The 55,811-nt window shown below is 68.9% G+C and carries 53 protein-coding genes and 1 pseudogene (1 of these 54 running past the window's edge); 31 read left to right on the top strand and 23 right to left on the bottom strand.

What is annotated here, in order from left to right:
- The 3 genes and pseudogenes from ccsB to AC1Q49_RS05975 form a co-directional block, all read left to right on the top strand.
- Window positions 1–611, top strand: partial view of a c-type cytochrome biogenesis protein CcsB gene (gene ccsB / locus AC1Q49_RS05985; RefSeq protein WP_492491205.1) — the 3' portion only. The gene continues 406 nt to the left of window position 1, outside the view; the window shows 611 of its 1,017 coding nt (coding positions 407–1,017); its start codon lies off the left edge, out of view; it ends in the stop codon at window positions 609–611.
- A 129-nt stretch (window positions 612–740) separates the two neighbouring features.
- Window positions 741–2,720 (top strand): annotated as a pseudogene (locus AC1Q49_RS05980) (bifunctional copper resistance protein CopD/cytochrome c oxidase assembly protein).
- A 10-nt stretch (window positions 2,721–2,730) separates the two neighbouring features.
- Entirely contained in the window at window positions 2,731–3,126 is a 396-nt protein-coding gene (locus AC1Q49_RS05975) for a DUF4307 domain-containing protein (RefSeq protein WP_492491204.1), read from the top strand.
- Window positions 3,127–3,166: 40 nt separating this feature from the next.
- Here the strand turns inward: AC1Q49_RS05975 and AC1Q49_RS05970 are convergent, their stop codons facing one another.
- Complete coding sequence (locus AC1Q49_RS05970) at window positions 3,167–5,203, bottom strand: heavy metal translocating P-type ATPase (RefSeq protein ID WP_492491203.1); 2,037 nt, start codon at window positions 5,201–5,203, stop codon at window positions 3,167–3,169.
- Between the two features lie 69 nt (window positions 5,204–5,272).
- On the opposite strand from AC1Q49_RS05970, the gene AC1Q49_RS05965 reads away from it, so the two are divergent.
- The 3 genes from AC1Q49_RS05965 (at window position 5,273) to AC1Q49_RS05955 (ending at window position 7,040) form a co-directional block, all read left to right on the top strand.
- On the top strand, window positions 5,273–5,614 hold the full coding sequence (locus tag AC1Q49_RS05965; RefSeq protein ID WP_492491202.1) for an ArsR/SmtB family transcription factor: 342 nt from the start codon (window positions 5,273–5,275) through the stop codon (window positions 5,612–5,614).
- 134 nt (window positions 5,615–5,748) lie between these two features.
- Window positions 5,749–6,075: a metalloregulator ArsR/SmtB family transcription factor gene (locus AC1Q49_RS05960; protein WP_082734081.1), complete on the top strand. Its 327-nt coding sequence runs from the start codon at window positions 5,749–5,751 to the stop codon at window positions 6,073–6,075.
- Complete coding sequence (locus AC1Q49_RS05955) at window positions 6,072–7,040, top strand: arsenate reductase ArsC (RefSeq protein ID WP_492491201.1); 969 nt, start codon at window positions 6,072–6,074, stop codon at window positions 7,038–7,040. Before AC1Q49_RS05960 ends, AC1Q49_RS05955 begins: the two co-directional genes overlap by 4 nt.
- On the opposite strand, the gene AC1Q49_RS05950 is transcribed toward AC1Q49_RS05955, so the two are convergent.
- From AC1Q49_RS05950 to AC1Q49_RS05920, 7 genes are all read right to left on the bottom strand, one after another.
- Window positions 7,022–7,714, bottom strand: coding sequence for a winged helix-turn-helix domain-containing protein (locus AC1Q49_RS05950; RefSeq protein ID WP_492491200.1), 693 nt, complete (start codon window positions 7,712–7,714; stop codon window positions 7,022–7,024). The genes AC1Q49_RS05955 and AC1Q49_RS05950 overlap by 19 nt on opposite strands.
- The gene (pstB, locus tag AC1Q49_RS05945) at window positions 7,711–8,481 is read right to left on the bottom strand and encodes a phosphate ABC transporter ATP-binding protein PstB (RefSeq protein WP_231734935.1); all 771 of its coding nucleotides are present in this window, start codon (window positions 8,479–8,481) and stop codon (window positions 7,711–7,713) included. The genes AC1Q49_RS05950 and pstB overlap by 4 nt, the downstream gene beginning before the upstream one ends.
- Window positions 8,482–8,592: 111 nt before the next feature.
- Window positions 8,593–9,510, bottom strand: a complete 918-nt coding sequence (gene pstA, locus AC1Q49_RS05940) for a phosphate ABC transporter permease PstA (protein ID WP_060958829.1) — start codon at window positions 9,508–9,510, stop codon at window positions 8,593–8,595.
- Window positions 9,510–10,457, bottom strand: a complete 948-nt coding sequence (gene pstC / locus AC1Q49_RS05935) for a phosphate ABC transporter permease subunit PstC (RefSeq protein ID WP_492491199.1) — start codon at window positions 10,455–10,457, stop codon at window positions 9,510–9,512. Before pstC ends, pstA begins: the two co-directional genes overlap by 1 nt.
- Before the next feature lie 69 nt (window positions 10,458–10,526).
- On the bottom strand, window positions 10,527–11,501 hold the full coding sequence (locus tag AC1Q49_RS05930) for a PstS family phosphate ABC transporter substrate-binding protein (protein ID WP_060958827.1): 975 nt from the start codon (window positions 11,499–11,501) through the stop codon (window positions 10,527–10,529).
- 197 nt (window positions 11,502–11,698) lie between these two features.
- Entirely contained in the window at window positions 11,699–12,190 is a 492-nt protein-coding gene (locus AC1Q49_RS05925; RefSeq protein ID WP_060958868.1) for a GNAT family N-acetyltransferase, read from the bottom strand.
- Window positions 12,191–12,204: 14 nt separating this feature from the next.
- Window positions 12,205–13,524, bottom strand: coding sequence for an FAD-dependent oxidoreductase (locus tag AC1Q49_RS05920; RefSeq protein ID WP_060958826.1), 1,320 nt, complete (start codon window positions 13,522–13,524; stop codon window positions 12,205–12,207).
- Window positions 13,525–13,614: 90 nt separating this feature from the next.
- On the opposite strand from AC1Q49_RS05920, the gene AC1Q49_RS05915 reads away from it, so the two are divergent.
- Window positions 13,615–13,968 carry an ArsR/SmtB family transcription factor gene (locus tag AC1Q49_RS05915; RefSeq protein WP_060958825.1) on the top strand — a complete coding sequence of 118 codons (354 nt, stop codon included), beginning with the start codon at window positions 13,615–13,617 and terminating at the stop codon, window positions 13,966–13,968.
- Window positions 13,969–14,416: 448 nt separating this feature from the next.
- On the opposite strand, the gene AC1Q49_RS05910 is transcribed toward AC1Q49_RS05915, so the two are convergent.
- Window positions 14,417–15,382, bottom strand: coding sequence for a sulfite exporter TauE/SafE family protein (locus AC1Q49_RS05910; protein WP_492491198.1), 966 nt, complete (start codon window positions 15,380–15,382; stop codon window positions 14,417–14,419).
- Window positions 15,383–15,414: 32 nt separating this feature from the next.
- Between AC1Q49_RS05910 and mobF the strand changes: the two genes are divergently transcribed.
- Both mobF and AC1Q49_RS05900 read left to right on the top strand, forming a co-directional pair.
- Window positions 15,415–18,921, top strand: coding sequence for a MobF family relaxase (gene mobF / locus AC1Q49_RS05905; RefSeq protein ID WP_492491197.1), 3,507 nt, complete (start codon window positions 15,415–15,417; stop codon window positions 18,919–18,921).
- An 82-nt stretch (window positions 18,922–19,003) separates the two neighbouring features.
- A complete protein-coding gene (locus tag AC1Q49_RS05900; RefSeq protein ID WP_060958818.1) occupies window positions 19,004–19,348 on the top strand; it encodes a hypothetical protein in 345 nt (114 codons plus the stop codon).
- A 299-nt stretch (window positions 19,349–19,647) separates the two neighbouring features.
- Here the strand turns inward: AC1Q49_RS05900 and AC1Q49_RS05895 are convergent, their stop codons facing one another.
- Window positions 19,648–21,186: an SIR2 family protein gene (locus tag AC1Q49_RS05895; RefSeq protein ID WP_060958817.1), complete on the bottom strand. Its 1,539-nt coding sequence runs from the start codon at window positions 21,184–21,186 to the stop codon at window positions 19,648–19,650.
- A 274-nt stretch (window positions 21,187–21,460) separates the two neighbouring features.
- On the opposite strand from AC1Q49_RS05895, the gene AC1Q49_RS05890 reads away from it, so the two are divergent.
- The gene (locus AC1Q49_RS05890) at window positions 21,461–22,558 is read left to right on the top strand and encodes a helix-turn-helix domain-containing protein (protein ID WP_060958816.1); all 1,098 of its coding nucleotides are present in this window, start codon (window positions 21,461–21,463) and stop codon (window positions 22,556–22,558) included.
- Entirely contained in the window at window positions 22,551–23,660 is a 1,110-nt protein-coding gene (locus AC1Q49_RS05885) for a hypothetical protein (protein WP_060958815.1), read from the top strand. Before AC1Q49_RS05890 ends, AC1Q49_RS05885 begins: the two co-directional genes overlap by 8 nt.
- Here the strand turns inward: AC1Q49_RS05885 and AC1Q49_RS05880 are convergent.
- The 5 genes from AC1Q49_RS05880 to AC1Q49_RS05860 form a co-directional block, all read right to left on the bottom strand.
- Window positions 23,626–24,243 carry a hypothetical protein gene (locus AC1Q49_RS05880; protein ID WP_061781698.1) on the bottom strand — a complete coding sequence of 206 codons (618 nt, stop codon included), beginning with the start codon at window positions 24,241–24,243 and terminating at the stop codon, window positions 23,626–23,628. The genes AC1Q49_RS05885 and AC1Q49_RS05880 overlap by 35 nt on opposite strands.
- Window positions 24,240–24,566 carry a hypothetical protein gene (locus tag AC1Q49_RS05875; protein WP_157553713.1) on the bottom strand — a complete coding sequence of 109 codons (327 nt, stop codon included), beginning with the start codon at window positions 24,564–24,566 and terminating at the stop codon, window positions 24,240–24,242. The genes AC1Q49_RS05880 and AC1Q49_RS05875 overlap by 4 nt, the downstream gene beginning before the upstream one ends.
- A gap of 78 nt (window positions 24,567–24,644) precedes the next feature.
- Window positions 24,645–25,637 (bottom strand): DNA-processing protein DprA, encoded by a 993-nt coding sequence (dprA, locus tag AC1Q49_RS05870; protein ID WP_492491196.1) that lies wholly within the window; start codon window positions 25,635–25,637, stop codon window positions 24,645–24,647.
- Window positions 25,638–25,710: 73 nt separating this feature from the next.
- The gene (locus tag AC1Q49_RS05865) at window positions 25,711–26,160 is read right to left on the bottom strand and encodes a hypothetical protein (protein WP_060958813.1); all 450 of its coding nucleotides are present in this window, start codon (window positions 26,158–26,160) and stop codon (window positions 25,711–25,713) included.
- 1,967 nt (window positions 26,161–28,127) lie between these two features.
- Complete coding sequence (locus tag AC1Q49_RS05860; protein WP_191008736.1) at window positions 28,128–28,439, bottom strand: hypothetical protein; 312 nt, start codon at window positions 28,437–28,439, stop codon at window positions 28,128–28,130.
- A gap of 257 nt (window positions 28,440–28,696) precedes the next feature.
- Here AC1Q49_RS05860 and AC1Q49_RS05855 point away from each other — a divergent pair, with 257 nt between their 5' ends.
- A complete protein-coding gene (locus AC1Q49_RS05855) occupies window positions 28,697–29,143 on the top strand; it encodes a hypothetical protein (protein ID WP_492491195.1) in 447 nt (148 codons plus the stop codon).
- 79 nt (window positions 29,144–29,222) lie between these two features.
- Window positions 29,223–29,996 (top strand): dienelactone hydrolase family protein, encoded by a 774-nt coding sequence (locus AC1Q49_RS05850; protein WP_492491194.1) that lies wholly within the window; start codon window positions 29,223–29,225, stop codon window positions 29,994–29,996.
- Window positions 29,997–30,011: 15 nt separating this feature from the next.
- Here the strand turns inward: AC1Q49_RS05850 and AC1Q49_RS05845 are convergent, their stop codons facing one another.
- Window positions 30,012–31,799: a 2-isopropylmalate synthase gene (locus tag AC1Q49_RS05845; RefSeq protein ID WP_492491193.1), complete on the bottom strand. Its 1,788-nt coding sequence runs from the start codon at window positions 31,797–31,799 to the stop codon at window positions 30,012–30,014.
- Window positions 31,800–31,964: 165 nt separating this feature from the next.
- Between AC1Q49_RS05845 and AC1Q49_RS05840 the strand changes: the two genes are divergently transcribed.
- From AC1Q49_RS05840 to AC1Q49_RS05830, 3 genes are read left to right on the top strand one after another with little or no spacing between them, the layout of a single operon-like run.
- Window positions 31,965–32,633: a FadR/GntR family transcriptional regulator gene (locus AC1Q49_RS05840; RefSeq protein WP_492491192.1), complete on the top strand. Its 669-nt coding sequence runs from the start codon at window positions 31,965–31,967 to the stop codon at window positions 32,631–32,633.
- Window positions 32,630–33,520: an ABC transporter ATP-binding protein gene (locus AC1Q49_RS05835; protein WP_492491191.1), complete on the top strand. Its 891-nt coding sequence runs from the start codon at window positions 32,630–32,632 to the stop codon at window positions 33,518–33,520. The genes AC1Q49_RS05840 and AC1Q49_RS05835 overlap by 4 nt, the downstream gene beginning before the upstream one ends.
- Window positions 33,510–33,893: a hypothetical protein gene (locus AC1Q49_RS05830; RefSeq protein WP_191008730.1), complete on the top strand. Its 384-nt coding sequence runs from the start codon at window positions 33,510–33,512 to the stop codon at window positions 33,891–33,893. The genes AC1Q49_RS05835 and AC1Q49_RS05830 overlap by 11 nt, the downstream gene beginning before the upstream one ends.
- A gap of 52 nt (window positions 33,894–33,945) precedes the next feature.
- Here AC1Q49_RS05830 and AC1Q49_RS05825 read toward each other — a convergent pair whose 3' ends face one another.
- A complete protein-coding gene (locus tag AC1Q49_RS05825) occupies window positions 33,946–34,950 on the bottom strand; it encodes a CPBP family intramembrane glutamic endopeptidase (protein ID WP_492491190.1) in 1,005 nt (334 codons plus the stop codon).
- A 26-nt stretch (window positions 34,951–34,976) separates the two neighbouring features.
- A complete protein-coding gene (locus AC1Q49_RS05820; protein ID WP_492491189.1) occupies window positions 34,977–35,588 on the bottom strand; it encodes a DUF3887 domain-containing protein in 612 nt (203 codons plus the stop codon).
- Window positions 35,589–35,773: 185 nt separating this feature from the next.
- Between AC1Q49_RS05820 and AC1Q49_RS05815 the strand changes: the two genes are divergently transcribed.
- Together AC1Q49_RS05815 and AC1Q49_RS05810 are read left to right on the top strand one after the other, a co-directional pair.
- Window positions 35,774–36,322 (top strand): TetR/AcrR family transcriptional regulator, encoded by a 549-nt coding sequence (locus AC1Q49_RS05815; RefSeq protein ID WP_492491188.1) that lies wholly within the window; start codon window positions 35,774–35,776, stop codon window positions 36,320–36,322.
- A complete protein-coding gene (locus tag AC1Q49_RS05810) occupies window positions 36,319–38,106 on the top strand; it encodes an alpha/beta fold hydrolase (RefSeq protein WP_492491187.1) in 1,788 nt (595 codons plus the stop codon). Before AC1Q49_RS05815 ends, AC1Q49_RS05810 begins: the two co-directional genes overlap by 4 nt.
- Before the next feature lie 28 nt (window positions 38,107–38,134).
- On the opposite strand, the gene AC1Q49_RS05805 is transcribed toward AC1Q49_RS05810, so the two are convergent.
- Window positions 38,135–38,737 (bottom strand): HD domain-containing protein, encoded by a 603-nt coding sequence (locus AC1Q49_RS05805; RefSeq protein ID WP_060958797.1) that lies wholly within the window; start codon window positions 38,735–38,737, stop codon window positions 38,135–38,137.
- Between the two features lie 132 nt (window positions 38,738–38,869).
- Between AC1Q49_RS05805 and AC1Q49_RS05800 the strand changes: the two genes are divergently transcribed.
- From AC1Q49_RS05800 to AC1Q49_RS05770, 7 genes are all read left to right on the top strand, one after another.
- Window positions 38,870–39,820 carry an NAD(P)-dependent oxidoreductase gene (locus AC1Q49_RS05800; RefSeq protein WP_492491186.1) on the top strand — a complete coding sequence of 317 codons (951 nt, stop codon included), beginning with the start codon at window positions 38,870–38,872 and terminating at the stop codon, window positions 39,818–39,820.
- Between the two features lie 41 nt (window positions 39,821–39,861).
- Window positions 39,862–40,347: a peptide-methionine (R)-S-oxide reductase MsrB gene (gene msrB / locus AC1Q49_RS05795; RefSeq protein WP_060958796.1), complete on the top strand. Its 486-nt coding sequence runs from the start codon at window positions 39,862–39,864 to the stop codon at window positions 40,345–40,347.
- Window positions 40,344–40,892, top strand: a complete 549-nt coding sequence (msrA, locus tag AC1Q49_RS05790; protein ID WP_060958795.1) for a peptide-methionine (S)-S-oxide reductase MsrA — start codon at window positions 40,344–40,346, stop codon at window positions 40,890–40,892. Before msrB ends, msrA begins: the two co-directional genes overlap by 4 nt.
- Before the next feature lie 63 nt (window positions 40,893–40,955).
- Window positions 40,956–41,420: a hypothetical protein gene (locus AC1Q49_RS05785; RefSeq protein WP_060958794.1), complete on the top strand. Its 465-nt coding sequence runs from the start codon at window positions 40,956–40,958 to the stop codon at window positions 41,418–41,420.
- 131 nt (window positions 41,421–41,551) lie between these two features.
- Window positions 41,552–41,974 (top strand): hypothetical protein, encoded by a 423-nt coding sequence (locus tag AC1Q49_RS05780; protein WP_036321705.1) that lies wholly within the window; start codon window positions 41,552–41,554, stop codon window positions 41,972–41,974.
- A 45-nt stretch (window positions 41,975–42,019) separates the two neighbouring features.
- The gene (locus AC1Q49_RS05775) at window positions 42,020–42,409 is read left to right on the top strand and encodes a hypothetical protein (protein ID WP_060958793.1); all 390 of its coding nucleotides are present in this window, start codon (window positions 42,020–42,022) and stop codon (window positions 42,407–42,409) included.
- Between the two features lie 4 nt (window positions 42,410–42,413).
- The gene (locus AC1Q49_RS05770) at window positions 42,414–43,610 is read left to right on the top strand and encodes a cation:proton antiporter (protein WP_061781699.1); all 1,197 of its coding nucleotides are present in this window, start codon (window positions 42,414–42,416) and stop codon (window positions 43,608–43,610) included.
- Here the strand turns inward: AC1Q49_RS05770 and AC1Q49_RS05765 are convergent.
- The 4 genes from AC1Q49_RS05765 to AC1Q49_RS05750 all read right to left on the bottom strand — a co-directional run bounded on the left by AC1Q49_RS05765 (window position 43,591) and on the right by AC1Q49_RS05750 (window position 47,132).
- Window positions 43,591–43,983 carry an HsmA family protein gene (locus AC1Q49_RS05765; RefSeq protein ID WP_492491185.1) on the bottom strand — a complete coding sequence of 131 codons (393 nt, stop codon included), beginning with the start codon at window positions 43,981–43,983 and terminating at the stop codon, window positions 43,591–43,593. The two genes, AC1Q49_RS05770 and AC1Q49_RS05765, sit on opposite strands and share 20 nt — an antisense overlap.
- Window positions 43,984–44,006: 23 nt before the next feature.
- Window positions 44,007–45,353 carry a flavin monoamine oxidase family protein gene (locus AC1Q49_RS05760; protein WP_492491184.1) on the bottom strand — a complete coding sequence of 449 codons (1,347 nt, stop codon included), beginning with the start codon at window positions 45,351–45,353 and terminating at the stop codon, window positions 44,007–44,009.
- A gap of 68 nt (window positions 45,354–45,421) precedes the next feature.
- Window positions 45,422–45,862, bottom strand: coding sequence for a class Ib ribonucleoside-diphosphate reductase assembly flavoprotein NrdI (gene nrdI / locus AC1Q49_RS05755; RefSeq protein ID WP_060958790.1), 441 nt, complete (start codon window positions 45,860–45,862; stop codon window positions 45,422–45,424).
- Window positions 45,863–45,926: 64 nt separating this feature from the next.
- Complete coding sequence (locus tag AC1Q49_RS05750) at window positions 45,927–47,132, bottom strand: lipase family protein (protein ID WP_492491183.1); 1,206 nt, start codon at window positions 47,130–47,132, stop codon at window positions 45,927–45,929.
- Window positions 47,133–47,274: 142 nt separating this feature from the next.
- On the opposite strand from AC1Q49_RS05750, the gene adhE reads away from it, so the two are divergent.
- From adhE to AC1Q49_RS05720, 6 genes are all read left to right on the top strand, one after another.
- Complete coding sequence (gene adhE / locus AC1Q49_RS05745) at window positions 47,275–49,995, top strand: bifunctional acetaldehyde-CoA/alcohol dehydrogenase (protein ID WP_492491182.1); 2,721 nt, start codon at window positions 47,275–47,277, stop codon at window positions 49,993–49,995.
- A gap of 82 nt (window positions 49,996–50,077) precedes the next feature.
- Window positions 50,078–51,001: a L,D-transpeptidase family protein gene (locus AC1Q49_RS05740; protein ID WP_492491181.1), complete on the top strand. Its 924-nt coding sequence runs from the start codon at window positions 50,078–50,080 to the stop codon at window positions 50,999–51,001.
- A gap of 88 nt (window positions 51,002–51,089) precedes the next feature.
- Window positions 51,090–51,386 carry a DUF1905 domain-containing protein gene (locus tag AC1Q49_RS05735; protein WP_060958786.1) on the top strand — a complete coding sequence of 99 codons (297 nt, stop codon included), beginning with the start codon at window positions 51,090–51,092 and terminating at the stop codon, window positions 51,384–51,386.
- Window positions 51,379–51,858 carry a prepilin peptidase gene (locus tag AC1Q49_RS05730; RefSeq protein WP_492491180.1) on the top strand — a complete coding sequence of 160 codons (480 nt, stop codon included), beginning with the start codon at window positions 51,379–51,381 and terminating at the stop codon, window positions 51,856–51,858. The genes AC1Q49_RS05735 and AC1Q49_RS05730 overlap by 8 nt, the downstream gene beginning before the upstream one ends.
- A 60-nt stretch (window positions 51,859–51,918) precedes the next feature.
- On the top strand, window positions 51,919–52,923 hold the full coding sequence (locus AC1Q49_RS05725; protein WP_492491179.1) for a YihY/virulence factor BrkB family protein: 1,005 nt from the start codon (window positions 51,919–51,921) through the stop codon (window positions 52,921–52,923).
- Between the two features lie 105 nt (window positions 52,924–53,028).
- Window positions 53,029–55,533: a glycogen/starch/alpha-glucan phosphorylase gene (locus AC1Q49_RS05720; protein ID WP_231734880.1), complete on the top strand. Its 2,505-nt coding sequence runs from the start codon at window positions 53,029–53,031 to the stop codon at window positions 55,531–55,533.
- Window positions 55,534–55,811: the final 278 nt, after the last annotated feature.

Below are 55,811 nucleotides of genomic sequence, written 5' to 3'. Positions count from 1 at the left end.
TGGTGCTGCGCCGCTACGACCTCCGCTTCCTCGGTGCGTTCCTGATCGGCATGGTGGTGCTGCTGCTGGGCGGCGCGACGATCTCGTTCTACGTCGAGGTCGTTCCGCTGATGGATCCGCTCAAGAGCGTGTGGCTGGTCATCCACGTCTTCGTCGCCTCCCTGGCCACCGCCCTGTTCGCGATCGCCTGCGGCATCTCCATCACCCAACTTCTGCAGACCCGCCGGGAGCGCCGCGCCCGAGCATCTTCGGACACTGCCCGCGCAGCCGGTCCCGGGTTCCTGCGCACTCTGCCCACCGCCGACGTGCTCGAGTCCCTCGCGTACCGGTTCGCGATCGTGGGGTTCGTGTTCTGGACGTTCACCCTGATCGCCGGTGCGATCTGGGCCAACGACTCCTGGGGTCGCTACTGGGGCTTCGATGTCAAGGAGGTGTGGACGTTCGTGATCTGGGTGCTCTACGCCGGCTACATCCACGCGCGCGCGACCCGGGGCTGGCGCGGTACCCGCTCCGCCTGGCTGTCCATCATCGGGTTCGTCGCGGTGCTGTTCAACTTCACGATCGTGAACATGTTCTTCCAGGGCCTGCACTCCTACTCGGGGCTCACCTGACCCCGCACCCCTGCTCCGACCGCTTGCCCGAGCCGAAAGCACGCACATGACCCCGATACCCTCGATTCCCGTTACCACGCGTGCGGATACCACTGAACGCGGACAGCGGTCACTCCGACCGCGACAGGAATGACTCCTCGCGTCTTGCGGGTCGCAGGGTCTGCGATCCTCGGCGGGGTCGCACTCATCGCCTTGGTCGGCGCGTTGTGGTTTGGTGGGGGTGCTGCGCAGCTCCCGCTCGGCGACGCCGGCCCTGTTGTGCGCTGGGGGCTTCCGGTCGCGAAACTGGTCGTGAATCTCGCCGCCGCGGGCATGGTCGGTGTGCTCGTGACCGCGTTGTTCACGCTGCGGTCCGGTGAGCGCGAGTTCGACGTCGCCCTCGATACCGCGTCGATCTCTGCCGCCGTGTTCACCGTGGCCGCGGGCGCGACCGGGTTCCTCACGTTTCTCAGCGTGTTCAACCCGGCCATCGACGCAGGCCCCCAGTTCGGTGTCCAGCTCGGCCGGTTCCTCGTCGAGCTCGAGGTCGGCAGGACATGGCTGATCACGATGGTCGCCGGCGCCGCCCTCACCGTCCTGACCTTCGCCGTGCGGTCTTGGGTCGGGACAGTTCTGGTCGCCCTGGTGGCGGTGGCATCGCTCGTGCCGATGGGCACGCAGGGGCACTCCGGCGACGACGCCTTCCACCACGAGGCGATGATGGCGCTCATCCTGCACATCATCGGCGCCGCGGTGTGGCTCGGCGGGCTCCTGCTGCTCATCGCCGTCCGTCCAGTCCTCGACCGTCGCCGCATCCCCGATGTCGTCGCCCGCTACTCGAGCATCGCTCTAGCCGCGTTCGTGCTCGTCGCCGTGTCCGGCACGGTGTGCGCGGCGATCGGCCTGCAGGAGTGGTCCGATCTGCTCTCGCCCTATGGCGCGATTCTGGGCATCAAGGTCGTCGCTCTCGTCGGTCTCGGCCTCTTCGGGGCGTGGTACCGCACCCGCCTGATCGGCAGGATGCGCAGCTCCGACGCGGCATCCCGCCCTTTCTGGATGCTCATCGCGTTCGAGCTGGCACTGATGGGAGTGGCCAGCGGCGCCGCCGCAGCGCTGGCCCGCACCCCGCCACCGAACCCGGCCCCGCTTCCCGAGATCCCCTCGCCGGCAGAACGCCTCACCGGCGCCCCGCTGCCCCCGGAGCTCACGATCGAACGGTGGGTCACCGCGTGGAACGTGGACATGTTGTGGGCGGTGCTCGCCGGGCTCGCGATCTTCTTCTACCTCGCCGGAGTGTGGCGGCTGCGCCGCCGCGGCGACGCGTGGCCGGTGTCTCGCACGATCATGTGGGTCGCCGGCATGGTGCTGCTGGTCTGGGTCACCGGCGGTGTCGTCAACGTCTACCAGGACTACCTGTTCAGCATGCACATGGTGGGCCACATGCTGCTCACGATGGCGATCCCGGTGCTGCTGGTCGCCGGCGCCCCGGTGACGCTCGCCGCCCGGGCGATCCGCAAACGCGACGACGGCACCCGCGGCGGCCGCGAGTGGATCCTGTGGGCGGTGCATTCGCCCGTCGCCCGCATCCTGACGAACCCGTTCGTCGCGGCCGCCCTGTTCATCGGGTCGCTGTGGGTGTTCTACTACACCGACCTGTTCCGCTGGTCGCTGTACGACCACCTCGGCCACCAGTGGATGATCGCGCACTTCCTCATCACCGGCTACCTGTTCGCGCTCTCCCTGATCGGCATCGACCCGGTGCCGTGGCGGCTTCCCTACCCCGGCCGGCTGCTGCTGCTCATCGGCGTGATGGCGATGCACGCGTTCTTCGGCATCGCCATCATGATGCAGTCGGGGCTGATGGTCGCCGACTGGTTCGGGTCGATGGGCCGGACCTGGGGTGCCACACCGCTCGAGGATCAGTACACCGGCGGCGGTATCGCGTGATCGATCGGCGAGATCCCCACCCTGATCCTCGCGATCACGGTCGCGATCCAGTGGAGCCGCAGCGACGCCCGCGAGACCAAGCGCCGAGACCGGCACGCCGACCGGACCGGCGAAGCCGAGCTCGAGGCCTACAACGCACGCCTCACCGAGCTCGCCGACCGAGACGCTCGCAGCCGCAGATAGGGCGCACTACATGACGACGAAAGAGGAGCTCGCCAACCGCTACGGTCGGGGACCGCGGCCCATCCGCCGCCGCGTGTTCTGGGTCACCGTCGCGACGGTGGCAATCCTGTCTGTCGCCGGGCTTTCGTGGCTGTCTGTCTCGAACTCGCTCGACGACGTCGGATTCGACGAGACCGGGTACGAGCTGGTCGATGCGCGCACCGTGACCGTGTCCTTCCAAGCCACCCCGCCCGCTGGGACGTCGTTCGCGTGCGCGGTGCAGGCATTGGATGAGGACTTCGGCATCGTCGGTTGGCGGGTCATCGAGTACCCCGCGTCCGAGGAGATCACACGAGCACTCGTGGAGACCATCCCGACCGTCGCGCAGGCAACGACCGGCACAGTGCAATCCTGCTGGGCCACATAGCCGCGCAAGGGGACGTCGCCGCCTGCGTCCCGCGGCGTCGCTAGGCGGCGGGCCTGTCTTCGTGGTCGATGCCGTGATGCTCTTTGCCGCGCTCGAAGTTGAGCAGGCGGAGTGCGTTCACCACGACGATCAGGGTGGAGCCTTCGTGGATGAGTACGACCGCGCCGATGTTCAGGCCGAGGAAGGTGGCGAGGATCAGGAACGCGACGATCGCGAGGCTGGCGATGAGGTTCTGCCGGATGATGCGGCTGGTCGCGCGGCTGAGCCGCACCGCGAACGGGACGCGGCCGAGGTCGTCGCTCATCAGCGCGATGTCGCAGGTCTCCAACGCGACGGTGGAGCCGGCGGCGCCCATCGCGATGCCGACGTCGGCGCGTGCCATCGCGGGGGCGTCGTTGACGCCGTCGCCGACCATCGCGATCGGTCGGTGGGTTTCGGCGAGGCGGGTGATCTGAGCGACTTTGTCCTCGGGGAGCAGTTCGCCGATCGCGGTGTCGACGCCGACTTCCCGGCCGACCGCGTCGGCGACGCGCTGGTTGTCGCCGGAGATCATCACGAGCTGCCCCACGTTCGCGCCCCGGAGCGCGCTGAGCACCTGCGCGGATTCCGCGCGGGACGCATCCATCACCCCGACGATGCCGAGGAATCGGGCGCCGCGGCGGACGATCATCAGCGTCTGCCCGGAGTCCCGCGCCTGCGTGTACGCGTCGGCGAGCGTCCCGGTCAGCGCGAGCTGCTGCTCGTCGAACATGCGCAGGTTGCCGACGTCGACCCGCTCGCCGTCGATGGTCGCCGTGACGCCACGCCCGACCACCGCGTTCAGGTCTGTCGCGGTGAGGCGCTCGGTCTGGGGGACACTAGGCTCGAGGTCGCGGACGATCGCCTCGGCCAGCGGGTGATCGCTGAGCGCTTCGACGGCGACCAGAGTGCGGATCAGTTCCGTCTCGGGAACGTCGGTGGCAGGGGTGACGGACGTCACCCGGGGGGCACCCCAGGTCAGGGTACCGGTCTTGTCGAACGCCATCGCCTTGACCCGTCCGAGCGTCTCGAGCGGGGCGCCGCCCTTGACGAGCACGCCGGCACGCGCAGCACGGGCTACACCCGCCAGCACCGCGGCCGGGGTTGCGATCGCGAGAGCGCAGGGGCTGGCGGCAACGAGCACCGTCATGGCGAGGTAGAACGCGTCGGGGAACGGTTGCGCGAACGCGAGCCAGGAGATCAGGAGCGTAACGGCGACCCCGAGGATCACGGCGGGCACGTACCAACGCTGGAACCGGCCGATGAACTGCTGTGTGGGGGAGGCGGCCTGGTCGGCGGAGCGGACGAGCTCGACGACCTTGCTGAGCGTCGAGTCCGCGGAGGTCGCGGTGACCTCGACCTCGAGCACACCGGACCCGTTCACGGTGCCAGCGAACACCCGGTTGGCGGCGGGCAGGGTGTCGACGGTGCGCATCGCCCGCTCCGGGTCGGCCACCGGCTCCTTCTCCACCGGAATCGACTCCCCGGTGACCGCGGACTGATCCACTGCGGACACCCCGGAGATCACGAACCCGTCCGAGGGGATGCGGGAGTTCGGGCGGATGACGACGATGTCCCCGACGACGATCTCCTCCACCGGCACCTCCACCGGCTCGTCCCCGCCGCGGCGCACCAGGGCGCTGCGGGGAGCGAGCTCGGCGAGCGATTCGATGGACTTGCTGGCACGGCTGAGGGCGTATTCCTCGAGCGCGTGGCCGAGGCTGAACAGGAACAGCAGCACCGCCCCTTCCGCCCACCGGCCGATGAGCGCGGCGCCGATAGCGGCGACCAGCATGAGGAAGTCGACCTCGAACTTCCCTCGCATCGTCGAGGCGATCGCGGTGCGGAACGTGAAAAACCCGCCAAAGAAGTAGGTGGCGAGGAAGAACACCAACGGCCACCCGAGCAGCGGCAGCCCCAACGCGAACTCGGCGATCATCCCGCCGGCGTAGGTCACGCCCGCGGCGATCGCGAACCACAACTCCCACCGGGCCGAACCGTGGGAATGGTTGTGCGTCTCCGCAGCGGGCGCGGTAGTCGTCGGGGAGAAAGCAGTCATGCCAGTAGGATACATCACAAGATCATGATATGTTGTAGTTGTGAATGATTATCGTGATCGGAGGGCACAATGGTGAGCATGGTCGGTAGCGAGACGCGTCGGGAATCGGGTTCCCTATCCGTGGCGGATGCCGAGCGGCTCGCCGAGATCATGCAAGCGCTGGCCTCGCCTGTGCGGCTGCGCATCCTGAGCACGCTGCGCGCACGGCCGAGCACGGTCACCGAGCTCGGCGAGCACTTGCAGCTTGGCCAGACGACCGTGTCGAACCATCTTCGGCTGTTGCGGCACCTCAGCCTCGTCACCGGGAGCCGAGACGGCCGGCACATCCATTACTCGCTCTTCGACGATCACGTCTCCGAACTGCTCGAGGAAGCTATCGGTCACCTCGAGCACCTGCCGCGCGGAGGGTGATGTAGGTCAAGGGCATCCGAGCCCCACGCAGGAAGGAGTGTAGGAATTCGTCGCTTCCGCGCGGTGTCGCCATTTCCGAAAGGGAACCTACACGGGATAGCGCCAACGCCGGCCGGACACCCCGCTCACATAGAATGCGGTCGATGCATGCGACGCGACCTCTTCCCGAGCCTGACGTCCCCCCGCTGGGGCGGTCGGCGGCGGAGCAGTTGTCACGGACGCTGCGAGTGGTGGCCGACCCGACTCGCCTGCAGCTGCTCAGCGTGATCCTCGGCTCCACGCAGCGTCGCGCCACGATCGGGCAGCTGGCGGACGTGCTGGGCTTGACGCAACCGACCGTGACGCACCATGTGCGGATCCTCGTCGAGGACGGCGTCTTGGTCCGCGAGCAGCAGGGCAAGTTCGTATGGCTCTCGGTACGAGAAGAGCGTCGCACGGCGATCGAGGACTTGCTGCGATGACGACCCCGACCGGGATCCACAGGGTCGGCCGGCCGCTGGATGCCGAGGAAGCGGGGGAGCGGGCAGCGCAAGCCGCGGTGCTCGGCGACACGCTCAATCTCCGCGTCCTCAGCGCGATCGCCGCAGGAGCCCCCGCTGCCCAGCTGCCCGAGATCCTGCACGTCGCGGCCGAACGCGCCGAGACGGCGATCGAGGCGTTGCGCGCCGCCGGCATCATCCATCACGAGCCCGACACCGGCTGGACACTGACCGCTCGAGCCTGGGTGCGGTTCGGCCGGCTCCTGGCCGCCGCGCCCCCGCAGGGCATCCCGCTCCCGCCGCCGGCGTCGCTGACGGCGCTTCCGGTCGCGGTGGAGAGCGTGGCCCGAGATCTCGCGTATCGGTTCAGCTCCACGTTCAGCGCGGAAACGGTCTCCCGCTACGTGGCGGAGAGCTACCTTCTGCTCAGCCAGCGTGCACAGGTACGCACGCACTTGGCAGCGCTCACCGCACGGTATGCGGCGGAGCGGCTATCCGCACTCGCCTCTGCCAAAGGGCTGGTGCTGCGTGGCACACCGGAAGTGTTGTTCGTGTGCGTGCAGAACGCGGGCCGGTCGCAGCTGGCCGCAGCGTATCTGCGGCATCTGGCCGGCGATGCGGTGCATGTGCGCACGGCGGGGTCGGAGCCGGCGGCGGAGGTTCACCCGCGGATCGCGGAGTCGCTGGCCGAGGTCGGCGTCCCCGCCACGGACGACTACCCCAAGCCGCTCACCGACGAGGTCGTGCAGGCTGCGGACTACGTGGTCACGATGGGCTGCGGCGACGCCTGCCCGGTCTACCCCGGCCGGCGCTACCTGGATTGGGATCTCGACGACCCGCTCACTCTGGACGAGCCGGGCCTACGACGGGTGCGCGACGAGATCCGGGGACGGGTGGAAGGGCTGCTCGTCGACCTCGGGTTCGCCGATCACGACGCGAGTCGGTAACCGAGGCCTCGGACGGTCTCGATCGGAGGATTCGGTGATGCGCCCGCTTCGGAGAGACGCATCCTGATCCGTTTGATCGCGACACGGATGGAGGCGATGGGGTCAGTGGCCGTGCCGGCGTACTCCACGGCGCGTTGCTCGAGCGTGGCGATGTAGGGGTGCGCGCGGGTCAGGGCGAGCAGGATCGAGAACTCCCGCAACGTGACCTCGATCGGCACGTCTCCCCAGTACACCTTGTGCCGGCCGGGGTCGACGGTGAGCTCACCGACGCAGACTGCTTCGATGTCCTCTTGTGCTGTCTGCGGAAGCCGCTTCATCGCGGCGCGCAGACGATCCGGGGTGAGCGGGAGATCAACGCTCGAGCGGATGCCGGCGGCGATCCCGGCTCGCATCGCGTCGGCGGCGTCGCCGGTCCCGAGGCCGAGGATCACATCAGGGCCGCACATGCCGACCGCCAGGTCGAGGATGCTGGACAGCGGCATCGTGTCACAGTCGGAGGAGACGATGAGGACCGCGCCGGGGTCGTGGGCGACCTCGAGCAGGGCGTCCAGGAGATCTCTGTGGGTCACCACCGAGTACCCGAAGTGCCGGTACTCGGCGGCGGTGCCTCGGATGTCGAAATCGGGCGAGAGCAGCACGGCGGTCGTGATGCCGTGCAGCGGTGCGATGCTCATCCGAACCTGCCGCTGATGTAGTCCTCGGTGCGCTGGTCGGCCGGCTGCTCGAACAGCTTGCTGGTGAAGTCGTACTCGACGAGCACCCCGGTGCGATCACCCGTAGTCTCGTCGGCCAGGGCGGTGAAAAACGCGGTGCGGTCGGCCACCCGCGCGGCCTGCTGCATGTTGTGGGTGACGATCACGATCGTGTACTCGCCGCGCAGCTCGTGCATCAGGTCTTCGATCTTGGTGGTCGCGATCGGGTCCAGCGCCGAGCAGGGCTCGTCCATGAGGATCACTTCGGGCTGCACGGCGATGGTGCGGGCTATGCACAGGCGCTGCTGCTGCCCGCCGGAGAGCCCGAACGCGGACTGCTTGAGCTTGTCCTTGACCTCGTCCCACAGCGCCGCCTTACTGAGCGCCTCCTCGACGAGATCATCCATCGAGGAGACCTTCATCCCGGTGACGCGGGGACCGTAGGCGATGTTGTCGTAGATCGACTTGGGGAACGGGTTGGGCTTCTGGAACACCATGCCGATGCGGCGGCGGACCTCGATCGCATCGACGTCCTTGGCGTAAATGTCCTCGTCGTTGAAGGTGATCGAGCCCTCCACGCGGGCACCCTCGACCAGGTCGTTCATCCGGTTCAGGGAGCGCAGCACGGTGGACTTGCCGCACCCGGAAGGGCCGATCAACGCGGTGATCTCCTGTTTGCGGAAGGCCAGGCTGACCCCAGTGACGGCGCGGAACGAGCCGTAGAAGATGTTCACGTCCTGGCAGTCGATGACGGTCGGCGGCTCGTAGAACAACGGATACGAGCGGCCGAGGGCGCCGGTGTCGAAGTGCATGCTGGGGTGCGTGGCGGTGGTGTCGTCGTTCATGTCGGGGCCTTTCGATTACCAGCGCTGCTGATAGCGGTTGCGGATGAAGATGGCCAGGGCGTTCATCGCCAGCAGCACGACCAGGAGCACGATGCTGGTCGCGGCGGCGAGCTCGTGGAACCCGTCCTGCGGGCGCCCTGTCCAGTTGAAGATCTGGATGGGCATGGTCGTGTAACCGCTCATCAGGCCGTTCGGGTCGAACCGGAGGAACACCAGCCCGCCCAACAGCAGAAGCGGCGCGGCTTCCCCGAGCGCACGCGACAGCCCGAGGATCGACCCGGTTGCGATGCCCGGAAGCGCGGCCGGGAGTGTGTTGCGGAACACGGTCTGCAGCGGCGTCGCGCCCAGGGCGAGGGAGCCCTGCCGGATCTCGGCCGGGACGGCCCGGAGCGCCTCGCGGGTGGCGATGATGATCACCGGAAGGATCAGCATGCTCAGCGCCAGCGCCCCGACCCACACCTGGTTCTTGTTGACGATCCCGAACAGGCCCAGGGCGGCGAGGGTGAGCATGCCGTAGATCACCGAGGGGATCGCGGCGAGGTTCTGTACGTTGAGCTCGACCGCCCGGTTGACCCAGTTGTGCTTGTCGGCGAACTCTTCCAGGTGGATCGCGGCGGCGATCCCGAACGGGAGAGTCATCACCGCAGTCGTGCCGATCACCCACAGGGAGCCGAGGATCGCGGGGCGTGCGCCGGCGTCCTCGGGGTTGGAGGAGGGGTACTCGGTGAACAGCCGGGAATCGAGTCGGCCCTGACCGTCGATCCAGATCGTGATGAGCAGGATGGTGAGGAACAGCAGTGCGAACAGCAGGCAGAACCACAGCGCGACGAGGAAGATGATCGCGCGGGGGCTGGTCTCGCCGCCCTTGGCGCGGCCGCGGATCGAGCGCTGCACGACCCCGCCGATTCCCCTGGATGTCGTGGTGGTGGTCATCAGTACGCCTCCCGGAACCGGCGGACGATCGCGATGCTGATGAAGTTCACCAGCAGGGTGATGAAGAACAGCAGCAGCCCGACCGCGAACAGGGTGTTGTATTCGAGGGAGCCGACCTGGGAGTCGCCGAGAGCTGCCTGGGCGATGAACCCGGTCATGGTCTGCCCGGCCTCGAGCGGCCCGGTGACGATGCGGGCCTGCTGGCCGGCGGCGAGGGCGACGATCATCGTCTCGCCCACCGCGCGGGAAATCCCCAGCACGACCGCTGCGATGATCCCGGACAAGGCCGCGGGGAACACGACGCGGAGCGTGGTCTGCATCCGGTTCGCGCCCAGCGCGGCGGAGCCCTGGCGCAGCGCGTTGGGCACGGCCGACATGGCGTCCTCGCTGATGGACGCGATGGTGGGGATGATCATGATGCCCATCACGAACCCGGCGGCGAGGACGCTGAACGAGCCGGTGTCGAGGCCGAGCCATTCGCGGAGCACGGTGGCCTGGATGAACTGGACGGCGAAGTAGCCGTAGACGACGGTGGGAATCCCGGCGAGGAGCTCGAGGATGGGCTTGAGCGTCTTCCGCACCCGGTGGTGGGCGTACTCGGAGAGGAACACCGCGGCGCCGAGCCCGAACGGGACCGCAACAAGCAGCGCGATCGCCGTCGTCCAGGCGGTGGCGGTGACCAGCGGGATGACGCCGAAGGAGGCATCCGCGAAGCGGGGCGCCCACCGGGTGCCGAACAGGAACTCCCAGACGGGAACCTCGGCGAAGAACTCGAGCGACGGGATCAGCAAGGCGAGCACGATCCCGGCGGTGATGACGATCGTGGCGATCGCCGCGAGGCGAAACACGAGCCGGATCGTGACGTCGACAGGGCGCGGCTTGGCTCGCAGAGACGATGGGGGACGTCGCGCGGGCTTCGTGCGCGGCGTGGTGGACAGGGCGGTCACGGCACTCCTCATGTGGCGGGCCGGGGGCGACGACGGGCGTCCCCCCCGGCCTGGGGGCAGGGTCGCTGGTCAGCCGAGGCTGGCGAGCTCGTCCTGCGCGGTCGTGATCTGGTCGTCCGTGAGGGGCACGAACAGGGCCGACTGGGCGATGGTGACGGCGTTCTCGACGTAGTAGTCGACGAACGTCTTCACCGCGGCGCTGTCGGAGTAGGAGGCGTTGTTGACGTAGATGAACAGCGGCCGGCCCAGCGGGGTGTAGGTGCCGTCCTGGACGGTCTCCGTCGACGGGAAGACGCAGCCGTCGCCGCCGTCGACCTCGAGGCCCTTGAGGACGTCGGTGTTCTCCTCGAGGTAGCTGAGGCCGAAGTAGCCCATCGCGCCCTTCTCGCCGGAGACGCCCTGGATGGTGACGTTGTCGTCCTCGGAGGGGCTGTAGTCGGTGCGGCTCGCGCCCTCTTCACCGTTGATCGCGCCGGTGAAATAGTCGAACGTGCCCGAGTCGGTGCCCGCGCCGTACAGGGTGAGCGCGACGTCGGGGAAGGACGGGTCGACCTGGTTCCAGTTGGTGATCTTGCCCTCGGACTCGGGCGCCCAGATCGTGTGCAGCTGCTCGACGGTGATGCAGTCGATCCAGTTGTTGTCCTTGTTCACCACGACGGACAGGCCGTCGTTGGCGATCACGATCTCGGTGAACTCGATCCCGGCTTCCTCACACGCCGCGGCTTCCTCGTCCTTGATCGGGCGGGATGCGTTGGAAAGGTCGGTCTCGCCGGCGCAGAACGTCTTGAAACCGCCGCCGGTGCCGGAGGTCGCGACGGTGACCTGGACGTCAGGCTCCACGCCGGCGAACTCCGTCGCTGCGGCCTCGGTCAGCGGGCCGACCGTCGACGAGCCATCGGAGGCGACGGTGCCGCTCAGAGCGGAGCCGTCCTCCCCATTGCCGCTCGAGCCGCTCGAGGGCTGCTGGCCTCCGCACGCGCTCAGGGCGAGGGCCGCGGCGAGCACGGCGGCCGCGGCGGCGAACTTTGCTGTGGTGATCTTCACGGTGCACTTTCGTTCAGGGCCTCTCGGCCTGTTCGATCTCGCCGCATGGCAAGACGGATAGACGGGCTTCTATCTGTGTTACATAGAAGCGCCTCTATGTGAACGCTGAGTGAACGTGAAGCGGCAACCAGGAGGAGGAACCCCCGGACGCGGGCGTCGCCCCTGGTGACGAGGCGAGCTGTTTGGCGCAGCCGGGGTCAGATGCCGTTGCGGGCGGAGCGGTACTCGATCAGCACGGTGTCGCGCCAGTGGCCGGCTTGCGGGCCGAGCAGGGAGCGGGCGATCCGCTCGCGGTGGCCGACGACGCGGAACCCGGCCCGCTCGTGCAGGCGCAGGCTGGCGGTGTTCTCCGGGAAGATGCTGGACTGGATTATCCAGTAGCCGGCGTCCTCGGCCGCGGCCATGAATGCATCCAGCAGCAGCCGTCCGATGCCTTGGCCGTGGTGGGTGGGGGCGATGTAGACGGAGTGCTCGATCACGCCCCGATAGACCTCGCGGGCCGAGACCGGGGACGCGGCGGCCCAGCCGACCACCGCCCCGGTGTCGTCGACGGCGACCAGCCGGGGCTCAGCGATCTTGCCAGCATCGAACTGTCCCCAGGACGGGGTCGTGGTCTCGAACGTGGCTTCGCCGCCTTCGATGCCGGCGGCGAAGATCTCCTCGACCTGCGGCCAGTCCGCCGCGGTCATCGACCGAACCGTCGTCACGAGCAGCACGAGCTCCCGCTGCTGAGGTCGGCGGAGCAGACGCCGGTGGCCGGCAGAGTCAGCCGGACGTCGGTGGCGGCGGGCATGTCGCCGTCCAGCCACGCGGTGATGGAGCGGACCTGCTCGTAGCCGGTCGCGAGCAGGAACGTCGGCGCGCGGCCGTAGGACTTCATGCCCACGAGGAAGAACCCAGGCTCCGGGTGGCGCAGTTCGGCGAAGCCGTGCGGGGAGACGGTGCCGCAGGAGTGCAGGTTCGGGTCGATCAACGGCGCCAGCCGGCGCGGGGCCTCGACGATCTCGTCTAGCTCGAGGCGGACCTCGCGCAGCATCCCGAGGTCGGAGCGGAACCCCGTCGCGTTCACCACCACATCCGTGTCGAAAGCGGCCGGCTCGCCACGGCACGAGCCGATGAGGCGGACGCCGTCGCCGTGCGGCTGCACGCGGGAGATCTCGAACGAGTCCACGAGATCGACCCGCCCGGACGCCACGAGCTGGTCGACGCGGGAGCCGAGGTGGGCGCGGTCGGCGAGCTCATCATCTGGGGAGGAAGAGACGCGGATCGCGGAGGGGTTGCGGATCAGCCAGGTCACCCGCGTTCCGGGTTCGCTCTTCGCGAGCTCGGCGAGGGCGATCAGTGTGTTCGCGGCCGAGTGCCCGGCGCCGACGACCGTGGTGTGCTTCCCCGCGAACCGTGCCCGGTCGATGCCCATGACGTCGGGGAGGGCGTGCAGCATCAGATCATCGACGGCGGCGGCGCCGATCGGGTCCAGGCCCGACGAGCCCAGCGGGTTCGGCGTCGAGTAGGTGCCGGAGGCGTCGATCACGGCCCGCCCGGTCCGGTCCACAAAGTCACCGTTCACGGTCTGCAGGCGCACCAGGAACGGCGTCTTGTCGCGTCCGGCGGTGCGGGTGCGATCCATGCCCTCTCGGGTCACCGCGACCACGCGGGCGCCGAATCGGATCCGCGAGCCAATCTCCGGCAGCGCCGCGAGCGGCGTGAGGTAGTCGTCGACGAGCTCGTGCCCGGTCGGCGCCCGGCCCTCGTCCGCCGGGCCGCTCCACCCGGCTGCCTCGAGGAGGCGACGGGAGGCGGGGTCGATCAGGTGACGCCACGGCGAGAACAGCCGGGTCTGACCCCAGAGCCGGATCGACGACGCGACCCGGTCCCCGGCCTCGAGGATGGTGAAGTCGATGCCCCGCTCGGCGAGGTTCGCCGCGGCGGCGAGACCGATCGGGCCGGCGCCGATGATCAGCACCGGGAGCGTCGCCAGCCGGTCGCTCGTCGCGGTGCGGGAGGTCAGATCGAGTAGCGTCACGAGGATGCCTCCACGAAGGATATTGATGAACGTCGATGCCCAGTATGAGCACATGTATCGAAACCTGTCAATATCGACTATTGTCGATGCATGGTCACGATGCTCGAGGTCACCGACGTCACCCCCGGTGCGGCGTGTTGCGCGCCGCTGGTGCGCGAGCCGCTCGCGCAGACGGACGCCGAGCAGCTCGCCGTGACTCTCAAGGCCCTCGCGGACCCGGCGCGGTTGCGGCTGCTGTCGATCGTCGCATCCTCCGAGGATCAGGAGGCGTGCGTGTGCGACCTGATCGACCCAATCGGACTCTCCCAGCCGACCGTCTCGCACCACCTCAAAGTGCTCACCGAGGCCGGGTTCTTGTCGAGGTCGAAGCGGGGGACGTGGGCGTACTACAAGCTCATCCCGCAGGCGCTCGAGCAGGTCTCGATCACGCTGGTCCCGCGATAGTCACGCAGCAAGGCCTCAATCCTGGCTCAGGCGAATAGGTTGACGACGGAGTGACCTAACGTCGCTAGCGCCTTCGACAGGTGTCGGAACCGTCAAGTGCCGGTCGTCTATCCGTGGAGACCGCCATATTCACGCGGAACCTACGATCACGCATGCAGCCGCAAAGCGTCGGTCGAACACCGAGAGTACTGGCGCTGATACCGACCTTGGTCGTGCCTGGCGGTCCACTGCGACTGTTGATAGACCCACCGGTCGTCAGCCCCGGTCTTGACGGACCGACACCAAATGTCATCTGCATCAGCGTCGATGATGGCCGCCGACGGCGCTCACACGTCTTGCAGATCAAGGCGAAGCCGGGCGGACTGGTCCGACTGTGTCGGGCAAGAGCCCCGTCCCACGACTGAGCTGGCTTCTCAATGGCTAGACAAGTCGAGGGTGCGGACGGAGCCTACTTGTGGTTCCAGACCTTGATGGAAGAGAGGAGTAGGAGCAGCACGAGCAGCGGGATGAGGATCGCGTCCGGGATCACCCCGAGTAGCAGCCCGCCGACGATGGTTCCGGCGATCGAGCCCGCGGTCATCGCGATCAGGAAGCCCTTGTTCTGCCCGAGCACCTGGAAGCTGTTGTCGCGGCTATAGCGGGCGAACGCGACCAGCATGGTGGGCAGCGAGATCAGCAGTGAGAGGCTGCCGGCGATCTTGATGTCGGCGCCATAGAGCAGCACGATCGTCGGGATGAGCAGCTCCCCGCCGGCGACGCCCATCAACGCGGCGACCACGCCGATGATCACCCCGGCGATGATGCCGAGGATGATCCGCGGCACGACCGGAACGCCCAGGGGTTCCATGGCGAAGAAGTGGGTGACGAAAAGCAGGACCGCGATCAGCACTAGCAGGATCGCGATGACCCGGTAGAGGGTCTTGGAGGCGAGCTTGGTGGCCCAGTGCGCGCCGATCCACGCGCCGATCAGGCTGCCCGCGAGCAGGTTCACGACGACATAGAGATATGGCGAGAGTTCGTCCAGGGGCACGCTGATCAGGCGCGCCGGGATCGCGGTGATCACCACGATCAGGCTCATTGCCTTGTTCATGATGATGGCAGGGAGCGCGGCGAACGCGAACACGCCGATCAGCAGCGGCAGCCGGAACTCCGCGCCGCCGAGTCCGATCATCCCGCCCAGCACACCGATCCCGGCGCCGGAGAGGAACACCACGATGAGCGACCGCTGCCAAGACTTCGTAGTCGGCGGACCGGTCAGATCGGGCGGAAGGGCTGGCGTGCTCACCCGGCAAGTATCCCCGACCAACGTCCCCTTGCGACGGCCGATGACGGACGGCTCCGACGAACAGATCTCGCACTCAATAGGACACAGGCCAAGGCCCCGATAAGTACCCGCTGGCGCGGGCACGGGCACGCACCTCTCTGATAGATGAGAGGCGGTGCCGGATGTCGGTGTCGATGCGGTTGATGAGCGCTGAAGACGGCTACAAGTACCTCCTCCGCACCGTCGCCGCAGCAGATGGCGAACGGCCTCTCTCAACCCCGCTGACCCGGTACTACGCCGAGGCCGGCACGCCGCCAGGCCGCTGGCTCGGCAGCGGCCTACCAGAGCTGGCCGACGGCAAGATCAACGCCGGCTCCCGCGTATCTGAGGCCCAACTCGAGCTGCTGCTGGGGATGGGCCGAGATCCCGGAACGGGCGCGCCGCTCGGCCGGGCGTACGCCGAGTACGCGGCATCCGAGACGAGCCCCGACAACCCGACCGCATCACGGGCCGCCCACGCAGCACCGACTCGCCGTCGTGCCGTCGCCGGCTACGACTTTACGTTCTCGCTGCCAAAGTCGGCATCCGTTCTCTGGGCGGTCGCTGACGCCAATACCCAGGCAACAATCGCCGCCGCGCACCACAAGGCCATCGACGACGTGCTGGCCTTCATGGAGCGCGCGCTTGCCGCGACGCGCGCAGGCGAAGCGGGCCGCGACGGCGCTGTCGCCCAGGTCGAAGTGGCGGGGCTAATCGCCGCCGCGTTCGATCACTTCGACTCGCGCGCGGGCGATCCGCAATTGCACACGCATGTAGTGGTGAGCAACAAGGTACGCACGGAGTTCGACGGCAGGTGGCGGTCCCTCGACGGTCGACCGCTGCACGCGGCGACGGTTGCGCTGTCCGAGTTGCACACCGCGGTGTTCGCCGACCACATGACACGTGCTCTCGGCGTGCAGTGGGAGAAGCGCGAGCGCGAAGCGGATCGCAACCCGGTCTGGGCGATCGCATCCGTCCCTGAGCAGCTGGTCACCGAGTTCTCGTCACGGTCGCGTCATATCGACATCGAGAAGGACCGGCTGATAGATGAGTACATCGCCACGCATGGGACGGCTCCGTCGAAGGTGACGATCATCCGCCTGCGCCAGCAGGCGACGCTTGCGACGCGGCCCGAGAAGCAGCTCCGATCGCTCGCCGATCTCACGCACGAGTGGCGCACTCGCGCCAGTCGGCTGCTCGGCCGCGACGCAACCGCCTGGGCGCGTGACGCGGTGAACCAACGTGAGGCGCCGAAGTTACTGCGCGCAGACGAAGTCGCGCTCGGCATCCTCAACCAAGTCGCGCTGCGCGTCGTCGAAGCAACAGGCGAACGTCGCTCAACGTGGACCCGCTGGAACCTCTACGCAGAAGCCGCGCGGCAGACGATGGGCTGGCGCTTGGCCACAACCGAGGATCGCGAGGCGATCGTCGGCATGATCACGGATGCGGCGGAGCATCGCTCCGCGCAGCTCACGCCCCCCGAACTCGCCGTCTCGCCCGCCGAGTTCCGACGTGCAGATGGGACGAGCGTCTTCCGCCCGCGCAACTCCGAGCGCTACTCCTCGATTGCGCTGCTGGACGCGGAAGAGCGACTGCTCACCGCGTCGCACGCGACCGCAGCGCCGGTGGTCAGCGCAGCAACCCTCGGTTACGCCGAGCGGGCACGCCGCAATCGCGGGATTGAACTCGGAGCGGATCAGCGCGCGGCGCTGCAGTCAATCGCAACCTCCGCGCGTTCCCTCGATGTGCTGATCGGGCCAGCCGGTTCGGGCAAGACGACAGCGATGCACGCGCTGCGGCTGGCGTGGGAGCACGAGCACGGTCGCGGCTCGGTCATCGGGCTCGCACCGTCCGCTGCGGCCGCGCGCGAACTCGCTGACGACCTTGGCATCGCGACGGAGAATACTGCCAAGTGGTTGCACGAGCACGGCCAGGGCCGCGCCACGGTTCGCGCAGGACAGCTCGTCATCATCGACGAGGCATCCCTCGCGGGCACGCTCACGCTCGATCGCATCTGCACGCTGGCCACTCGTGCGCGCGCGAAGGTGCTGCTGGTGGGCGACTGGGCGCAGTTGCAGTCGGTCGACGCCGGCGGTGCATTCCGGATGCTCGTCGAAGCGCGCTCCGATGCGCCCGGACTCGCTGACGTGCACCGCTTCCGGCACGCATGGGAGAAGGAGGCATCCCTTGACCTCCGCAACGGACGACTGCAGGCGCTGGATGCCTACGGCGCGCGCGATCGGATCGTCGGGGGCGACGCCGATGCCATGTCCGACGCGGCGTACAGCGCGTGGCTCCGCGACGTGGCTGCGGGGATGTCGTCGGTGCTCGTCGCTGAAACCGGTGAGGCGGTTGGCGCGCTCAACCGGCGGGCGCGCGCCGAGCTGGTTCTCTCCGGCGAGGTGGATGCCAGTGCTGAGGCCTCGCTGCGGGACGAGGCCGCAGCATCCGTCGGTGATGTCGTCATCACACGCAAGAACGACCGTCGCCTGCGATCGGGCCCTGACTGGGTTCGCAACGGCGCGCGATGGAAGGTCGTCGCGGTTCGTCGCGACGGCTCGCTACGTGTGCGGAACACCGATCGCGCCGGTGCCCGGCCGATCACCCTGCCGGCCGGCTACGTCGCCGAGAATGTCGACCTCGGCTACGCCGTGACCGCCTATCGGGCGCAAGGGATCACGGCCGACACCGCCCACGCCGTCATCGAGCCAGGAACAACGCGCGAGAACCTGTACGTCGCGATGACGCGGGGGAGAGCGTCGAACACCGCGTACGTGGTCGTGTCGCGCCCCGACGACAATCACTCCGCTCGACATCCAGGGGAGCGTCCGAATGCCACGGCCCGCGACATCCTCGCGGGCGTGCTCGGGCACGTCGGCGCCGAGCTGTCGGCGCATGAGACGATCGTCGCCGAGCAGGAGAGCTGGGGATCGATCGCGCAGCTCGCGGCCGAGTACGACACGATCGCGTCGTCCGCCCAGCGGCCACGGTGGACGAACCTCGTGTACGCGTGCGGACTGCCCGCCGAAGTGGCGGATGCAACGATCACGTCGGACGCATTCGGTGTCCTCACCGCGGGTCTCCGGCGCGCCGAAGCGCTCGGATACGACGTCGATTCCCTTCTCGCTCGGCTCGCCGCTTCGCGCGGATTCGAAGACGCGCAGGATGCCGCGGCTGTGCTCCACGAGCGCCTCGAGCGTGTCCTCGCTCAGCCATCGAGCGGCAGCTCGCGGGGGAGTGGACGCCGGATGATCGCCGGTCTCATTCCCGCGGCGATGGGGGAGATGGATGCCGAGATGCGGCGCGCGCTCGATGAACGCGCACTTCTGATCGAGGAGCGCGCGGCGGCGCTCGTCGACTCCGCTCTGGCGTCGGGCGCGATGTGGATCAGTTCGCTCGGGCACATGCCGGCCGACCCGGTGCGCGCGGATGTTTGGCGTCGCCATGCGCACATCGTCGCTGCCTACCGAGACCGGTACGGCGTGTTCGAGGATGACGCACTTGGTGCGCCTGCCGCCTCGCCAAACCAGCGGATGGATGCCGCGACCGCAGCCGTGGCGCGGGATCGCGCGATCAGGCTGTCGCGAGCCGACGCTCCTGCACAGCCGCGACAAGCGCCCAACCGCAGTCGGTCTGTCCACAGCCTGTGACCGACGGTCCTACCCGCTCGCGCGACGCGGGCGTACCCTGAGCGCAACCGCAAGCCCCACGCCTGAAGGAGAGGCATGGTCGATGTTCCAACTGCTGATCGTCTTCGTGAGTCGCATCTACGCCTTCTTCCAGCGGACGATGCCGACGAACATCCTGATCCGCGCCACGCACACCCGCCGCGGACTCAAGTGGGGCGTCCCCGTGATGCTCCTCGCCGTCGTTTACCTCGTGATCGCCGCCGGCCTCGCGCAGCGGGTCGCCGGCGGTGCGCCGGGATGGATCAACCTGCTCGTGTTGGTGTGCCTGTGGAACGCGCTCAAGTTCGTGGTAAACGGGCCGATCACGGTCGGGCGGCTCTTGCGGGTGCGAGCGTTTGAGCGGCGCAATCGCGATGCGGCTACAGACGAATCGATGTCGGTGGGCTAAGGCCACGACGTCCAGCCGCGAGCGGCCGCCTTTCCGTTTGAAAGCTTCGAGCGCCATCCGCTCACCGCGCATCCGTGTGCACCGGTCATGCAAGCGTCGTCGCGGTCGCCGCAATGGCGACTGTCGAGGTCTTCGCTACTGTGCGCTCGAGGACCGGCTAGATCGCGCTGGGACCAGTTCGCCAGCTACATGAACGGCAGCGTCCGCGGGATCCTCGACGACAGATCAAGACCGTTGGAGCACGGCGAGCAGGTCTGACAGCCGAATCGCGCGTTCGCGATCTTTGATCACCCGAGGGACTACTTCCACCCCAGCGCGTAGCGAATGTAGTCGTACGCCACGACGCCCTTCGAGTAGTAGCTCTGCCAGTAGGCGGGTTCGGTTTCCAGCTTTCCGGCGTTGTCTATCAGGTAGGAGCGCAGGTCGCTCGCGAGTTCGATGTGAGACGGCACTTCCAGGAAGTTCAGGAACATCCAACGCCAGTCGTGCTTAGCCTCCAACGCGGCTATCGTGGAGCGGCGGCGGTAGCGGAACTTGGTGATTACCTCGGTCCGGTTCCGCTGGGCGAGCTTGACCACCTGAGATGGCAGTACCGTCTCGTCGATGATGTTGCCGCCGGCGTCCAGATGCCCGGCTTCACGCAGATACTTGAAGACGGGGTACCACCAGTTGCTCGGAATCTTCGAGATGTGCAACTGAAGGATGTCGTCGGCAGGAAGCCCACCAGGAGGGTTTTCGAGAACATCAGCGATGATGTCGCTTCGATTCATGCCAACGATTCCAGTCGCCGCGATCTTCGCACCCACGCCGAAGACAATCGAGATGTCCTCCGCCTTGGCTGAGTCAATGTCGGCGTAGGCGAAGAGCCGGTCCTTCGGATCGTTGGACTTGACGATCTCGTAGACCTGCTCTTTCAGGACACGCAGAGTCCGAGCGGGGAGCGCGTGCTTCCGGGAGCCCAGGGCCTCGAAGACCTCGGTCCAGTCCGGCGTCCTGATGCGAGTGATCGGCAGCAGGTGGCCGCTGATGTTGACGTCAGTCACTTCAACCGTGGCGTCGCCGTCGGCGCGCCACTCGACAAAGATAAGTCGGTCGCGCAACTTGTCAATACTGTGGTTCTCGAGTCCCTGCACGATGGCAGTCAGCATCCGCTGAACGTTAGCGTCATTGAAGCTGTATCCGAGGAACACCACCGGGTGCTCCACGAAGATCGTGATCAGCTTCGCCGCGAGGTAAGCGTTTCGGGCGTCAAATCTTTCGTAATCGGACTGCGTAAGCACCAGCGACATTGGGTCGCGCGTCGAACCGTGGATCGCGTAGGTTTCGGCGATGCCCTGGGTGTCCGAGAACAGCATGCCGTCCTGCCCGACGTATTCGAGGTAAGAAGGGAAGGCCTCAGCCAGGACGCGGTCGTAGTTCGTCGTCACGATGCCGTCGACGGTCGCGGCCTTAAGCAGCTCCCACTCGCCCTCAAGGGTCTGCGGAATCGTCATCGCCGCCACGCGCTCCTCGAGGAGCTTCGCGATCTCGATCTTCAGCGGGCCAGCCTGGTCGACCACCTTCGACTGCCACGTCGTGCGACTGTCCTCGTACTCGGGGGCGCTGAACCAGACACCGTGAAACGCCTCGGCGATCTTGGTTGCTGCCAAGGGCAGGTCGCCGTCCGCCGCCGACAGGTAGAACTCGTAGGGCTGGCCTGTCTTGTCCGCAAACAAGCGCAGCAGCTCGGACCACGAGGGGAGCGCCGCGTACCGGCGTGAGAGTCCAGCTCCGACGAATAGATACGGCGTCGCGAGCGGCGCAAGGTGCGGAATCAAGAAGTCTTTGACTGCACCCATGGTTGAAGAATATTGCCAATGCTCGAGCGCACCTCGACACTCCGTGAGCGAGTCTTCGCCAGTAGACAGTGAGGACGAGGGTGGCAATGGTGGCGAGTCAGATACCGGCGGCTGCGAGCAGGTTGGTCTCTCCGATCGGACGGAAGCACACCACGCTGGCAAGGCGTTGAGCACGGTTCCGACGACGCGAATCGCCATTGAGCGCTCGGCGAAACGCGTGGCGCAACTACCTGGCAAAACCTGCGTATGCTATTCTCACTTGCGGAGGTGAGAGATGGCGGATGCGACGGTCTCGATCATCGCGCTGCTGCGCGAGGCGCGCGGGTGGAATCAGACGGAGTTGGCGAAGGAGGCCCACATGTCGCAGGCCGTCGTTTCGCGCCTGGAGTCCCACAGCCTCGAGCTGACCGACGAGCGCATCGACGCCCTTGCGGACGCGCTCGATTGCCCGCCGGGCCTTCTGCGCGCAGATCCCTCGGTTACCGGCCTGTCGATCAGCTGCCTGCATCACCGTCGTCGGTCAAGCACGATGACCGTGCGCACGATGCGCCGTGTCGAAGCCGTCACCCACCTCACCCGACTGTCGCTGGAGGGCTTGCTCACGGGGCTGGACCCGCAGCCGCAGCGCTCTCTGCAGCGAGACCCGATCGATCTGGACGGCGACGCGGGTGTGGTTGCGAAGCGGTTGCGGGAACGGTGGGGGCTGGGCGATGGTCCGCTGCCCAACTTGGTCGGCGTGGTCGAGTCCGCGGGGATCATCGTGGTTCGACGCCCGCTGTCCACCCCCGGGCAGGATGCAGTGTCGACGTGGCCCGAGGACCGGTCACGGTTCCCGATGATGCTGGTCAGCGAAGGCCTGCCCGCCGACCGGCAGCGTTTCACGATTGCCCACGAGCTCGGTCACCTGCTGATGCACGATGCGCCCGGGCCGCAGCAGGAAGCGCAGGCGAACGCGTTCGCGAGCGAACTGCTCGCCCCCGCCGTCACCATCCGCCCCGACCTGGAGGGGCTGCGCACCGGGGATTTCCGGCGCCTGCTGCAGCTGAAGGAAAAGTGGGGACTGTCGATCTCGGCATTGATCCGCCGCGCCTTCGACCTCGATCAGATCACCGACCGGCAGTATCGCGAGTTCAACATGCGTCTGGGCCAGCTCGGCTGGCGCAAGAGCGAGCCCGGAGACGTCGCAGCCGAGACCCCCACCACGATCTCCCAGATCCTGGACATCCACCAGCACGTCCGCAATCTCTCGATCGCCGATATCGCCGACCTCGCCAGGATGACCGAATCGGCCTTCCGTCACCACTACCTCGGCGAGAACCCGCAACCCGAGGCGCTCGTCCCGCTCACGATGGGAGCACCACTTCATGACTGACCTCGACCTGACTACGCCGACGCCCCGCCGCCATGAGCCCCAGACCCGGGTTCTGGGGGGCATCGACAATGCCATCCTCATCCACGCGCCGCACACCGATGTGCGGCGCGTCGCCGCATTCAGCGGCAGCAGCACCCTCAACACCGTCTACACGATCGGCAAAGGCAACCTCACCGCCGCCGCGGACCGGCTGCTCACCCGACACCGTGAGGTCGCCGGCGACCAGTCCCGCATCCTGTTCGACGCGAACCGCTACGCCGGAAAGAACCGCAAGACCGCCGCCGAACCCCTCAACGCGGACTGGGTGACGTGGCAGCTCGACCACGGCGTACCGATCGCGCTCACCGACAGCGGCTACCTCAGCCTGGAACGCTTCGACGACGTCTACGGCCTGCTCGCCGGCGCAGCACAGCTCGCCGCCCGCGCCCGCGGCCCGGTGATGGCGGTGCTGCCTATCGACTACCTCATCCTGAAGAACCGCGCCGCGGACCTGCTCGCCGCCATCACCACTGCTGGGATTCCTGTCGCCCTCGCTGTCGGTCACACCACCGACCCGTTCGGGTCCGCGGCTGCTGTTGCGGGTCTGCTCACGGTCCTCACCGCGCCGGTCCCGATCGCGCTGCTGCGCTCGGACCTGTCCGCTGTCGGCGCGGTCGCCGGCGGTGCCATCTTCGGCGCGGTCGGAACCGCCAGCTCGCTGCGACACATCTGGACCTCCACCGGGGGCGGCGGAGGTCGCGGCGGCCGCGTCGTGTCCGTATATGTGCCGCGGCTGATGTCCTACCACCACCTCGAGCGGTTGCCGCTGGTGGCCGCGCAGATGCCCGCCGACTACTTCTGGTGCTTCTGCGAGATCTGCCAGGGCGATCCGGTATTCGACCGGGTGGGTGATCACGCCGCGTTCGCGCACAGCATCGGCAGCATCGCAGCCGCAGCTCGCGAAGTGCTCGACGGTCCCCGCGAAGACCGCCTCGTCTCGTTCCGGTCGCGAGCAGTAAGCGCGCAGATGATGCACATGGACATCGCCCTGCAGATGGAGGATGCGCACTGGGACGCGCCCAGCTCGCTCAACGCGTGGGTGAAGGCCGTCGTTCCGCGCTGAACGCGACCGGGAGTGCGTTGGACCGCAGCGCCCAGTCGAAGAGCCGCTCCTCGTACACGCGCCGCCACAGGGGACTCAGCGCGGCGCCGGACATCGGGCCTGGATCGCCAGGGGCATAAACGACGACACCATCGCCGCCACTGACGACCAGGGCGGTTCCCTGGGCATCGAACTCCTCGACCACGAGCGGCGAGCGAGCCGGGAACTGGGCGAACGCGGCAACTGTTCGGCACAGCGAACGCAATGGTTTCAGCGACCTTCGGACCGCGGTCGGACGGCCCACACCGATCATCCCGGCGGCCCGCAACGGGGACTCGACATCCAGGTAGATCAGCCGACTGACCGCGTCCGGTGAGGTCGCCGGTGCGACCGACGCGTGCAGACGGTTCGCGAGCACCCTGCGGTCCCACACCACGACCGGGTGCACATGCGCCCGGCAAAAGGTCGTCAACGGCAGTCCTGCCGCGCCCGGGAACAACTGCGCCGTGATCGCTGCGACTGCGGCTTGCCTGCCGGCCGGTCCCGCCCACGGTGCGTCGAGGTCACGGTGGAGAGGTGCGCTGAGCGACACGTCCAAGCTCATGCGTTCTCCATCCCCTCGACCCTAACCCGCCCTGCGGGGAGCAGTTCTACCGCGTCATCATGCCGGCGCACATACAGGGGATCACCCGCCGCAGCGCCAAGCTCCGACACCACCCACGACGGCGCGATCACCTGCGCCTGCGCGGACATCATCCGGAAAGCCTCATCCTCCGCCCGCGCAGCCCGCAACACCACTCGCCCTTGCGTTCGTTCGAAGCTCACCCGGCCAGGCACCGCGATCCCCGCAGCCGCCAGCAGTGCCCGCGGCACCGAAAACTGACGGCGGCGATCCAATTTCCGTGGCCCATGCACATCGCTCAACACCCCTTCATCTTACTTTTAAGATGCACGTGCGAACAGAGGTCCGCGCGCTGACCGCGCTCCTGGACTCACCTTGTGCTCTCAGAGCGCAAGACCTGTCGCTCGTCGGCAGCGGGTGAACTGCGGCGAGTGATCGAACGCGCGCCGAGGATTCGGTGCCGTTGACTCGAGCAGCTCACGGATCTCGTTGGCGTTGGTGACGACGGTTGCGATGCGCTCGCGCAAGAGTCGGTGGCATCCTGTGCTCGCGGCGCTCGTGACCGGGCCGGGCACTGCACCGACAGGTCGTCCGAGCGTGTGGGCTCGAATCGCGATGTCGAGCGAACCCGAACGCGAGCCAGCTTCAACGACGACGGTCGCCCCGGCGAGGGTGGCCAATAGCCGGTTGCGTTGAATGAAACGCCACTTAGTCGGTGCCGCGCCAGGAGGTAGCTCACTGATTAGGGCGCCGCAGCTCTCAACGATGCGGTCGAACAGACTCGCGTTGCCGGCCGGATACGGACGGTCGAGCCCTCCAGCGAGAACCGCGACGGTGGCTGCCGGGTGTGCGCTTATCGCGGCGCGGTGTGCGGCACCGTCGATGCCGTACGCACCGCCCGAGACGAGGCTCACTCCGCTGCCCGCGAGCTCGCTCGCAAGCTCAGTTGCGACATGCTCGCCGTAGCTGGTCGCGGCGCGCGCACCGACGATCGCGACCCGCCGTGGCGTATGCGCTGCAAGTACACTGCAATTGCCGGCGATCCAGAGAGCGATGGGTTCGTGGATGCCGAGCTCCCTGAGCTCAGTCGGCCACCGCGAATCGCCTGGAGTGAGGATGGTGAAGCCACGTCGCTCCGTGTCGGCGAGCACCCGATCGACGTCGGCATCCCGCAGTCGTGCACGCAATCGGTCTCGCCATAGGGCCCCGTCGGTGTTGTCGATCGCGTCGGGCACCGGCTCTCGCGTCTTGATCAATCGGACTGTTTCGGACGCGCCCAGCGAGCGGAGCAACGTGCCCGTGACCCCGTCTCCTGGTTCTGAGACTGCGGCAAGCACAACACGAGCGATCTGTTCGTCCGTGAGATGTGGAGTCATCGTCGCTCCTTCCTCGTGATGGCGGATGGGGGAGTTTGGCCGGTGATCGGCAGCTCGCACCACACGGGTCGGATCAGAGCGTGAGGCCGCGTCGACGCGGCGCGGTGGCACGCCCGGCGAGTGCGAACCACGGAGTCTGCGGTGATGTTGGGCGGTCCGCGTCCTCCGCCTGCGGTGTGAAGGTGCGCAAGAGGGAGACGTAGCCGAACTGGCGGTTGTACGTCAGCGCGTACACGGCGTTGTCGTCGTGGACGACGCCGTCGGTCGGACTCTGGGGAACCTCGTTGTACACGTAGCCGTTGACGAGGGCGGAGTCTCGGGTCTCATCGCCGAAGTCCCATTGCGACAGGTGACGGATTACCCGCTGGGGACCGCTCCTGTCGATCATGTCGAGCACGCGATCGGCTTCGTCGCCCTGCAGGAAGACAACGCTCATCCAGCGATGTTCGGGGACCGGCGGTGAGACCGGCGACTCCGACGAGATGGACGACGTCGTGGTGGTGGTGGTGCTGCTGTGGTTCATGCTGAGCTCCCTTCTCTAACTGGAGGTGCGCTGCGACTCACCTGCGCGAGTGGGAGAGGGCATTGATTGATCGCGGCCGAGCGAGCCCCACTACCCTCGGGTGAATCCCGGCTGTGTGCATCGACGTCGGTGGCGATCTCGCCCACATCCGCCCGACCGAGACTTTGGAGCGCCCCGAGCACTCGATTGCTGCCGAGCAACGGCAGGGGGCAGGTCTACTGAGCTGCGGCCGCGGCTGCTCCAGAAGCGGCGCTGCGCGCCGCGCTCGTAGACTCGGCGCGGAGGATGGCGACGATGGCGGTGGAGTTCGATTGCCCGGAGTGCGGTCGGCGTGCGCGGATCGTCACCGGCGGATACGTCGAGGCGCACGAGGCTAGTGCTGGCGTCGTGTGCTCGTTCACGCGGACGGCGCGCTCGGGGGAGCGCCCGACGTTTGTGGAGCCGACCCCCGAGACGGTGGCGCGAATAGCAGCGTTGCGGGAGCAGCGGGAGGCGGCCAAGCTCGAGCGGGCCGAGCGCAGACGGCGCGCGCAGGCGAAGGAGCAGGGGTCGACCTCTCCGCGCGGCAAGATGGTCTGCCCGAGGTGCGACGCTTTGGTCGCTCGGTCGCAAGCGTCGCCGACGCGACTCGTAGCGCACAAGCGCCCCTCGGGACATTGGTGCAAGGGCGGCGCCGAGCCGACGGCGAAGCAACGGACGAAGACGCAGAAGCGGCGGAGTGTGCGGACGGTCTCGGGGGGTTTGCCCTCGCTCGGGAAGCGTGGGTAGCGGGGTAGCGGGCCGAAAGCCCCCGCCCCCGAGCGCGAGGGGTTGGGGCGGCATCACTGGATCGTCAGTGGCGGCCGCGGGGGGAGCGGCCATCACTTTGCCACCTCAATCACCCAGGGACGACCCGAGTCGACCGGATACAATCGGAGCATTCGAACCGTCCGGTTCCCTGTCAACACAAGGGAACGCGAGGGTTCTCAAGACATCCGGTGGGATTCGGAAATCGCCCGAACTCTCCAAGGGGTCGCAGGTTCAAATCCTGTCATCCCGACGGTCTGAAGCCCTGATGAGGAATCGTTTCTCGTCGGGGCTTCGTCGTGTCTGGGGTGGGCACTGGGTTGTCCAATCGCTCGATCTGCTCGATCCGTCCGCGGATGGAATGCACCGCTCCGCTTCCGTGTCGTCGGCCACGAAGCGCACCAGAATGCGCTGAATGGGTATCGCGCTTCTGCCTGGAAGGGGAGATTTGGGGCCTCCTCCAATCTGACGTATGGTTTCTGCGGCAACACCCAGTACGCAAATCTCCACGTGATCTACCCGAGAATGTTCTGACATGGACCTAACGAATAGCTTCTGGGGTCGTCAGGGCCGAATAGGACGCGTGACATCCGGTCCTTGGGTCGGCCGCCTTCTGTTCGTCTACCCGGACAGCATGATCGAGTGGTGGACGTTGGTGCTGGACCCACCGCCCGTGGCCGGAATTCCGGGTGATATGTACTTCAAAGGCAACGATGAGGTCGCATCGCTGCTCGATGAGTGGGGTGTCGAGTGGCTGCCCCGCGACTCCGACGAAGTTGAGTTGGAGCGAACTCGGTTCGGTTGGAGGCCTCTCCGCGGCGGGGCGGAATGGCTACCCAGCTGAACGCGGCTCGCTGCGCATGAGTGCGGCTGAATCGGCCTGACTTCCCGGACACCTCGCTCCGGCGTCGGCAAGTGTCGCGAGGATGGTTCGTGTCTGGCGACCGATTCTCTTTAGCCCTCTCTGGGCACCTCGCCAGGGGCCGGCGCGGACCGTTGAACGTGCCTGGAATGGACGAGCGCTCTCGGCCTGCCACCGGTACAGGCGGCGGCGCAGTCGTGATGCCGGAATCCGCTCACCGTTGCCGCGTACCGAGATCGATCTCCCTCCCGGTGGTGATTCACCACAATCGTGAGAATCCACGAGACCCTCGGGCTAGAACGGCTTGCTCGAAACTGCGTCACCTGTCCGGGCATGCGTGGGCCGTCACGGCCGGCAGGTTCGCCGAGTGATTCACCTGCAGCCAACCGCTTCCGACGCTGGTCCAGTCGACAGCGCTCCAATACACCATCCGCTCGGACTGCCCGTCGACGAGAAGGGTGTACTCCTGACCGCTTTGGGCGGAGAGCTGCGCGCTATGGGTCAGCTGCATGCCGGCGACTGGTTCGCCGAGCTCAATCTCCTCTCCACGTGTGAACGTGTGCTTCCCTTCGTACTCGGCGACGATCGTCCAGTCCTTCGCCGCGGTGAGGTCGCGGACGCTGAAACTCAATCTGCTTGCGTCTGTCGGGGCACATATGGCGACTCGGATTGAGCCGCCGCTCGCTTGGCGCAGAGCAGCGACTCCATAACCCGCACCCGTCTCGCACCCTGTCAGGACAAGTGCTCCCGCGGTACAGGCCACCGCCGGGCCCAGGAATCTGCTCAGCATCGGTAGCTGCCGTACTCGACGTTCGCGGCCACCTTGAAGTCGTTGAGACACTGATTTCCTCCATCCAGAGGGTAGTTTGTGAGTGGGGGAGGATGCCGGTGCCACGCCCCAGTCTGTGGTTGATCGCGGTGGTCGCGTTCGTGGTCTTCGCGGCGATCTTCGTGCTCCAAGGAGTTCCCGATCAGTTCCTCGTCCTTCGCAATGCAGCGACCTTCTCCGCCAGCGACCGGGAGTACCTCGTCGGGCAGGTTGCGCTCGTCGCCGTCTTCCAGGCTTTCGTCATCGGTGTTCTGCACTGGCATCTGCACGTTCTCGACCGACGCGTGCGCGGGGATCACGTGACCTTTCTCGTGCTCTTCGTGTGGGGCTCGTTGGTGTGGCCGGTGACGGCGTTCGCTGATGCCTACTGGGACTACGAGTATTGGGGGCAGGGGAGCTGGCGAGCTTCTTTCGATCTCGCGTTCTTTTCGGTGCCGCTGAGTCTCGTGGCGCTCATCGTGATGATCGTACGAGGATCCCTGATTGGAAGAATGGCCCGTGTGTGACTCAAATCCTTTGGAGGATGGGAGTCACGGTCGCCTACGCGCGGACGCCGCCCTGTCTTCCCTCACAGAGGAGCACCAGATGACCACCTACGCCCAGAACCTGAACGAGATCCTCGACCGCGAGGCTCTTCCCGCGGGCGGGGTCGTCTCCGGCGACGTCGACTACGTCGCGCACGGTGTCGCTTTTCGTGGGTACCAGGCCCGTCCCGCCGGGGGCGGCCCCTACCCAGGCATTCTCGTCGTACACGATTGGCTCGGTGTGACCGACTACGTCCGGATGCGCTGCGACATGCTGGCCCGTCTCGGCTACGCGGCGTTCGCCGCGGACGTCTACGGGGCGGACGTCCGCCCCGCACCTCAGGATGCCGCCGCCGTCGCCAGTGGCTTCTACCAGGATCGCGCGCTGTGGCGACAGCGGCTCGCGGCCGCGTTCGAGCGGCTGCTCGCCGAGCCGTCCGTCGACCCCGCGCGCACCGCGGCGATCGGCTACTGCTTCGGCGGAACCTCTGTGATGGAGCTGGCCCGGACAGGCGCCCCCGTCGACGCCGTCGTGAGCTTCCACGGCGGCCTGCTCACCGGTCCGGAGGGGGAGGCGAGGCGAATCGCAGCCAAGGTGCTCGTCCTCCACGGGGCGGCCGACCCCGTCGCCCCGGACGATGCGCTGCTCGCCTTCGAGAACGACCTGCGGACGGCTCCCGAGATCGACTGGCAGGTCGTCACGTACGCCAACGCGATGCACGCCTTCACCCTCCCCGACGCGAACGCACCCGAGCACGGCGCCCTCTTCGACGCCACCGCCGAGCGTCGCAGTTGGACGGCGATGAAGTCCTTCCTGGGCGAGGTCTTCGACTGAGAGGCCCGGGTCGCGTCACTCCCGGGCGTCTTCACGTCGATCGGGCGTGACGGCTGAGGTGACCATGGATCCCGGCGGCATCCGATCCTCGGCGGTCGCGATCGCGTTCATGACGGCGGTCAACGAGGCGGTGAGCACAGACCGGTCCTTGCCGGCGACCCATGCGGTACGTGAGCCGTGGCGGTATTCGATGAGGGTGAGGGCTTCGCTGTCTGCTCCCGCGCCGATGCTGGTCTGGGAGAGGCTCAGGATCTCGATCGCGAACCCGTGTCGTGCAAGCGCCGTGGTGAGTGCGTCGACGGGTCCGTTGCCGCCGTGGGTGGTGGTGTCCTCGATGCCGCCAGCGCGGAGGGTGATGCGGGTGTTCTTGTCGGTCGTCACGACGTCGACGAGTTCGATCGGAGCGTCGACGGGGGTGGTGAGGTAGGTGGCGCAGAAGACATCCCAGAGCTGTTCGGCGGTGACCTCGCCGCCGGTGGAGTCGGTGTGATGCTGCACGTGGCGGGCGAAGTCGATCTGGAGCCGGCGGGGGAGCTCGATGCCGTACTCGGTCTGGAGCAGGTAGGCGATGCCGCCCTTGCCCGACTGGGACTTCACGCGGATGACGGCGTCGTAGCTGCGGCCGATGTCGGCCGGGTCGATGGGCAGGTAGGGAACCCGCCAGGCGATCTCGCTCTCGTCGCGCCCTTCGGCTGCAGCGCGGGCGCGATGCTCGGCGAAGCCCTTCTTGATGGCGTCCTGATGGGTGCCGCTGAACGCGGTGTGCACGAGATCGCCGACGTAGGGGTGTCGGGGGTGCACGTCGATGCGGTTGCAGTACTCGACGGTGCGGCGGATCTCGTCGATGTCGGAGAAGTCGATCATCGGGTCGACGCCCTGCGCGTGCAGATTGAGGGCGAGGGTGGCGAGGTCGACATTCCCCGTGCGCTCGCCGTTGCCGAAGATGCAGCCCTCGACACGCTGGGCGCCGGCGAGGACGGCGAGCTCGGCGCAGGCGATCCCCGTGCCGCGGTCGTTGTGAGGATGGACGGAGAGGATGACGCCGTCGCGGCGGGCGAGGTGGGTGTGCATGTACTCGATCTGGTCGGCGTACACGTTGGGGGTGGCGATCTCGACGGTGGCGGGGAGATTCAGGATGACGGGGCGCTCGGGCCTGGCATCCCACAACTCTGTCATCGCGTCGCAGATCTCGATGACGTAGTCGGGCTCGGTGAGGTTGAACACCTCGGGGCTGAACTCGAACCGCACGTTCGGCAGGTCGCCGGCGAACTGGAGCACGTCCCGTCCGCCGGCGAGGATCAGCTCCCGCAGTTCGTCGCGGTCCTTGCCGAGCACGGTGTCGCGCCAGGTCGGGGCGGTCGCGGTGTACATGTGGAGGACGACGTCGTTGCGGATGCCGCGGATCGATTCCACGGTCCGCTCGATCAGGTCGCGGCGCGCAGGGGTGAACACGACGATCGTGACGTCGTCGGGGGCGATGTCGGTCTCGGCGATGAGGCGGACGAAGTCGTAGTCGGTCTGCGACGCCGAGGGGTAGCCGACCTCGATCTCGGTGTAGCCCATCCGCACCATCAACTCGAAGAACCGGCGTTTGCGGGTGGGGTCCATGGGCTCCGCGAGGGCCTGGTTGCCGTCGCGCAGATCGACGGGGACCCACAACGGCGCCTGGGTGAGCCGTCGGTTCGGCCATTGCCGGTCGGCGCCCAGGGGCACGTCGACGCGGGAGTAGGCGTCGGTGTAGCGGTGCGAGGGCATGCCGGAGGGGCGCTGCCGATTCCAGGAGGGGGCGATCGTGGTGGTCATGACAAGGAGTCCTTCAGGGTCTCGTGGGGAAGACCGGCGCAGTGTTCAGCCCCACGGCGGGGAGCCGGTCCGGCTACGCCCCGCCGTGGCGGCGAAGAAGAAGGAGGTTTGCGGTGAGCACGGGTAGAATCTAGCAGAAGTCCTCAGACAAGTAGAGGAGACGAGATGGCTCAACTCAGACGTGTCCCCTTGGCGGATCAGGCCGCCGACGCGCTGTTCGCGCGCATCCGCGCGGGGGAGTGGGCGCTCGGTGCCAAGCTCCCCGGCGAGACGACGCTGGCGCCGCAGCTCGGAGTCGGACGGTCCACCGTGCGGGAGGCGATTCGCCAGCTCGCCGGCCGCGGCATCCTCGATTCCCGTCAGGGGTCGGGGGTGTATGTGACGGCGTTGGAGGCGCCCGATGACTGGGAGCAGGTGCTGCGCCGCACCGACATCGTCACCGTGCTCGAGGCCCGCACCGCGATCGAGGTCGAGGCGGCGAGCCTGGCAGCGACGCGCCGCACGCCGTCCGATCTGCGCGCGATCCGACGGGCGCTTGACCTGCGCACCGCTCCTGGGCAGAGCGTCGAGGAGCATGTGGATGCCGACATGGCGCTGCACCGCGCGATCGTGGTCGCCGCGCACAACGAGGTGCTGACCGAGCTGTTCGACGGGTTCGTGCCGCGGGTGCGGCGCGCGATGGTCGACATGCTCCGGCTCCGCCCCGTGCCCGACGCGCACGCGGATCACGACGCGCACGTCGTCGTGGTCGACGCGGTCGCCGACCGGATGCCGGATGCCGCGGCCCGCGCCAGCCGCGCCCATCTCGATGCCCTCAAGGCGGGTTTCGCGTGAGTGCGGTGGTCGTCGAGCCCGTCGTGGTGCTTGACGAGGTGACGTTCCGCAGGGCCGGGAGAAGCATCCTGAACCGCGTCTCGCTGAGGATCGCGCCGGGCGAGCACTGGGTGCTGATCGGCCCGAACGGGGCAGGCAAGAGCACGATCCTCGGCCTTCTCGGCGCGCGCGCCTTCCCCACCGCCGGCACCGTCGATGTGCTCGGCCATCGTGTGGGTCGTGTCGAACTGCTCGCATTGCGTCGCCGCATCGGGCACGTCGACCCGCGGCATCCGCTCGACTCGCCGCTCACCATCACCGACGTCGTCCTCACCGGGGTCACCGGCACCACCGAGCTCATGATGCGCTGGCAGCCCACCGCCGCCGAGCGCCGCCGAGCCGCCGAGCTGATCGACCTGCTCGGCCTCGGCGGGAAGGCCGAAGAGCGATGGCCGACCCTCTCCCAGGGCGAGCGGGGGCGGGCGCTCATCGCCCGCGCGCTGATGAGCGAGCCCGCGCTCCTGCTGCTCGACGAGCCGTCGACCGGACTCGATGTCGCCGCCAGGGAGCAGCTGCTGGAGACGGTCGACCGACTCGCCGCGAGCGATCCCGATCTCGCGTCCGTGCTGGTCACTCACCACCTCGAAGAGATCCCCGAAGCCGCCACCCACGCCCTCCTGCTCGCCCGTGGCGCCGTCGTCGCCGCCGGACCCGTGCACGACACGCTCACCACCGACCTCGTGAGTCAGACCTTCGAGCACCCCATCGCCGTCGACCACAGTGACGGGCGATGGCGTGCCCGCAGCCTCCGCACGGTTCGCAGCGACTCGCGACGGCCGGCGACGCGCACGACGCGGGAGCGCCTCACAGAGAGCGGCGACGGATGGATACTCCCTCGTGACCGATGACGACGCGCAGCCGACTGTTCTCGTCAGTGCGATGTGGTGGTCGGAAGACCACGCTGTCGTCGCCGTCGTCTCCGATGCGCTCGCCGGCAGAGTGCTCACGCGGGGTTCGTGGCAGGGGGTCGTCGTGAGGTCGGCGCGCATCGTCGAAGACGACGCGGTCGCGCGGCAGGCTGCGTTCGAAGCCTTCCTCCGCGGCGTCGCGAATGCCCTGACCAGCATCCAGGTGCCAGGGCGCCCGGGAGGCGTGCTCGGCGTCGGAGAACTTCGCCTCCATCTGGCGCTCTCAGGCCCAGAACTCGCGCGGGGAGTGCTCTTCGATCCGGACTCGCTCGCCGTGCTCCTGCCGTTCGGACTGTCGCTCTACGTGGATTGAGGCTTCGTCACGGTGAGGACGAGGCGATCGGTGATGGTGAGTCGGTTGCCGCTCATCGCCCGCTCGCCTTCTCCGGGGAGGAGGCTTCCGCCGCGGCACGGGTGGTTGACCGCTCGTCCGGGAGCGGTGCGGGCGACGGACGGCGGAACCGGCCGGTGGCGACGAGGACGATCACGAGGGCGAGGGGCACGATCCAGCCGCTCCAGCCGAGGACGGTCGCCTGCGTGGTGTCGATGCGCTCACCGGCCATCGCGAACAGGAGGTAGGTGCCGCCGGCGCCGTTGAATGCGGCGTGGGCGAGAGCGGCGGGCCAGACGGAATCGGATCGGAGGCGAAGCCAGCCGAAGATCGCGCCGAAGACGATGCACATCCCGCTCATCGCGGTGAGACCGAGCCAGCCCGGAACGCCCGGGTAGTTGTATCCGAGGAGGATGAGCGGCGCGTGCCACAGTCCCCAGATGACGCCCGAGGTGAGGATCGCGGGGATCGCCCCGAGAGGCATGAGCTTCGGAAGAAGCCATCCGCGCCAGCCGAGCTCTTCGCCGAGCGCCGGGACCAGGTTGATGAACGCTGCCATCGGCAGTGCGAGGAGTTGAAGCAAGACGAGCACGCCGATCGGGAGCGGCAGCTCGTTTCTGCCGAGCGCCTGCAGTTGCGCGGTGATGGTCTGCTGGAATCCGGAGAAGTTCACGACGTCGGCCGGGTACACACCCAGCAGCGCGCCGATCGGGAGAGCGACGAGAACGAGCGCGATGGGGACGAAGATCCCGAGCAGCGAGTACCCGATCAGACGGCCCGCCGGCTTCAGCGGCCACAAACCGAGGGCTCGGGCTTTGCGCGGCGGCCGTTCGACGAAGACCACCACGGTGAGCGCCGCAAGGGTGGGCGTCGCCATCATGGCGACCGCGATGATCGGGAACACCGGGCTTGCGAGTCCGTCGCCGAGCCAGAGCGGAAGCGCCACGAGCCAGGCGAGGGTGAAGGCGATCACGACGAAGATCACGATGGAACGGATGTCGGTTCCGCGGAGCCGGCCCGTTCCGCCCGCGTCGGTCACGAGATCGCTTCGGGAGGTTCGGCCGGTCATGGCGTGGGCTCGGTGAGGATGTGGAGTCCTGCGATGGTCCGGTCGTCGCGGAACGCGATGCGGGCGGTGTAATCGCCGGCTTCCATCGAGAGAGGGGTGTTCGTGATCGTGACGTCGGCGGCTCGCGTCACGACGGGATCGCCGTGGCTTTCGAAGGCGCCCGAGGTGGCCACGATCTGCGCCCAGGCTGCCGCGAGCGCGTCGTCTGACAGGTTCTCGCGCATCGTCGGGTCGAAGCGCGCGGACACGAGCTGCCATCGGCCCGCGACGAGGTCGTCGATGACGGATCGAGCCAGCTCCGCGCCGTCGCTCAAAGGTGTCGTGTTCATGAGTTCTCCCGTCCTGGGGTCGATGGGCTTGCCGAACCGTTGGAACGCCGCCTGCCGGCTCACGCCCAAGGCGCCGCCGATCGCCTGCCAGGTCGCGCCGCGCTCGCGTGCGCGCTGGACGACCGCGACCACGACATCCTCGGCAGCGGCCTGGATGCGAAGCGCGTGGCCGATTTCCCCGACGACGTCGTCGCCGGGCTCCGTCAGCACGCGCACCGCGAGGAGGGCATCGATGCGCTGACGCAGGTCGCGAACCGCATCCGTCAAGTTCTCTTGCATGTGTCAACCGTAGCTTGACATTGTTCGAGAATGCAACACGGCCGAGTCGTTCGCCCGCGGGCGGGGCCTCGGGGTGGACGACGTCCGCGGTCCCGTCTCCGGATTGCGCGGAAATATATAGACCGGTCTATTATCGAGAGGTGACGGCTAAAGGCACCCGCACGAGAGCCCGACTCTCGGAATCCATGCTCGAACTGATCCAGACCCACGGCTACAGCGGCACCGGCGTCAACGCCGTGATCGCACACTCCTCGGCCCCCAAAGGCTCCGTGTACTTTCACTTTCCGGACGGTAAGGAAGGGCTCGGTGCGGCGGCGATCGAACTCGCGGCCGCGCAGTTCGAGACGTTGATCACGGATGCCGCCGCATCCGGGGCCGGAGCTGCCGAGGCCGCCCGCACCGTCATCGCGGGGGTGGCCGATCTCGTCGCAGGCAGCGACTTCCAGCTGGGGTGTCCGGTGTCGGTCGTCACCCTGGAGATGGGAGCGCACAACGAGCGACTGCGCCGCGCCTGTGCCGACGCCTTCGAATCGTGGATCGCGTCGGCGGCGGCGTTCCTGGAGGCCGACGGGCTCTCCCCGACCGAGGCGCGGGGAATGGCCACCGTCGTCGTGTCGATGATCGAGGGGGCCGTGGTCGTCTCGCGCGCCCTGCGCAGCACGGGGCCGCTGGTGGATGCGGCCGACGGCATCGCGGCGTTCATCGCTCAGCGCGTCTCGGCGTCGACCTCGTGAGCGTCCCCGACCACGGTCGACACGCGCTGGTCCTCGGCGCATCCGGGTTCGTCGGCCGCCACCTCCTGCGTGCCCTTGCGGGTGCCGGGGGAGAGGTCACGGCGGCCGTGCGCACGCCCGCGTCGGCAGCTCGCCTGCAGCACTGGCTCCGCGAGCACGGCGTGACACGACCGGTGGCGACCGTCATCGTCGACTTCGCCTCCGCGGAGCTCGTGCCCGGTGACCGGTCGGCTCTCGCCACGGTCACCGAGATCCACAACTGCGCGGGCTCCTACCGATTCGGCATGTCCGCGCAGGAGGCGCGCGAGGCCAACGTCGGCATCGTCGAGAGGCTGATCGACGTCGCCGCGGGGCTTCCTGCGCTGCGCCGCGTCGTCCACGTGTCCGGCTACCGTGTCGGCGGCCAGGATCCCGCGACGGTGCCGTGGTCGGACGACCATCGCGCAGCGGTCTATGCACGCCTCGGCGCCTACGAAGCGTCCAAGGTCGAATCCGACGCGGTCTTCCAGGCGCGCGCGAGCGAGCGTGGGATCCCGTGGACGATCGTCAATCCCGCCAGCGTGATCGGCGACAGCGTCACGGGCGAATCCGACCAGCAGATCGGCCTCGCCGACACGATCCAGCAGCTCTGGCGCGGCAGGATGGCCGCCCTGCCGGGAGGGGACGCGACCTTCCTCCCCGTCGTCACCGTCGACCACCTCGCCGCGTTCATGGAACGCGTGGCCGTCGATCCGGCGGCGGAGAGCCGGGCCTACTGGCTCCTCGACGACGACACCCCGCCGCTCAGAGATCTGCTCTCGACGGTCGGGCGCCACCTGGGCGTGCCGATACCGCGGCTCACGGTCCCGGTCGGTGTCATCCGGCGTCTCCCGGCGCGCGTGACCCGCGTCGACCCCGAGACGTTGTCCTTCATGTCTTCCGACCGCTATCCGACGGGGTCCGCCGACGCGCTCGCCGCCGCCCACGGGATCTCGACGCCCGACGTGCGGCTGTCGCTTCACCGGTGGGCGGATCACCTGGTCGCGCACCGGTTCGGCGACGCGCCCGGCGGCGACCGGCGATTCGTCGACCACGGCGGCATCCGCACGTTCGAGATCGGACGCGCGGGTTCGCGTCGGGTGATCCTGCCGGGCCTGCCCGTGAACGCCGACACCTGGGCGCGGGTCGCCGCAGGCACGGGGGCTCGCGCGGTCGACCTGCCCGGACTGGGCCTGTCCGGCGGTACCGGTCTTCGGGACTGGACCCGGTGGCTGGCGGGTCTGACGAGCGGGGAGCCGCTCGAGCTCATCGGCCACTCTCTGGGCGCCGCCGCCGCGCTCGCGGTCGCCCGGCGATTCCCCGAGCGTCTCCGGTCGCTCACGCTCGTGTCGCCGTTCTTCCTACAGGTCCCGCCACGCGGTGCGGCACGGATCTCGCCGGTCGTGCGCGCGTTCCTGAGGCACGCCGGCGCGGTGCGGCTGTCGCGCCGGCTGACCGGGACCGACGCGGGGGCGGCGGCGCTGGAGTCGAGCGTGAGCGACCTGAGGCGCACCGGCGCGAAGCACGCCGCAGCTCAGCTGTCGCGCGCGGGCTCGGAGAGGTGGCGGGCGCAGCTGCGGGACGCGCTGAGGGGGTTCGACGGGCCCGTGCGTATCGTCGTCGGCAGCGAGGATCCACTGGATGCACGCTTCCGGGACGACCTCGGTCCCCGAGTGGAGATCGTGTCGCTTCCGGGTGCCGGTCACCACCCGCAGCTGACCCATGCGGAGGCCCTCACCGAGGTCCTGTCACGCCCGGTCGCCTGACCTCGGCATCCGCACTCTCGGGATACCGCTACATCCGTTCCAACGGGTTGGCGGCCAGCTTGGCGACGATGCCGCCGTCGAGCAGGCGCCGCGCGGCCGTGTCGGGCTTGCGCGCGGCCTGGTCCGCGACGCACGCGCCGAACTCCGCCGCGAGTCGCCCGCGGGGGTACACCGCGAGCACCTCGCGCACGAACGACTCCGGAAGGGCGTCGGGTCGCGCGCCGGAGATGTCGAGGCCCGTGGCGATCTCGAGGAGGTGGCCCTCGGCATCCATCGCCGGGTCGACCTGCGGCCAGTTGTGCCGCACGATGACCTCGAGCACCCGGGTGCGTCGCTCGGCGGGCCAGCCGGCCCCCGCGGTGAGCGCGACGCCCACGTGTCCGCCGGCGTGCTCGTATGAGACGGTGTGGTTGTCGAACGCGGTCACGGTGCCGATGTCGTGCAGCACCGCCGCGACGTAGAGCAGCTCGTGGTCGACCTCGGCGATGCCGTCGACGCGCGCGAACGCTTCGGCCCAGAGCCACGAGCGCAGCGCGTGGGCCGTGATCGCGGGGGACTGGTACTGGCGGGCGAGCTCGAGCGCTCCTCGCGCGGCGAGGGTGTCGGGTGCGCGGAAGTCGGTGGGGTGCATGCCTCCAGTCTCCGCGCGCCCGATGCGCACCGGCCGCCGCGTGGGCGTCGAGCCTCGTCGCATTCCTGCCAGTTCGGTGCGCGACGCGCGTGCCTCGCTCTCCGTGCCGGCGTCGGAGATATCGTCGACGCCGTGAGCGTGGGAGCGCGAGTCGGATTCATCGGCCTCGGGATCATGGGGGAGCCCATGGCGCTCAACCTGGTGCGCACTGGCGTGGCGCTGACGGTGTGGAACCGGTCGGAGCGCGCCCGAAGGGTGCTGGTGGATGCCGGGGCGACGGCCGCGGCGGAACCGGCGGAGGTGTTCGCGCGGTCGGAGATCGTCATCCTCATGCTGGCCGGCACGTCGGCGATCGACGACGTGCTGGGTCCCGACGGCGCCCGGCGTGCGGAGATGCTCACCGGGCGCACGGTGGTCAACATGGGCACCGTGCCGCCGGAGTACTCCGCCCGGCTGGCCGCCGAGATCACCGGCGCCGGCGGCGTCTTCGTGGAGGCGCCCGTGTCGGGGTCGCGACGCCCGGCGGAGGAGGGGACTCTCGTCGGCATGCTCGCCGGGCCCGAGGATGCGGTGGCGCGCGTCACACCGATCCTGGAGCCCTTGTGCGGCGCGCTCACCTTCTGCGGGGACGTCCCGTCGGCGTTGACGATGAAGCTCTCCGTCAACGTCTTCCTCATCGCGGTGGTGACGGGGCTGGCCGAGTCCTTCCATTTCGCCGCCCAGCACGGCGTGCCCGCGACCCTGTTGCGGCAGGTGCTCGATGCCGGGCAGATGTCCTCGTCCATCTCTCGCGTGAAGACCGCCAAGCTCGCGGCGGAGGACTGGACGCCGCAGGCATCCATCCGTGATGTGCTGATGAACAACGAGCTGATCACCGAGTCCGCGCGCACCGCCGGCATCGCGAGCCCGCTCCTCGACGTGACTCGGGAGTTGTACGCCGACGCCGTCGCGCGCGGTGACGGCGACCTCGACATGGCGGCCGTCGTGCGGGCGATCTCCGATCGATCGGCGGGCGGCGCCTCGCCGGAACTCACAGCCGGCATCCAGCCTGGCGGGACCAAATCGGGCGCATCCTCTGTTTGATCAGGTGACGCCGCAGCCAGCGGTGTCGCAGAGGAGACATCATGTCGAAGGACTACCGCAAGACCCCCGAGGCGCTCGGCCGCCTCACCGATCAGCAGTACGCCGTGACACAGGAAGAGGGCACCGAGCCCCCGTTCCGCAACGCTTACTGGGACCTGCACGACGACGGCATCTACGTCGATGTCGTCTCGGGCCAGCCCCTGTTCGCATCGACCGACAAGTTCGACAGCGGCACCGGATGGCCGAGCTTCACCCGCCCGATCGAGCCGGATGCCGTGGTCACCACGACCGACCGCACGCTGTGGATGACGCGCACCGAGGTGCGCTCGTCGGGCGCCGAGAGCCACCTCGGCCACGTGTTCGACGACGGCCCCCGCGCGGAGGGCGGCCTGCGCTACTGCATGAACTCGGCCGCGCTGAGGTTCGTGCCCGTCGAGGACCTCGCCGCCCAGGGTTACGGTGAGTACCTCGACCGTTTCCCGAACGCCCCCACCACCGACCCCACCCCTCAGGAGGATGCAGCATGACCAGCGGACCGAGCGACACCGGAGCCATCACCCAGCCGGCCGGCACCGAGACGGCCATCCTCGCGGGCGGCTGTTTCTGGGGCATGGAGGATCTGATCCGCCGTCAGCCCGGCGTGATCAGCACCCGCGTCGGCTACACGGGCGGTCAGAACGATCACGCGACCTACCGTCATCACCCAGGGCACGCCGAGGCGGTCGAGATCGTCTTCGATCCGAATGCGACCAGCTATCGCGACATCCTGGCGTTCTTCTTCCAGATCCACGACCCGTCGACGCTGAACCGCCAGGGCAACGACATCGGCACGAGCTACCGCTCCGCCATCTTCCCCGTCACGCCCGACCAGGAGCACGTCGCGCGCGAGACCATCGCCGACGTCGATGCGTCGGGGCTGTGGCCGGCGCCGGCCGTGACCACGATCGAGCCGCTGGGTGCGTTCTGGGAGGCCGAGCCGGAGCACCAGGACTACCTGCTGCGCTACCCCAACGGCTACACGTGCCACTTCCCGCGTGCGGGGTGGGTCCTGCCGTCCCGCGCCGACGCCTGAGCGACGCGCGGGAGTACGCCCCGAAGCTGTGAGGCGCACATCTTCGGGGCGTACCGTCAGGTCATGAGTACACAGAGCACGACGAAGAGCCCGTCCGACAGCGCCGCCCTCGGCCTCGGATCGGTGCTGGCGGGCTCACTGCCGTCCGCATTGATGACAGCGGATGCCCCGGCCCGCTACACCGTCGAGGCGGTGTTCACCCGTCGGCCGCAGCGCGAGGAGATCGCCGATCTGCTGAGCGACGAGACGCGCGAGATGCTGATCCGCAACGGATACCCCGTGGTCGAGCTGACGGTGTCCGATCGCCGCCTGGAGATCGCGAACACCAACCTCGAGGAGCTGCGCGACGGTCTCGGAACGGTGCTCGCCGACCGGCTCGCGGAGATCAGCGACCGCGCCGTCGAGCGCCGCGACGCGGCCGCCCTGCGCGACGAGAAGACGGCCGAGGGAGAGCGCGAGCGCGCCGCCGCCGTCGTGGCCCTCGCCGCGTCGGTCAGCTTCGAGCGCGCCGTGCCCGCTGCCGGATGATGCCGAACACGACGGTGGCGACGGTCCGATCGACCCGGGACTGAGGCGGTCAGCACTCCCACAGTCCGGTGTGAGACGGTGGACACATGCTCCACTGCGGTGATGGCATACCGACCCGAAAGGAAGGTGCCATGCCAGCGTGGTGGGAAGAAGTGCTCCATGTCGTGACCGGTCGTGTCAGCCGGCACGACGATCTCCCCGATCTGCGCGGGCTCGAGACGCGGCGGGTCGCTCTGGAGAAGACGCATTTCCTCGTCAACGACCGTGAGCGTCGCGGTGAGGAGCGGCGCACCTACGTGATGCGCCACGTCGCCTCGACCCGGCACGACACGACCACGGTGGCCGTGACCTCCAACGGCCGCGGCGTCGGCTCGCTCCCGCGCGAGGTCGCCGCGTCCATCGCTCCGCTCCTGCGCCGAATCGGCGGCGCGGCGATCATCAACGGGGCCGGAGCGCGCCCCGGCAGCCTCCGGCTGTGGGTCGATCTGCCCACCTCCGCCGCCCTCGGCGACTTCGCGCTTCAGCGGGACGGGGCGGCCACGCAGGACTCGTGACGCGTCGCGCCGGGCGCCGGCCCCGCCGCGGAGCACAATGTCCTCATGGCCGACCCCATCTGGAAGAACGACCCCGACGAGCATGACTTCCCCGCGGCGGAGGACTACCTCCGCCTCGTCGCCGATCCCGAGCGGGCCCGTTCTCTCGTCGCGGCCCTGCGCACGCGGGCGACGGTGGTGAAGAAGGCGAAGGACATCCTGCGGGCGGCGAACCTGCCGCTGCTTCCGATCGACAATCCGCACGTCGCCGATGACCTCCGCAAGGTGCGCGCGGGCAAGCCGCTGTCGCCCGTGCTCATCGTCCACGGCGACCTCACGCGCGGGCTGCCCGCGCAGATCGCCGACGGCTATCACCGCGTCTGCGCCAGCTGGTACCTCGACGAGAACACGGAGATCCCGTGCCGCATCGTCGGGCCGGACGCCGCCGCGGCGTGAACGCATGAACCTGCAGACGCTCGCGCTGGTGGGTGCGGTCGCGCTGCTCGGTCCGCTGCTGTCCGCCGGCAGTCGGTGGCGCGTGCCGGTCGTGATCGGCGAGCTCGTCGCGGGCATGGTGATCGGCGTCTCCGGGCTGCACCTGGTCGACCCCACCGACCGCACGTTCAGCTTCCTCGCGACGCTCGGCTTCGGTCTCACGATGTTCGTCGCGGGCACCCACGTGCCGCTTCGCGACGCGCGCCTGCGCCCGGCGCTCGGCCGGGGCGCGCTGCAGGCCGTCGTGGTCGGCGTGGTCGCCGCCTTCGCCGGCTGGGGACTCGCGACGCTGTTCGACACGGGGCACGCCGCCGTCTACGCCGTGGTCATGGCGTCGTCCTCCGCCGCGCTCGTGCTGCCCGCCGTCCAGCAGACGCGTCTCGGAGGTCCGCCGCTGCTGGCCACCATCGCGCAGGTCGCGATCGCCGACACGGCCTGCATCGTCGCCCTGCCCCTCGCGATGGACCCGGAGCGTGCACCGGTCGCGGCCCTCGGCGCGCTCGGCATCGCCGCCGTGGCGCTGCTGCTGGCGCTGGGGCTGCGGTGGGGCGCGCGCGGCGACCGGTGGAAGCGCCTGCGCGAGACCAGCAAGACGCACGAGCTCGCGATCGAGCTGCGCGTCAGCCTCATCCTGGTCTGCGCACTCGGCGCCCTCGCCACCGTCTCGCACGTCTCCGTGCTGCTCGCCGGTTTCGCCGGCGGTCTGGCGGTCGCCAGCGCCGGGGAGCCGCGGCGACTCGCCCGACAGCTGTTCGCGGTGACGGAGGGCTTCCTCTCGCCCCTCTACTTCGTGTGGCTCGGCGCGTCGCTCTCGCTCGGCAGCCTCGTCGACGCGCCCGCGTACCTCTGGCTCGGTGTGCTGCTGGGGGCGGGTGCGCTCCTCGCGCACCTGTCCGGGGTGCTGCTGCGGCAGCGTCCGCTGTGGGCCGTGATCGCCGCCGCCCAACTCGGCGTCCCGATCGCCGCCGCCACGATCGGAGCCGAGACGGGAGCGCTCACCGCGGGGGAGCAGGCGGCGCTCGTGCTCGGGGCGATCGTGACGATCGCGGCGCTGGCGGCATCCACCGCGGTCGCCTCCCGGCGCACGGCGGTTCGTGCCGAGGGCGCGGATGCCGCCGACGGCACGGATGCCGCGTCGAACGTCAGCCCGCCATCGCGCTGACCGCGCCCGCGACGTAGGGGATCAGCCAGATCGCCCAGACGACGATGCTGAAGCGGTGGAACGCGCGCTTCTCGTTCTCGCGGCCCCGCACCAGCACGATGACCGCCCAGATCAGGTGGATCGCCATGAGGACGATCGCGGCGGTGCCGGTCCAGGCCATGAGGGTTCCCGCGGCCGTCTCGGCGACGCCGTCCGCGCGCCGGTCGGCCGCGATCTGCGTCATGAGCAGGGTGCCGGTGGTGTCGGCGGCGAGGCCGAGGGCGAACATGCCGGCGTGCCACCAGCGCAGCGTGCGCTGGATCCGCTCCGCCCAGACGCCGACGCTGTAGAAGACGAGGGCGGCGGTGATGATGACGATGGAAAGTGGAAGCATGCGGCCACTCTACGCCGAATCCTTCAGTTATGTTGAAGGTTTTCGGGGACGCGCCACAGCTGCTCGATCGGCACGCCCGTGCCGAGCACGTTCTGCGCGGCGCGGTGCCCCGAGCACAGCGCCGCCGTGACGGTCGCCGGGTCGTCGGTCCACGTCGCCTCGCCGGCCAGGTGCAGCACACCGCCGACCGGTGTGGCCAGGGTGTCGTGGTCGTCGGTCGTCGACCCCGGACGCATGAAGGCGTACGAGCCGCGCGCGTAGGGGTCGTCCTGCCATGCGGTGCGCTGGACGGCCACCGGATCGGGGACGTCGCTCCCGTACAGGCGTCGCAGCTGCGCCATCACGGAGGCGACGACCTCCGCATCCGCCTCGTGCCGCGTCGCGACCGCCGCCGGTCCGGCGGCGAAGGTCAGCAGCGTCGGCTCGCCGTGCAGCGCGGTCAGGTCGTACCAGGAGTGCCACCACCGCCCCTGGGCCCCCTGCTGGCGTACGGCGTACACGTCGGAGTCCCAGAACCGCTCCGGGAAGCGCAGGAACAGCTTCTCGAACGCGTTCATGCGCAGCCGGCCGAGCGCGCCGGCCACCGGCTCGGGCAGGGGCGGCTCGATCGCGAACGAGGCCGATTGCAGCACGCCGACCGGCACGGTCACCACGACATCCCGGCTGGTGAACGCGCCCCGGTCGGTCGTCACCGTCACACCCTCGGCGCCCCATCGCACGCGGGAGACGACGTGGGCGAGCCGGATGTCGAGCCCGCGCGCCAGGCCCGTGGCGAGGGCGTCGTAGCCGTCGGGGAAGACGACCTCGTCGCCGTCGATCTGGTCGTCGTCGAGGCCGTGGGCCGCGAGATCGCCGATCGCCGCGCCGTACTGCTCTTCGCTGCGGTGCGCCAGGTACTCGCGCACGCGCTCGGCCCGTTCCGCCTCCCAGCCCTGGGCGGCGAGGGCCGCCTCGGTCACGTCGCGGTAGGTGGCGTCGGGCGCGGATGCCGCGATCAGCGGCACCAGGGCGGCATCCACGGCACGGATGTCGGCCACGTACGCGGCCGCTTCGTCGGTGCTCAATCGCCGCCCGTCGGGGGAGTAGTGCGCGATCGGTCGGCTGTCGGGCTGGTAGCCGCCGACCGTGAACTCCACGGTGCGCATGCCGAATGCGCTCGCCGCGGCGGCCACCGGGCTGTCGGTGATCCCGTGGATCCACGAGGCGCCCCGGTCGGTGACGCGCCCGTCGGACCGATCGGTCCAGACGCGGCCGCCGATGCGATCGCGCGCCTCGAGGACGACGGTGCGCCGTCCGGCATCCGTCAGCAGGCGCGCCGCGGCGAGCCCCGAGATCCCGGCACCGATGACGATCGAATCGAATGCGGCCACGGCGCGTCCCTTCCTCCCGGCGGCGCCTCCCTCGGCGTCGTAGGAGCGACGTTAGCGCGCGGGCCCGCTCATCCGGTGCTGCGCACGTCGTCGAGGGCCGCGTCGAGGGTCGCGAGGATCGCCGCGCACCGCTCGACGTCCTCCCGCGTGCCGGACAGCTCGAACTCGAACAGCACGGGCCGGCCCGACGTCTGCGACAGCTGGCGGGCGGCGGCCTGGTAGTAGTCGCCGAAGTTGCGGTTGCCCGACCCGATGATCCCGACCATCCGTCGGCGCGTCATGGGCGAGCGCAGGAACGCCCGCACCCCCGCGGGCAGGGTCACCTCTTCGGCGTTGCCCGCCTTGTACGACGGCGTCAGCAGCACCCACGGTCCGGTCGGCTCCGTGCGACGCACGTCCGAGCGTGCGAGGTTGAGCACCCGTCGGCCGTCGATCCGCGCGAGCGCCTCGGCGAACCGGCCGGTCAGGTTCGACGACGAGGAATAGTAGTACACGGGGATCTTCCGCATGTCGACAGTCTGATCGGACGGGATGGCGCGCGCTCGCCGCATCGGCGTGACAAACCCGATGCGCTCACAGGCGGTGGGCGTCGAGCCACTCCAGGAGCGCCGGGAGCGCGAGGTAGGCGCTCGTGCCGTGGTCGGCGTCGCGGACGGGGTGGAACTCCACGTCGATCCCGAGCGCCCTCTCGTGGGCCACGAACGCCTCCGTCGCGGAGGGCACGACCAGCGTGTCGTCGAGCCCCTGCGCGACGAACAGGGGAGCGGCGAAGGCCGCCCCGCCGGCCGAGTTCTCGGCCAGGATGCCGGCCCAGGGCTGCACCGTGGCCGGGTCGGCCGTGACGAACCGCCCCACGACCGGCTGGCCGATCCGGTGCAGGCGCGAGATGTCGGTCAGCAGGCACAGTCCGTTCATCTCGGGGAGGATCTCCTGCGCCGCGGGGGTGAGGATGCCGTCCAGGTCGGCGCCGCGGTCGGCGTACACCCCGGCATACGCCGTGAAGGCGTACGCGCCGATCGTCACCCCCGAGATGTCGTCGAGGTGGGCGCTGAGCAGCGAGGTGAGATCCGCCGCGGGTGCGGCGACGGCGACGGCCTCGATCGTGAGCTCGGGCGCGTAGGCCGCCGCGCGTTGCGCCGCGAACAGCACGGCCTGGCCGCCTTGCGAGTGGCCCCACAGCACGACCCGGTCGGATGCCTGGGCGTCGGAGAGCTCCCGCGCCGCCCGCACGGCGTCGAGCACGGCGTTGCCGCCGGTGTCGCCGACGAGATAGGAGTCGGGACCCGCGGTGCCCATGCCGACGTAGTCGGTCGCGGCGATCGTGTAGCCCCGGTCGAGCAGCGCGCGCATCCCCTCGATCAGCTCGAACGGGTCGAACGCGCGAGAGGGTGCGCAGTCCGCGGCGGCGCCGGTGGTGGGATGCCCCCAGGCGAGCACCGTCCGCCCCCCGCGAGGCGCTCCCTCGCGCGGGGAGACGACGATGCCGGTGGACAGGACGGGGGCGCCGTGCACATCGGTCGTGCGGTACATCACCCGCCAGGCGCGGGCGTCGAACGGCACCCCCACCAGCTCCGCCGATCGCACGAGCGCGCCCGCAGGGCCGTCCGTCGCCCCCGCCGGCGCGACGTAGAACGCGGCCTCGTCGCGGCGCTCGATGTCGTCGCCGATGAGCCGCGCGCCGACCACGGCGGCCACGCACGCGAGCACGAGGGCCGTCACGACGAGGATCGCGCGCGCGATCGGGTGGCGCCGGCGGACACGGGCGCGATCATTTCTCATGGCCGGAGCCTAGTGGCCGAGCGGCGCGGGCCTTGTGTGGTCAGACCACATCTGCCATACTGATCGCAGACAGGCCCGAGAGCCCTCGGACCCGGAAAGCGATGACGCGGACACCGTGTCCGCGCCGGGTAGGAGACCCACAATGTCCACCTCGATCGATGCTCTGGTCGAAGGCGCACAAGCCGCGCTCGCAGAGTACGCATCTTTCACCCAGGAGCAGGTCGACCAGATCGTTCGCAAGGCGAGCGTCGCGGCCCTGCACTTCCACGGCGAACTCGCCCTCATGGCTGTCGAAGAGACCGGTCGCGGTCTGTTCGAGGACAAGGCCGTGAAGAACATGTTCGCCTGCGAGCACGTGACGAACTCGATCATCAACCAGAAGACCGTCGGCGTCATCTCGCACGACGAGATCACCGGCATCACCGAGATCGCCGACCCCGTGGGCGTCATCTGCGCGCTGACGCCGGTCACCAACCCGACCTCGACCGCGATCTTCAAGTCGCTCATCGCGCTGAAGACCCGCAACCCCATCGTCTTCGGCTTCCACCCCGCCGCCCAGAAGTGTTCCGTGGCCGCGGCGAAGATCGTCCGGGACGCCGCGGTCGCCGCCGGCGCCCCCGAGGACTGCATCCAGTGGATCGAGGAGCCCTCCATGGAGGCCTCCGGCGAGCTCATGAACCACCCGGGTGTGGCGCTCATCCTCGCCACCGGCGGCAACGCGATGGTCCGCGCCGCCTACTCCTGCGGAAAGCCCGCCCTCGGCGTCGGCGCCGGCAACGTGCCCGCCTTCATCGAGCGCACCGCCAAGGTGGGTCGCGCCGTCAACGACATCGTCCTGTCGAAGTCGTTCGACATGGGCATGGTCTGCGCCAGCGAGCAGGCGGTCATCCTCGACGAGCCGATCGCCGCCGAGGCGCTCGCCGAGTTCGCCCGTCTGCACGCCTACATGGCGACCGCGGACGAGAAGCGGATGCTGGAGGAGTTCATCTTCGGCGTCACCGCCGGCAGCGAGAACTGCGCCGGCGCGAAGCTCAACCCCACCGTCGTCGGCCAGTCGCCGCAGTGGATCGCCGAGCACGCCGGCTTCACGGTGCCCGAGAACACGTCGATCATCCTCGCCGAGGTCTCCGGGGTCGGTCCCCACGAGCCCCTGACGCGGGAGAAGCTCGCACCCGTGCTCGCCGTGCTGCGCGCCTCGAGCCCCGCCGAGGGCATCGATCTGGCCCGCCAGATGGTCGACTTCGACGGTCTCGGCCACTCCGGCGCCATCCACTCCAACGACCAGGACGTCATCGCCGAGTTCGGCAAGGTCGTCAAGGCCGTCCGCATCATCGAGAACAGCCCGTCGGCACTGGGCGGCATCGGTGACATCTACAACGCCTTCATGCCGTCGCTCACCCTCGGCTGCGGCTCCTACGGTCACAACTCGGTCTCCAACAACGTCTCGGCGGTGAACCTCTTGAACGTCAAGCGCATCGGTCGTCGCAACAACAACCTGCAGTGGTTCAAGATCCCCGCGAAGACCTACTTCGAGCCGAACGCGATCCGCTACCTCGCCGACATGCGCGGCCTCGAGCGCGTCACGATCGTGACCGACGAGACCATGACCAAGCTCGGCTACGTCGACAAGATCATGGATGTGCTGAACCGTCGCGAGAACCGCGTGCAGGTGCAGCTCATCAACACGGTCAAGCCGGAGCCCAAGGTCTCCGAGGTGCGTGCCGGCGCCGACCTGATGCGTCAGTTCCAGCCCGACACGATCATCGCCCTCGGCGGCGGGTCGCCGATGGACGCCTCCAAGGTGATGTGGCTGCTCTACGAGAACCCCGAGGTGGAGTTCTCCGACATGTGCGAGAAGTTCTTCGACGTGCGCAAGCGCGCGTTCAAGTTCCCCGAGCTCGGCAAGAAGGCGAAGCTCGTCTGCATCCCGACCACGTCGGGCACGGGCAGCGAGATGACCCCGTTCGCCGTCATCACCGACGACGAGAGCGGCATGAAGTACCCGCTCGCCGACTACGCGCTGACCCCGTCGGTCGCGATCATCGACCCCGTGCTCACCAAGGTGCTGCCCGGCTTCCTGGTCGCCGACGCCGGCTTCGACGCCCTGACCCACGCCACCGAGGCGTTCGTCTCCGTCTACGCCAACGACTACACCGACGGCCTGTGCCTGCACGCGATCAAGCTCATCTTCGAGAACATCGAGCGCAGCACGAAGGCCCAGCCGAACTCGACGGATGCCGAGGACATCAAGGCCCGCGAGAAGATGCACAACGCGGCATCCATCTCGGGCATGGCCTTCGGCAACGCGTTCCTCGGGATCGTGCACGCGATGGCACACGTCACCGGTGCGACGTACCACCTGGTGCACGGCCGCACGAACGCGGTCTACCTGCCGCACGTCATCCGGTACAACGGCACCGTCCCGACGAAGCTCACCAGCTGGCCGAAGTACGAGCGCTACATCGCCCCCGAGCGGTTCCAGGAGATCGCCAAGCACCTGGGCCTGCCGGCATCCACCCCGGAGGAGGGCGTCGAGAGCTACGCCCGCGCCGTCGAGGAGCTGCGCGACCGGGTCGGCATCGAGCGCTCGTTCCAGCAGCAGGGCGTCGACGAGACCACCTTCATCTCGGGCCTGCAGGATCTCGCCCTGGCCGCGTACCGCGACCAGTGCGCCCCGGCGAACCCGCGGATGCCGATGATCGAGGACATGAAGACCCTCATGGAGGCGGCGTACTACGGCACGTCGTTCGCCGAGGTCCGCGCCGCGCGGAAGGTCGCGCACGCGGAGAGCGAGGCCGTGACGGGAACCGTCCGCACGGCGCCCGCCAAGGGAGCGGTCAAGAAGGCCAAGGCCAGCGCCTGATCGACGCTGCGGAACGAGGGGGGTCGGGGGAGCATACCCGGCCCCCTTCTCCGTGCCCGCGCGATCTCCGTACCCTGGACCCATGCACAGGCCGCGCCGCGTACGGGTCGGGGACATCGCCCCCTGGGTCGTGACGGCGCTCGCCGTGGTCGGCGGCATCGCCGTCGCGACCGCCGTCGCGGTGGCGGGGACGGCCGGCGAGGACCCGCGCCCCACCGCGGACGCCGCTCCACCCGCGGCGACGGCGCCGGCCGCGACGCCGGCGGGCACAGCGGCGACGGATGCTCCCGCGGACGCCCCGGAGAACACGACCGCCTACGACATCGCCGCCCTGCCCCAGATCGACGTGTGGTCGGTGACGCCCGGCATCCCCGTCGACGATGCGCCCTTCGCGCCGATGACCGGAGAGCTCGCGCGCCCCGTGACGGCGGCGCCGATCTTCGCCGATCCCGCCGGCGAGCCGCTGGGATACCTCCCGCGCGACGCCGCCTACGGCGGGACGACGGTGCCGGTCGTCGTCCGCCAGCAGCACTGGGTCAAGGTCCTGCTCGCGGGTCGGCAGGGCGTTCCGCCGGACGGCAACCCCGCGCAGACGGTCGGCTGGCTGCGCGCCGCGGATGTCGAGCTCACGCCCGTGACCGCGTACGTGGAGGTGCACCTGGCACAGCACACGATCGACATCGTCTCGGCATCCGGTGTCGAGCGGGTCGCCGACGACTTCGCGTGGGGCAAGCCGTCGACGCCCACGCCGGTGGGCCGCACGTTCGTGATGCTGACGCGCGTCGTGCCGGAGTTCGCGTACACCCAGGGCCATCCGCTCGTCTACCTGGGCGTGCAGTCGTCGTCGATGGCCGGATTCGACGGCGGCACGGTCGCGGTGACCGCGTTCCACTACTACCGGGAGCGCTCGGGTGCGACGTCGTTCGGCTGCATCTATCTGGACGGGGCCGCGACCGATCGGCTCGCGCAGCTGCCGCCCGGGACGCCCGTCATCGTCTCCCCGTAGGACGCCTCGCGCGCGCTGCCGTGCGCGGGCCCGCGGGGTTGTGCACAGGCGGACGGAGACCCCGAGGCGAGGTCGCTACGATGACCGCGTGCGCTTCGACTTCGACGGTGAGATCTTCCGCTGGTCCGCCCGGCGGGAGGACTGGTACTTCGTCGAGCTGCCCGCCGCCGTCAGCGCCGACATCCGCGAGCTCCCGCGTCCGCCGCGCGGATTCGGCGCCGTGCGCGTCGACGTGGTCATCGGCGGCTCGCAGTGGCGCACCTCCGTCTTCCCCGACGCGGAGCGCGGACGCTACGTGCTGCCGCTGAAGCGAGCGGTGCGTGAGGCGGAGGGTATCGACACCGCGGGCAGCGTGCGTGTCCGACTCGACGTGCTCCATGGCTGACGCGGCCGTGGTGCTCGTCGCGGCGGCCTATCTCGGGGCGGCAATCGTCGGCGTGGTCCTCGCCGTCGTCGACCTGCGCACGCATCGCCTGCCGAACGCCATCGTGCTTCCCGCGCTCGCCGTCACCGTCGCGCTGCTCGCGGCATCCTGCCTGCTCGGCGCGCCCTGGAGCGCGCTCCTGCGTGCGCTCGCGGCCGGCGCCGTGCTGTTCGTGCTCTTCCTCCTCCTGCGCATGCTCGGCGGCGGGGCGATGGGCGGAGGCGACGTCAAGCTCGCCGCGCTGGTCGGCGTCCTCCTCGGCTGGGCCGGGTGGTCGGCGGTCGTGCTGGGCGTCCTCGCCGCCTTCCTGCTGGGCGGCGTCGTCGCCGTCGCGCTGCTGGTGACCCGCCGGGCGAGCCGGTCGACGCGCATCCCCTTCGGGCCCTTCCTCGTCGCCGGAACCTGGATCGGGGTCCTCGCCGAAGGGGTGTGACCCCAGCCGGTCGCTGTCAAGGCCGCGCGGCCGGCGGAGGTCGCCGCCTATCCTGGCGGGATGGACATCTCCCGCGTCATCGCCCGCGCGCTGTCGCTGACGCCTGTCCGCGCGTTCCTGCGCTACGGCGAGCGGCGCGGCGCGATGCTGGCCGACAGCGTCACCTATCGGACGCTCTTCAGCGTCTTCGCGGCGGCGCTGCTGGGCTTCTCCGTCGCGGCCCTGTGGCTGTCCGGCGACCCGCAGGCGTGGCAGGCGCTCATCGCGGCGGTCGACCGGGCCATCCCCGGCCTCGTGGGCGAGAACGGCCTCATCAAGGTGGACGAGATCGACCTGTCGGTCGGCCTCTCGGTGGCCGGCGTGCTCTCGCTCATCGGTCTCGTGGGCGCGGCGATCGGTGCCATCGGGTCGCTGCGCACGGCGATGCGCGTCGTGTGCGACAAGCTCACCGATGACGTGCCCATCTGGATCGTGCTCCTCCGAAACGTCGGTCTCGCCGTGGCCGTCGGCGGCGCCCTGCTCGCCTCCGCGGTCGTCACGATGCTGGGGACCGCCGGCCTGGACGTCGTGGCGCAGTGGCTCGGCCTCACACGCGAGGACCCCGCCATCGCCTGGGGCACCCGAGGGCTCGCGATCGTGGTGACCTTCGTGCTGGATGCCGCGGCGGTGGCGGTCCTGTTCCGCGTGCTCTCGGGTGTGCGCGCCCCCGCGAAGGCGCTCTGGACGGGCGCCCTCCTGGCCGCGGTGGGGCTCACGGTCCTCCAGCAGCTGTCCGGGCTGTTCGTCGGCGGCGCCGCGTCCAACCCGCTTCTCGCGTCCTTCGCGGCGCTGATCGCGCTGCTGCTGTGGATCAACCTCTCGGCGCAGGTGATCCTGATCGCCACGGCGTACATCTTCACGCTCGTCGAGGAAGGCGACGACCGCGTACGTGCGCGCCACGGCGCCGCGACGTTCGCTCAGCGACGCGTGCGCTCCGCGGAGAACGTCCTCGCTCTCGCGGCCGCCGAACTCGAGGAGGCCCGGCGGGCGGAGCAGAAGGAACGTGACGGCGCCGGAGCGTCCTGACGGTCGCGTGTAACGGCCAGGTAAGAGCCGCGTGAAAAGACCCCCGCCGATGTGCATCGGGCGGGGGCGCACGTTAGCGTGTGAACTGTGTCAGAACCCGAATCTGTGACCGGTCCCACCTCCGTGCCCCACCCGCTCCACGCGACGCACCCGCTGGCTCTCGCGCCGGTGACCGGTCCGGCGAGCTCGGTCGACGGATTCGTCCGCCAGTTCCTGCGGAACCTCAACTACGAGCGGGGCGTGCCGCTGTCGGCATCCAGCCCGAACGACCGCTACTTCGCCTTCGCGATGACCGTGCGCGACTACCTCATGGCGCGCTGGCTGGAAGACCTGCGCCGTCAGCGCGTCGCGCAGGCGAAGGGCGTGTGCTACCTCTCGGCGGAGTACCTGCTCGGCCGCCAGCTCGACAACAACCTGCTCGCGAGCGGTCTGACCGAGATCGCCACCGAGGCGATGGCCGCCTGCGGCATCGACATCGACGAGCTGCGGGCGCAGGAGGTGGAGCCGGGCCTCGGAAACGGCGGTCTGGGACGCCTCGCCGCGTGCTTCATCGACTCGCTCGCGACGATGGGCGTGCCGAACGTCGGCTACGGCATCCGCTACGAGTACGGCATCTTTCGTCAGACCTTCGTCGGCGGTCAGCAGGTCGAGCAGCCCGACGCGTGGCTCACCCTCGGCTCCCCGTGGGAGTTCCCGCACCCCGAGGCCGCTCGCCGCATCTCCTTCGGCGGACACACCGAGACCTACGACGACGACGGCGTCATCCGCAACCGGTGGGTTCCGGGCTGGCACGTTCAGGCGGTGCCCTACAACTACATGGTGCCCGGATACCTCAACGGCCGCGTCAACACCCTGCGGCTGTGGAGCGCGAAGGCCACCGACTCGTTCGATCTGCGCGTCTTCAACTCCGGCGACTACGAGGAGGCCGTGCGCGCCCAGACGTTCGCCGAGAACATCTCCAAGGTCCTCTACCCGGAGGACTCCACCCCGCAGGGCAAGGAGCTGCGCCTCCAGCAGCAGTACTTCTTCGTCGCGGCATCCATCGGCGACTTCCTGGAGAACACGCTGCCGGACGACTTCGACCTCGAGAAGCTGCCCGATCGCGTGATCTTCCAGCTCAACGACACCCACCCCGTCATCGGCGTGCCCGAGCTCATGCGCGTGCTCATCGACGAGAGGAAGCTCGAGTGGGATGCCGCGTGGGCGATCACGCAGCAGTGCTTCGCGTACACGTGCCACACGCTGCTGCCCGAGGCGCTCGAGGTGTGGTCGGTCGACCTGCTCGGCCGCCTGCTGCCGCGGCATCTGGAGATCATCTACCGCATCAACGAGGAGTTCCTCGACGCGGTGCGCGAACGCTACGGCGACGACGAGATGCGCATCCGCAACATGTCGATCATCTCCGAGTTCCCCGAGCGGAGCGTCCGGATGGCGTACCTGGCGACCGTCGCGGGCGCCAAGGTCAACGGCGTGGCCGAGCTGCACTCGCAGCTGCTGCGCGACAAGGTGCTGCCCGACTTCAACGACTTCTTCCCGGGCAAGTTCACCAACGTCACCAACGGCATCACGCCGCGCCGTTTCGTGCGGCTCGCGAACCCGGGGCTCTCCGAGCTGATCACCGAGGCCATCGGTACCGGCTGGCTCACCGATCTCGAGCGCCTGCGTGAGCTCGAGACCTACGCGGAGGATCCGCAGTTCCGTCAGGCCTTCGCCGACGTGAAGGCGGCGAACAAGCGGCGCCTCGGCGAGGTGCTGCGCGCCCGCGACGGCTTCGAGATCAGCGACGGCCACATGCTCGACGTCATGGTCAAGCGCCTGCACGAGTACAAGCGCCAGATGCTGAAGCTGCTCCACGTCGTCACGCAGTACGAGAGCATCGTGTCGGGCCGGGTCGCGGCATCCGAGATCCTCCCGCGCACCGTGATCTTCGGGGCGAAGGCGGCTCCGGGCTACGTGATGGCCAAGCGCATCATCCACCTCATCAACGCCGTCGGCGAGGTCGTGAACGCCGACCCGCGGGTCGAGGGGCGCCTGAAGGTGCTCTTCCCGCCGAACTACAACGTCACCCTCGCCGAGCGGCTGATCCCGGCTGCCGATCTGTCGGAGCAGATCTCGCTGGCCGGCAAGGAGGCCTCGGGCACCGGCAACATGAAGTTCGCGCTCAACGGCGCGCTGACGATCGGCACCGACGACGGCGCGAACGTCGAGATCCGCGAGCTGGTCGGCGACGACAACTTCTTCCTCTTCGGCATGAGCGAGCCCGAGGTGGAAGCGCTGTGGGCCCGCGGCTACAAGCCGGCGGACTTCTACCAGCGGGACGAGAACCTCCGCCGGGCGATGGATCTCATCGCCTCCGGCGCGTTCTCGGGCGGCGACCGCAGCGTGTTCGAGCCGATCGTGTCGAACCTGCTCTACGACGACCGCTTCATGGTGCTCGCGGACTACTCCTCCTACGTGGCCGCGCAGGCACGGGTGGATGCGGCCTACACCGATCAGGATGCCTGGACGCGCTCGGCGATCCTGAACGTCGCCCGCTGCGGGTTCTTCTCGTCCGATCGCTCGATGCGCGACTACATCGAGCGCATCTGGCACACCCCGCCGATCCTCTGACGCGGGTGCGTCTCGACTCGCTGCGCTCGCTCGACGACCGGCGTGCCCCGCGTCCCGGTCGTTGAGCGAGGAGCGCAGCGAGTCGAAACGCGCCGCCGCCTCCCGTCCTCAACTGCAAGGCGCGCTGCCCGACACGCCGCCTCCGCGGGGGATGCGGCGGCGTGTCGCCCGGCATCCCTTGCCCTTCGGCTCGCGACCGTGCCACGGCACGCTGCCGCGGCCACGCGCTGCGCCCCGCCCCGCCCCGCGTCCCGGTCGTTGAGCGAGGAGCGCAGCGA

Source organism: Microbacterium sp. MPR-TSA4, assembly GCF_058792815.1.
This window is presented reverse-complemented; position numbering and strand designations above follow the sequence as displayed.

Bases quoted from the DNA above. Each gene is read 5' to 3' on its own strand.
- AC1Q49_RS05975 (WP_492491204.1), top strand. From the start codon at position 2,731: ATGACGACGAAAGAGGAGCTCGCCAACCGCTACGGTCGGGGACCGCGG.
- AC1Q49_RS05970 (WP_492491203.1), bottom strand. From the start codon at position 5,203: ATGACTGCTTTCTCCCCGACGACTACCGCGCCCGCTGCGGAGACGCAC.
- AC1Q49_RS05965 (WP_492491202.1), top strand. From the start codon at position 5,273: ATGGTGAGCATGGTCGGTAGCGAGACGCGTCGGGAATCGGGTTCCCTA.
- AC1Q49_RS05960 (WP_082734081.1), top strand. From the start codon at position 5,749: ATGCGGTCGATGCATGCGACGCGACCTCTTCCCGAGCCTGACGTCCCC.
- AC1Q49_RS05955 (WP_492491201.1), top strand. From the start codon at position 6,072: ATGACGACCCCGACCGGGATCCACAGGGTCGGCCGGCCGCTGGATGCC.
- AC1Q49_RS05950 (WP_492491200.1), bottom strand. From the start codon at position 7,714: ATGAGCATCGCACCGCTGCACGGCATCACGACCGCCGTGCTGCTCTCG.
- pstA (WP_060958829.1), bottom strand. From the start codon at position 9,510: ATGACCACCACCACGACATCCAGGGGAATCGGCGGGGTCGTGCAGCGC.
- AC1Q49_RS05925 (WP_060958868.1), bottom strand. From the start codon at position 12,190: ATGACCGCGGCGGACTGGCCGCAGGTCGAGGAGATCTTCGCCGCCGGC.
- AC1Q49_RS05915 (WP_060958825.1), top strand. From the start codon at position 13,615: ATGGTCACGATGCTCGAGGTCACCGACGTCACCCCCGGTGCGGCGTGT.
- mobF (WP_492491197.1), top strand. From the start codon at position 15,415: ATGTCGGTGTCGATGCGGTTGATGAGCGCTGAAGACGGCTACAAGTAC.
- AC1Q49_RS05900 (WP_060958818.1), top strand. From the start codon at position 19,004: ATGTTCCAACTGCTGATCGTCTTCGTGAGTCGCATCTACGCCTTCTTC.
- AC1Q49_RS05895 (WP_060958817.1), bottom strand. From the start codon at position 21,186: ATGGGTGCAGTCAAAGACTTCTTGATTCCGCACCTTGCGCCGCTCGCG.
- AC1Q49_RS05890 (WP_060958816.1), top strand. From the start codon at position 21,461: ATGGCGGATGCGACGGTCTCGATCATCGCGCTGCTGCGCGAGGCGCGC.
- AC1Q49_RS05885 (WP_060958815.1), top strand. From the start codon at position 22,551: ATGACTGACCTCGACCTGACTACGCCGACGCCCCGCCGCCATGAGCCC.
- AC1Q49_RS05880 (WP_061781698.1), bottom strand. From the start codon at position 24,243: ATGAGCTTGGACGTGTCGCTCAGCGCACCTCTCCACCGTGACCTCGAC.
- dprA (WP_492491196.1), bottom strand. From the start codon at position 25,637: ATGACTCCACATCTCACGGACGAACAGATCGCTCGTGTTGTGCTTGCC.
- AC1Q49_RS05865 (WP_060958813.1), bottom strand. From the start codon at position 26,160: ATGAACCACAGCAGCACCACCACCACCACGACGTCGTCCATCTCGTCG.
- AC1Q49_RS05850 (WP_492491194.1), top strand. From the start codon at position 29,223: ATGACCACCTACGCCCAGAACCTGAACGAGATCCTCGACCGCGAGGCT.
- AC1Q49_RS05845 (WP_492491193.1), bottom strand. From the start codon at position 31,799: ATGACCACCACGATCGCCCCCTCCTGGAATCGGCAGCGCCCCTCCGGC.
- AC1Q49_RS05840 (WP_492491192.1), top strand. From the start codon at position 31,965: ATGGCTCAACTCAGACGTGTCCCCTTGGCGGATCAGGCCGCCGACGCG.
- AC1Q49_RS05820 (WP_492491189.1), bottom strand. From the start codon at position 35,588: ATGCAAGAGAACTTGACGGATGCGGTTCGCGACCTGCGTCAGCGCATC.
- AC1Q49_RS05815 (WP_492491188.1), top strand. From the start codon at position 35,774: ATGCTCGAACTGATCCAGACCCACGGCTACAGCGGCACCGGCGTCAAC.
- AC1Q49_RS05805 (WP_060958797.1), bottom strand. From the start codon at position 38,737: ATGCACCCCACCGACTTCCGCGCACCCGACACCCTCGCCGCGCGAGGA.
- msrB (WP_060958796.1), top strand. From the start codon at position 39,862: ATGTCGAAGGACTACCGCAAGACCCCCGAGGCGCTCGGCCGCCTCACC.
- msrA (WP_060958795.1), top strand. From the start codon at position 40,344: ATGACCAGCGGACCGAGCGACACCGGAGCCATCACCCAGCCGGCCGGC.
- AC1Q49_RS05785 (WP_060958794.1), top strand. From the start codon at position 40,956: ATGAGTACACAGAGCACGACGAAGAGCCCGTCCGACAGCGCCGCCCTC.
- AC1Q49_RS05780 (WP_036321705.1), top strand. From the start codon at position 41,552: ATGCCAGCGTGGTGGGAAGAAGTGCTCCATGTCGTGACCGGTCGTGTC.
- AC1Q49_RS05775 (WP_060958793.1), top strand. From the start codon at position 42,020: ATGGCCGACCCCATCTGGAAGAACGACCCCGACGAGCATGACTTCCCC.
- AC1Q49_RS05770 (WP_061781699.1), top strand. From the start codon at position 42,414: ATGAACCTGCAGACGCTCGCGCTGGTGGGTGCGGTCGCGCTGCTCGGT.
- AC1Q49_RS05765 (WP_492491185.1), bottom strand. From the start codon at position 43,983: ATGCTTCCACTTTCCATCGTCATCATCACCGCCGCCCTCGTCTTCTAC.
- nrdI (WP_060958790.1), bottom strand. From the start codon at position 45,862: ATGCGGAAGATCCCCGTGTACTACTATTCCTCGTCGTCGAACCTGACC.
- AC1Q49_RS05750 (WP_492491183.1), bottom strand. From the start codon at position 47,132: ATGAGAAATGATCGCGCCCGTGTCCGCCGGCGCCACCCGATCGCGCGC.
- adhE (WP_492491182.1), top strand. From the start codon at position 47,275: ATGTCCACCTCGATCGATGCTCTGGTCGAAGGCGCACAAGCCGCGCTC.
- AC1Q49_RS05740 (WP_492491181.1), top strand. From the start codon at position 50,078: ATGCACAGGCCGCGCCGCGTACGGGTCGGGGACATCGCCCCCTGGGTC.
- AC1Q49_RS05730 (WP_492491180.1), top strand. From the start codon at position 51,379: ATGGCTGACGCGGCCGTGGTGCTCGTCGCGGCGGCCTATCTCGGGGCG.
- AC1Q49_RS05725 (WP_492491179.1), top strand. From the start codon at position 51,919: ATGGACATCTCCCGCGTCATCGCCCGCGCGCTGTCGCTGACGCCTGTC.